This window comes from Geomonas anaerohicana (genome assembly GCF_016458305.1).
GTDB classification, from domain to species: Bacteria; Desulfobacterota; Desulfuromonadia; order Geobacterales; family Geobacteraceae; genus Geomonas; species Geomonas anaerohicana.
In genome coordinates, this window is the sequence record NZ_JAEMHL010000003.1 from 57672 (window position 1) to 113395 (window position 55724).

Sequence of the window (55724 nt, forward strand, 5' to 3'; positions counted from 1 at the left end):
CGACAAGCTGCCGATCATCGCGGTACGATTCTCCCGCTACTCCGCGCTGTCCTGCACTATATACCCGTGGTGCTCCAGCACCGAACGGCACACCTCCAGTAACTCGTCGAAAGCTAGATCGTTCTTGAGGTCATTGGTGCGCCAACCGCAGATCCTGAAGTCGGCGGCTCCGGTGCCATCCCCAACATGATCAACTGTCGGCAAAAGGGCGAATCCCTTTTTGTAGGCCCGTCTCTGTGCTTGTGACTTGTCGTTGTCGTACTGGCTGATGAGGGACCAGTCCAAAGCCTCTCCCGTGTAGGCATCAAGACCTCCGCTGGCCTCAACAGCCTCATGTATGGCCACTCTATAAGTCTCGCCGGTGGCTGTGGTGTTGCCGCGGAGGCGGTCTCTTTTGAGATGGGCTTGAGCCTTACGCCTCAGCCACCTTTCGTACGTCTCATGGGTTACCTTCTCGTGAAGGAAGTGAGGAGCCTGGTATTTTTTAGCCATGAAATTATCCCAGTTTGTATGCTGTTGCAGCAGCGGGTGGAGAGTCAGGCCTAAGGAGCTAATATCCTTCTTGCAGTGTCAACAGAACGACTTTTTTCCCATAAGATGACTGCAGCTTCCTAAAATGTTCCGGCTGATTTTTGGTCGGGCTCTCTTTACTGTTGATCTTCTTTCGTTTTATTTCGCAGAAGATTTGCTCTGTTGCGCTAAACAGGAAAAGGTCTGGTGGTTGGCTGAAATGTTTTTTGACATATTCGAAAATATCAGAATCAACTATCGATTTGAATATTTTACCCTTCCGTTTGTGGCATTGGCTTTCTTCATTTTCATATTTCTCAACAAGAGATAGATACCCATGATGTTCGTAAAACAATATCGCTCCAAGCCACTCCCCAAAGTGGTTGCCGATTACTTTTTGGTCCCTGCAGGCAAGCCACAAATCATCGCGGTCAAATAACATAGGATATTTTCTAAACCAGTAGTACAACAGATATTCGTGTTTGTAAGCTTCTAACATTTGTGGTGGGTAGGTGGCAGTGTAGCTCTGATAAAAGAAATCGGGCAAGGACGGTTCCATCTCTTGCCTGAAAGACTTAATGACATCCTTTGTGTACGTTGAATAAACTTTGCCATAGTCTTTAGCCATGGTTGACTCCTCTCTTTTCAATCGAACTCTTGGGGGGAAGTCTGCCGGACTAAAGTGTCTGCTCAGACGCCGGCACAAAGGTTTTCGCCGTCGGATGCACCTCCGGCCTATACTCCGCTCCAAAGCAATTTACAACCGACCGCGGCGTAAGCACCCTTACCTGTTGCCCCTTAGGCCGAGAGATCGCTGCTACATACCCACCCAGCGACCACTCCCGAAGCGACCCACCCCACACTAGGTAGATCTTCGCGTAATGCTCGACCATCGTCCCATCCGGCAGCCCATCAACAACCGCCGCATAGGTGACCTTGTTGCCATCGCTGTCGAGCCGCTCTTCGGCGATGATCCTGTCGATGTTCTTAATGCCGCCGGATACCCCATATTCCTTCCCATTCATCAAAACCCAACGCTCAATGAACTCGTAGAACTTTCTCCCTTGGCAGGTGCAGGGCCTGTGCCCCGCTGCAAAGGCAGTCGCCTCGTCCAAGAAGAAGAGCTCCGTGTAGCTTTTGCTGCTCATCAGCTCTCGTTGAATGCAGTTGCCGGAACCGTCCTTGGCCTCCAGAACGCAAAACTTCCAGTCGACCTGCCGCGGGTTGTACTGACTTTTGAGTAACTTGTCCTTGGTGTGCAGCTTCGCACTGGCCCCCCTGTTGCCCATCAACGTTCCCACGCTTGAGGCCGCCACGATTTCCCCCGTCGGCAGCACCCGGTTCTGCAGAGGCTTTATGATCCCGCAAGCCTTCAAGGCTTTTGCCAGTTCTGGCCTCATGATGAACCGGAATTCGCCGGCCGGCTTCGACTCCGAGTAAGAGAGGGCGGTCCAGTACAGGGCCCGGCCATCCGAGCCCCCCTTCGGTGGGTTGAACCCAAGCCTGTCCGCGATCCGGTGCGCCAGTTTGCCGTAGTGGATGTTAGCCGCGGAGTAGTGTGAAAAGCCTGCAGCTTTCGCGAGCTCGGTAGCCGTGATGGTGGAATGGCGGGCTCGGTATTGTGCGGTGAGCATTTTGATGTCGGTAGCGGAGAGAGAGCCCTCATTGCGCAGGCAGTACAGAGCCTTTTCGAACGACTGCACAGAGGCGATGGGATCGGACATGAAATACAGATTGTCCGCTATCTCCTGCCACTGAAATGTGGAATAGGTGGATCGGGAAAGTGCCATGCTGCAAATTTGTGCTGCGAACTTGGGACGAACATAGACAGGGTACAGGTCAGCCCACCCTTCATAGCGCTCCCCAAGCTTTTCCAGTGCGGTGTCTAGCCCCTTGACGGCCTCAGGCGTCCGTGGTGCAGCCTTCCACGCATAAGTTTCAGAAAAACACAGCTCTTCTATCGCAGCTTCATTCGTCCGGAATCTGAAGAACCATGGTCCGCGGGCATCTTGCCGCCCCTCAAGGACAATGCAACCTCCCTCACTTCCCAACTCAAGTACAGGAGTCCACTTCATGCAGCCTAGCTCCTCTCAAGATGCTTCGTTATAATACAGTGGGCGTCAAAATTCAGGGGCCGTCAGGGGGGCGATGTCAGTCAGAGAGCCACTAAAAGCCCGCCCGCCGCTATACATGTCAGCGCTATTGCCCACACCACTTTCTCTAAAACGCTGGCGACTGCCTTTGCCGCGTAACTCTCAAATTCCTCGACACCGTAGGAGTTGGTGCGGTTAAAGCGGCGTCTCCTGACCCAGAAAGCAAGGTAAAAGCCCACTGTTAACAGTAGCGCGGAATAAATGAGTTTCATGGACACTTGCCTTTTTGATATCCGGTCTGGTCGTCACCTCTTTTAATGCAGGAGGGGCAAACCCGAGGCCAACGCGCCTTCCAGAAGCATATCCTATCCAAGATGGTAATCCCTGCACATCTTGTGCACATGGCTTGGCCACACTTGGAGCAAATGCCGCCTCCCAGGGTGTCAAATGTACGGCTACAAAAATGGCATTTCCAGGGGGTGAAGCTAGCTTTCATGGGGAGTCGGGAGCGACTACTTTACTGATGGTTATGTTGTCCCCATCGATAACCAATTCGAGTTCCGAAAGGGAGGTCAGCCCGATTTCGCGGCGTAACGCGGAAGGAATCGTTATCTGCCCTTTACTGTTGATCTTTACCCTCGTGCTACTTGGACTGGTCATCGCTAGAGCGGGGCGGTCTTCTTTTTCTTTGTTAGGTAACCTCGTTTTCAAATCGCCGATAGCGTGAGAGATTGCATCACCGGTTTTCTCGATGGCCTTTCCTGTGACTACTTTGGTTTTTCCGATGGCATCAAGGACCTTATCCGTGAGCTTATGTGTGACATTCCCGAGCGTTTTGCCGAATGCAGCCGCTGTCGCACTTACGAATTTTTTAACCTCGGTGAGGTTCTCCGAATTCCATGCCTCTTTCGACTTATTAATAATGAAGGAGATAATGGATTTTACTATTTCTGCACCGACCTGCAGGCCATGGCAGATTCTGGAGATGATTTCTTCCTTTTCCTTCTCACTAAGTACGTTCCAGCCGTAGTAAATAGCCCCTACTGCAGCGCATGTCATTGAAATAGGGCTAAGCGGCACGGTTGCCACAGCCGCAACGGCAGATAGCGGATTGCCGAGTATCACTTGGCCGACAGCTATGACCACCGTTGGGGCAATAAAACCTACACCGAAACCGAGCTTTGCCTTCTCGAGGATGTCTCCGGTTCTTGCAACGGTGGGGTTGTCGTTCCCCTTCATTTCCTCGATTTGCTCGTTGAGGTAGTCATTTATGTACTTTGCTGTCCCGTAAAGTGCTTTTAGGCAATCGATCATCACACTGGATGCAAGCAGGACACCGCCACCTGGAACTCCTAAAACCGCTGAATTCATCTTTTCCCCTCCTCGCAAAGATGTATGCCAAATAGAGGCCGATCTAACTGCTTATGGACACAAGAACGGCTCTTTTTTTGAAAAATTTAAGTTCATCTACTGGGAACTGGCAGTTATACGTGCGTTTTAATCTGGGACTTTTCTCCTCCTTATATTCCTTTGGGGAGTCTTGCCAAACTGCTGAACATGCCACGTAACACTGCTCCTCGTCCGAATCAACCAAGCAGAACCAATGACTTCCATTGTCAACCATGAGTAAGGAGTTTTTGTTCAACATACTTTTTAAATCACTGTTTTTGCTCATACCCTCAAGCATTTCAACATTGAATTCCATTTCTGGCTTGACAGCATCTAGGTATTCTGCCGTTAAGCTCACGAGCAACTCTGGTAGGTGGTCGATCTTCTTCGTCCCCGTGCAGCTAGTTAGGAAACATTTACAGTCATATGCATTTGATATCAAACGCTGCCAGTCCCTCTCGTCAACTAACTGCTTAGAGAGACATTGAGCTGCATTTACAATGCTATACAGAAAACAAGCACTGTCCAAGTCGCCCTGTGACCTAATTGTACGTTCTTTAGCCATTCTCGCTCCTCCATTAGCTTGTAATCGGTTGTTATTCTTATGGGAATGTGGGAATCTCCACGCAGTCCCGCCTTTGTCGTTCCTTTAGCCTGTTGGGCGTTAGCAATTCTAGGTAATTGAAATTTCCAACGAGATAGACTGTTTTCGTTCCTTCATGCTCTAGTTCTGCTAGCAGTAACAGTGGCATGGGCAACTTAAGCCTTTTTCTAAAAGTTAGATAGTCATATGAAGCTTTTTTATTAGCAGGCAAGCATCGCAAAGGGATTACGGCAAAGCCCCCGTCCTTGGGGATATTAGAAATAGCAAGGGCCTTGCAGTCCTGAAGGAGAAGGACGTTCTGGATTGCTGTATGTATATTGATTTTATTTCCAGAGACTTCCGTCTTGAAGATGCCTCTCAACATTGGGGACTCCTGATCTAGCGCATCTAAGCCAATTATACTCAGGATACAGGACATACTCCTGAGCAGTTAAGGATCTTTAGTAGGTTTTATTGTAATTCAGCCGTACGTCAGAAAATGTCGCACAAGCCCTTTTTGAAAATAGTTTATTGGTATCCCGGCTCAGGCTGCGGTTCGACACGCTGCTGGAGTCCCCGCTCCGCTCACCTCCCAGACGATGCTGCTACGACTCAAGTACAGGAATCCATTCCATGCAATCCAGCTCCTCTTACCGCAATTCTGTCCTATTACAGGAGGTTGTAGTTTTAGGAGTTATCTGCAGTTTCCATTGCATTTGTAACGGTTTTATTATAAAAAGCGATTAATTGTCAAGGCGAGTCTCAGGTAGATCCAGACATAGCCGGCCCTATGAGTAGGTACAGGGGGCTCTAAAACACCAGGAGGGAAAGAATGGCCACTCTCGTGGAAATAGCCGCACAACTCGTATCCGCTCATGCGTCCAGCACCCCGATGACCTCAGACGAACTTCTGGCTGAGATTGCCAAGGTTCACGCAGCCCCAAAGAAGCTCGATGCCGGAGGAACCATAGAGGCAGAAGGGGAGGGGAAGCCGGCAGTCCGAGTCAAAGACGCCTTCAAGAAGAACGAAGTGGTCTGCCTCATCTGTGGCAAAGGAGGCTTCAAGACCCTTACCCGCCACCTGGCTACGGCCCATGACCTCAAGCCGGTCGCCTACAAGAAGCAGTTCGGCATCCTATCGAAGCAGTCCCTCGTGGCCAAAAACTACTCCGAGTCGCGCCGCAAGCTTGCCAACGACCGCGGCCTGGCCGACAACCTCGCCAAGGCAAGAGACGTGAGAATGGCCAAGATCAAGGCGCAGAAGGCCCCTGCCAAGGCAGCGAAGGCCGCGCCGGCAGCCAAGGCACCTGGCAAAGCAGCGAAAGCAGCGCCGGCAGCAAAGGCTCCAGCTAAAACCGCCCGGAAAGCCGGCCGGACCAAAGACACGGCAGTGGGGAAACAGTAAAAGGGTGTAGCTGGTACACCTCTGGAAGAAACTAAAAGGTGACCAGCAAAAGTCGGAGTGACAAAAGCGCCGAGAGGAGGCAGACCTAATGCCATGGATCTTCCAGGGGAACCCGAAGGATTTTGATATCGACGGCTATCTTAGTGCCTTTAGCCGGGTTGCCTGGACAGTTCGGCAAGGCCACTTCAAGGACGATATTGCCATTGGGGATCGCGTTTTCTTTTGGAGGTCAAAGGGAGGAAGGAAGGGGCCTTACGGCATTGTAGCTATAGGTACAATAGCCTCCACGCCAGTCATCATGCGAGATCACCCTGAGGCACTGCCATACTGGGTGACGAAACCGGAAGAGGAAGTGGCATTGCGTTGCTGGATTGATATTGACCACTGCGCAATATCTAAAGGAACGCTGCTCTCCACCGAACATATCCGCGGTGACGAACTGCTTTGCAATCTCCGCATTTTGCGACTCAGCCAGAACACGAATTACCTTATCTCTGACGAGGAAGGTGACCGTCTTCTCGCCCTATACAACCACTTAACGGAAGACGATCGGGTAATTGCATCATTTTCTTGGACAATTGAGGGGCGCTGCCGGGCTTCCAAGGTGCTGGACAAATCTGCCTTTCTTCATCATGGCAGTGGTATCCCCAAGGACGTCAGATGGTTCTTTCTAGATCGCGAACTGGAGGCCGGTGAGAGAGTTGACGTAACGCTCCTAGCTGACGGTAAGGCATATCCTGCCCACATAGCAATGGAGTCTCAAGGGACAGCGCGGACTAGACTCTTTTGGGATTCATCATTCGTATCTCTGCTGCACAAATCTTTCCCCGAACATCTGAAACGGTACCAGCAGGATCAACTGCCTCCTAATGGTGTTGTTATGTGCCTTGAGCGGCGTGATGATTCGAGATCCTACGACATAACATTTGGTGCCGAGTTGCCTGAGTCACTTGTTGTTAAGGACATCGAGGCTGAAATAACGGAAGATGCAGGTCCAAGGAGTGAGGGCGGGACAAAGGAATATTTTGGCAAGAGATATGAGCGTGACGCCATAAATCGTCGCAGGGCCATTGAGCACCATGGCTTGGCTTGTAAGGCGTGTGGCTTCAATTTTGAAAGGGTGTACGGTGAACGCGGGAGTGGCTTTATCGAGGTGCATCATGTTAAGCCCATTAGTATGTTAAAGGAAAAGCAACAGGTTGACCCAAAGACGGACTTGGTTACGCTTTGTTCAAATTGCCACAAAATGATACACAGGCGCCCGGATAACATCCTTACAATCGCAGAGTTAAAAAAGTTGCTCTCTTTACCCACTCCCGCGTGAATGCTCTTATGCCTTGCGCCCATTTTCTTTTTGTGTATATTTCAGCTCACATTCCAACAGGAGGTTCTGCATGAAAAAAATCGTCACCCTGATTTCCGCCGTTCTCATCTCTCTCTCTGTCAGCCTCACCGGCTTCGCCGCCGACAAAGCCCCGGCCGCAAAGCCCGCTAAAGCAGCCGAAGCCGCCAAACCCGCACCGGCAGAGAAGGCCGCCTCAGCCGCTCCCAAGGATGCTTTGGTCGATATCAACACCGCCTCCGAAGCCGACCTGAAAGCGCTCCCCGGTATCGGCGACGCCTACTCCAAGAAGATCATAGCCGGCCGTCCCTACGCCAAGAAAGACCAGCTCCTCAGCAAGAAGGTCCTGCCCAAGGCGACCTACGACAAGGTAAAAGACAAGATCATCTCCAAGCAGGTGAAATAGGTAAAAGGAAAGCCCCGGCCAAAACCGGGGCATTTCGATGGGTTTCACTAGCCTTCTCTGTAATCCAAGCACCAGAGACGGAACAGGCGTCAAGGCTGGTTGCGTCATTCCATCTGTGGGTTCCTACGTCAAAATGGTACCGCTGGCTCCGGAAACCATGCCTTCCGGTCTATCTCGCCGCAATAGATGTAGTCTAGCCCGTTGCCATCGTGCGCACCTACCGGCGTGAAAATCGCGCCGTGCTCATTGACGTAGAAGCGGCCGCCTTGGTATCCCCGTATCCGAAAAACTGGGGCAACTGCTTGTGAAAGTAACCCTTTGTCCTTTAGTACCCTGGAAAGTTGTACCCTTCTCGTCATCCGGGGGCGGATGTCGGGAGGATCGGCATCTGTCAAGGCAGGCGTTTCAAAGTAGATGTCGGTGCCACCGGCAGCGAGGACGTAGGGAATACCCGGTCGGGGCCCGAACCATTGCTTGCCAGGCGCCAGTTGCTCTCCCCCTGCATCAACAGGCTTCGTGGTGAGCGTTTTGCCCTCAAAGTCGAAGTGAAAGTCTTTTCCGTAGCGGCCGGCATAGTGGTAAGGCACCTGACGACTTGCTGTATGGTCGCCAACCGGGACTAACACGTGCCGGTACTCGTTGATATAGAACGTACCCCCCGGCTGCCCCCCTGTAGACACCTTTATCTCGTTGATTTTGTCTACCAGATCAGCTGCGTCCCCTTCTACTGCCAGGAAGCGTAGCCCCTCATCAGCAGCGTACAAAACGGTGACACGCCAGGCGCCGTCGATGAAACGAACGGAGTACTTCGCAAGGGTGCCGACAACTTGCGGCCAAAGGCCTCGATATAGCTGGCTCATGCGCGCTCCTTTAGTTGTTCTTGATCCACTGCTCCCAGTCTTTCCACGATTCGGGAGATGCCCATCCGACGTACCGGGCGTCCCATCCGCCGTGGTTCTCTCTTCGATTGGTGATAATGTGACCGCTGGCGGTGATCCGCACCCGCCCACCGTTTTCCCCGAGGCGCGCTACCCTGAATCCTTCTGCAAGTCGGCTGTCGGGGCCACGCAGCAGGCAGATGGTCTCGTCACGGCCCCAATCCGTTGGGTGGTACCAGCGACAGGATAACGATCCGTCTTGCCCGATTACGCACTCGAGGCCGGTAGTGCTGGGGCCGGGCCAATGGGCGCCTTCCTTGAGCTCTCCGGGACTCCGTAAGTCGAAGGTGCTCCCGTCGGCGGCTTTCAAAAGGAGGCTGCCCGTGAAATGACCAATAAGGGCTCTGACACCGACATCGTGGTCTCTTTGCAACGGCTTCACCACGAAGCCGTTCGGCAGCAGCAGGACCCGGCCTCCCGACCAATGCCTCTCCACACAGTCCACCAACGAATCAGCTCCTCTTACCCACCAGAAACTCTGGCCCGAGCCATTTTGGATCCAGGTGCCCAGCTTCCCACCACGCACGTGGAACCCTGAATGATTGCCGCGCCCAGGCGAGAAGGGGCCCATCCATCTGGGGAAAGGAGCGGGTAGCTTGTGGAATGCAAACCCGGTCATGGCGGGAACTCCAGGGGGGGGAGAGAATCCTTATACTGAAGCCGCTCTCCTTGCACCTCGAGCCAGTAGTTATTGCCGCGGTCCCAAAAAATGTGCATTGCCAGTACCCCCTTTTCCCGTTCGACGCTAACCACCCAATTCAACAGTAGTGCCAGGACCTCAACAGGACCCTGGGCGAAGCGGACCTTGAGACGGTCCTCCTCCAAGGCCAGCACCTGTCGCCCCGCCACCCGCCGGATGCGAAGGCGCACTCCTTTTTCCGCGCTGCTCCTTTCTTCTTCCATAGGCGGATCGACAACCGCCAGGAAGCGCCAATCCGGTTCCGTGGAGCCTTGAGCGTCCACGCGCACGATCAGATGTCCGGCCCAGGTCCGATGTGCCCGCCGAAAGGAATTCCTCAGCAGAATTTCTTGCACCACAGCCTGAGGGACAGCAACGATGGCGCCATCCTCGGTCCGCAGGTTGTCTGACTGGTCTACCTTGAGGTACATGCCATCGGGCTTGCCCGGATACGGGTCACCTGGCTGCAGTCCATTTACATCGATTTCTGAAGAGGGGGGCTTGTAGGCCCGCGGGGCTTTCGAAATCTCCTCCAGGCCCTCCGACCACGGCCGGTCTGTCACCGGCTGCCACTGAAAATACCGGTTCCGCTCTGCACCGATTACCCCTTCCCAGTCGGCCTTTTCGTAGATAGCTTCATCCTCGGTATCCCTGACGTAAAGGACTATGATTCGGGCGCCTCGCTGGTCCGCTTTGCGGCGGAGCATCCTGCCCAGGCTTTGGACCCTCTGCCGAACGGACCCCGATGACGCCATGATGATGCCAAGATCCGCAGTCGGCACATTGAAGCCTTCAACTAACGATTTGGCGCTGATGATGACGCGCGCTACACCTCGACGGAATGCCTCGATGTTCTCGTCCCGCAGCGAACTCGGAAGTTGGCTGTGCTCTAGCACCACGGGCAAGCCCAGATCGCTTGCGCTGAGGAAAAGCTGGTCGATCTCTGCTACCGACTCGTGGAACACTATCGCGCGATGCTCGGAGGCGTTTGCTTCTGCAAGGACCCCCAATGCTACCTTGCTGCGAGCCTCAGCTTGGTAGAGAAGTCTTTTCCGCCGGTTCGCGAGCCCGATGAAACGTTCAGCCTCGGCGGCGGCGTTGCCGCCACGGCTAATTTGGCTCTGGCACCAGGCCAGGAAGTCCTGTGACGACCGGCTCCTGCGGTAGGTTACCTGTAGTGCCTTTCTCAGTTCAGATATTTCGGAGCTCAGCCGCTCGTATTGCGCCGCCTCTGTCATCGTTAGGGGGAGCCCAACGTGCCAAACCTCGAAAGGTGTCAGCAACCCAGCCTCGAGGCTCTGCCGTAACGAGAACTCGAATATTATGGGGCCCAGTCCATGGCCGACGGTGCTCGCCTCGTATGCGTCATTGCTTGGTATCCCCTGATCGCCGGAATCTTGCTCCGGCGTCGCGGACAGCCCAAGAGTATAACGGGGCCGACAGTCGAAGATGCGGCTTGCCTGTGTTGCGTTGGCCCGGTGACATTCGTCCACGACCAGCATCATGTGCTCGGGCCATCCCGCCTGGCTTGCAAACGCGGGAAGCCGGTCTCGGGCTGAGTTGAGAACGCAGATCAGAACCCGGATGCCATCTGGAGCGGAGGGCTCTTCACCGCCTCCCATCAGGCCTATCGCGGACTCAGGAATGTTGCTTTGCTTGAGCTCGTCGTACCACTGAAACATCAGCGGTATAGTGGGGACAACTATGGCTAGCCGCAGATCAGACTCATTGCCGTTTTGCAGGTGCTGCGCCGCTGCCAATGCGAACAACGTCTTGCCTCCTCCGGTTGCGACCTTAATCGTGCCGCGTCCTGAGGAAAGCCATAGGGGCAGGCACTCCCGCTGCCACTGATGGAGTTCTGTCTCTTCGGGGATCAGGCGCCACCGAGCCGGAAGGCCGGCCTCGGTGGCGCCGGCATCGATTCCCGTGTCTTCGGCCAACAAGGGGCCGGTCCTGGTTCGTTTCTCCGCCATAATGCGGCGAGTCTGCAACTGGAGAAGCTGCAACAGGTCCTTCTCGGAAAAAAGTTCATTTGGCATGATCACCCCATCTGGAGAGGTAGGCTATGTGCGCGGTGATGTTGTGCGATAGCCGGTATTGTTTCATGCCTTCGTTGATATTCTCTGCATGCTCTTTTGTCAACATTTTGGACCTGCTTTTTTGTCAAAGCCTAGACATGGAACGCTTATCCATTACCACATGAAATAGGGTGTTTCACTCCTAAAGAAAGTATTCCCGCCTTAGCCCCGGATGAGGTGGTGCAGGTGGTTTGCAGCCTTCACTTACTCACTTCTCATCTCTGGGTTTCCAGTAGGCACCCGAGCCGCAGTCGGTTATCCCCTCCGGAGGCTGTCCAGAAGTCGTAACGACTCTCTGCTCAATTACTGCCTGACTTTTTAGCAGCCGTAGTGTTACTTCCACCTTGCGTCCTGCATTTTCTTCAAGGAAAGCCATAATGTTTGCGGTATCTGGTGCTCCACTGAAGTCGAGGACCAATACTCCGTAGGGGGCGACTAGGATTGTCCCATGCGTCTTCAAGCCCATAGCGGCTCCCGTTTAGCAAGATTAGGCCGTTTTATTTTACCTTGAAAATCACGGGCAGCAATATCGCTTTTCGTGAACTGCTCTACATGGATTGGACCGGCGTCGGCGCCGCCCCTAAGAGGCTTATGTTCTTGCCATTGGTATACCCTAGGTCAGTCGGGACAAACCTGAGAAGAATGGATTTGCCAGCATCTCTTGCAACTTGATGGTCCTCAAGAGAAATGTACATGCATCATCTAAATCGACAGACTGTGCCCCAAATATTAGTTCCGTTCCACTTATCGGGTAGTAGTCATATTCGTAGCCCTCATAATTAGTAACTGCACTTGAAATAGCAAAATTGATGTTGTTTTTAAGTGTTGCTATGGGGAGTATTGTGCCAACTGCGACAGCTTCTAAAAATTCCTTTATTTTACGACCAGACCTCTCAATTGCCTTCCCCACAAGGAACGTATTCGCACCAAAATCTACAGCCCATCCATGTATTGTAGAGCTGTAAATACGATCTGCGTGACCAGGAGCACGGACTGGCATACCTGATGAGTGGGTAAGCCACCAGCAAGACGCCCTTAAAAAAGCCTGGGCTAGTTCCTTAGGTACTGGTTCATGCAGTTCAATCCAAGGGTAGTCTTCTTTGACTTTATTGATAGCTCTCTTTCGCTTTTGTATAATTGTTTTGCGGAGCAGTATTAACTCATCTAACATCGATTGGTCTAATTCTGCAGTTACAAAAACTTCGTGGCATTCTGAGCATTGCCTTGCACGTCGATACCAGCGAACATCCTGATGTAATTGATAATATAAATTTCTTACTGGTTCTGTTTTTGCCTTCTTTAATGGAACCGAAAAGCAGGTACACAACCGGTGACATCTCGGGCAGTAGGAGACAGGTCCAGTCTTAGTCATAACTTCACCTCCGCGAGGAGAGCGCGAGCTGTTAGGGGGATATTTCCCTCAAAAACTCCTCCACGCTGTACTGTGAGAACTTCACTGCGTCCTGCTCGGCTCCCCCGTGACACTTCACTAGCAAATTGACCATCATGAAAATGCCTGCCTCGCTGTCAGGGTACATCCCGAGGTTGGTCTGCATTGCGTGTCGGTACTCATGGGCCAGGACGCGCAACTGCTCGGCCAAGTCGGTTTCAAACACGGAGACTCTCACCTCGGTTCCGGTACAGGCCCCTTTTATGTGACAAATGTAACTGCACCCCTCGACTCCGAAGGACAGAATCGGGTTTCGCTCGAACGTGATCGTCACGGGTGACGTAGGATACTTCCGGCATAGAAACTTTATGAAAGTCAAGGTTTCCGGGAACGCGAGCTTGCGGTTTCTGATGGACACCTTCTTGCGTGCCATTTGCGCTCCTTGCTACCCATGCACCGCATAGGTTGGCCATGTGGGTAGAGGAAAGACCCCCCATAAGAGATTTGTGCAACCCTGGTTCTACCTATAGCGTGAAACAAGCCTGTTATATAGCTTTTGAGGCTCATGCATCGGCTGTCCTTTACGAGTGTTCAAGGCATTCACACAAAAAAAACCATAATGCTCGTTGAGGCTGTTATGGAATAGAGCTAAGGCTCTGGAACGATCTGAATCGCAAAGCTGGAGCAAGCGAGGTGCGATGTACTTGATGTATATCCCCCCTTGATGACACATATACTCACAGCACTGTTTCGCATTCATCGTTGCAATGCGGGCGAAAATGTCCTCATTTTCTTCTACTGTTATAATCTTAGGCTTAAACATAGCGGTCTCCTGTTAATAACAAAGTAGCCTTTTGTGATGTAAACAAGCTGCGGCGACCTTCCCATCCACGCTTTGACCACGACGGCCACCACTCCAAGAGAATTACCCAATTACGTAACCACATTGGCGTAGATTTGCAACAGAGGGGTATCTATCTAATGAATGCCACCAGCGCCAGGTTGTCCCAATTTGGAAATCCCCCCACCAGTGATACCCTCTCTCCGGTGCCTCGATGCCAGTGCAAATGAAGTCGGAGGTGCAACATGACCGAAAAGCTCTGCGTGGTCTGCCTCAAAAGATTTACCGGTTCGGTTGCTGCGGTGGCGGTGCACGAGCTGGACGACCGGATCAATAACCCTCCCACCCCTCACGGCATTCTGTCCGGCTCCAGCCGCCCTCCGGTGCGTGCAGAAAACCTGGGTCTTTGCCCCGAACACCAGGAGTACTACGACGAGGGTCTGGTCGCCGTGATCGAGATCTTTACCGTGCGCAATCAGGAGGAGTACAACGCCGTGGCGTCGCATGCGGAGGGGCGTACAGGTAATATGCTGTACCTGCCTAAGGAAATGGTCCAAAAGCTGGCGGATTTTCCGCCCAACAATGCCGCGGTCTTCTGCGAGCGGGAGTCATTCGAGCGGATCAAGAACGCGTCGAAAGACGTGTGGTCGTAGCCAGGGGAGGTGGGGTATGAGCGACATCATCGAGGATCTCTTCGCGTTTCTTCAGACTACAGGCGAGCCGGTCACCTGCTCCCGCTGCGGCCGGCAACTGGCAGACGGCGAGCAGTACACCCTGGACGAGAACAACCAGGTGGTGTGCCCGGACTGTGAAGAGGTGTAGCACGTCCCAGAAAAGCAGGTATTAACCCTGTCTGCCATTTACCGGTCTTTGCCTTTCTTGGGGAACCAGTAGCTTCCATGCGCGCAATCTGTAAGTCCTTCAGGTGGGTGCGAGGTAGGCTGCCTCTCACCCTTTGCCCGTCGCCCTGTCGTTTCCTCCGGCAGTTCAAACCTTGCCTCGATCGATCGTCCCACGCTCTTATTGAGCGCTTCGATGACGTCGACGCCGCTTGTTGCAGCGTCTATCTCCAGCCGCAGCGACCCGGCTGGCCCCTTCTTTATGTTTATTACCACTTTGAGTTCCATGAGGCACCTCCCTCAGTTCTCACGGACACAACCTTCTCCTTTGGAATGTACAGCTTAATCGTCCCTGCGTTAAGACACATATCCTCCATAGGAATGCTAAGGAAACCAGGTTGACGGATTCCGCTTGCTGTCATTCGGTGTTTTACGTCCGACGGACCGTAGCGTGGAGCTATCTCATCGGCTGCCCGTCTCAGAGCTATTGGGAAAGGCATCCCGGCCCCTGCGAAGCCTGCACAAGCTTGCGACACAGCACCAATCGCCTCAAAGTTATTATTGTCGTTATTGACATCTAGGTAGGGGTACCTTCTGTAGATTTTATTAGCGACTTTTTTCATGGCGGCCTCTGTAGCCACATCAGCTTTGTAATGCACTTGAGGCCCTGCGGAACTCATAGGCAGCTGGGTCGGGGCTATAGGGGCCTGCGCAACTAAGGGGGCAGTCGGGGCGGGAGCAAGGGTTGGGATGGACGCACGTAACTTAGCTCTACGATCAGCACGAGCCGCACCCTTCTCTAGTAGGGTCGTAAAAATAAATACCGAAAGCACAATACATAATACCACTACCTTGCATGAATTGAGTTGGCCATATCGGACATCAATTGCTATTGCATCATCCCAAGAGGCACTTCCTCCTTTGTCGATTCTATCAGCTGCTACTGCCATGGTTATCGCTTCAATCAACGGCACACCTAGGGCGTATCCCTTTACCCAAATCAATATCCCACGGTGCAGTGTGTCCTTAAAGGTTAACGAAGCACCATTCTGCTTGTGAAGAGAGATATTTAGCAGCCATTTGCCTGGTGTCGTACCAACAGCCCAAAGGGTGTATGCTTCCAGTAGGAGCGAAAAAGGAAGAACCAGCACTGAGAACACCAAGAAGGCACCTTTGGTTTCAATGAACCAACTCGCTAAATTTTCATCGATCAGAAATAAAAGAACTAAGCAGGTATAACTAAACAAAATGATATCAAGTCGACGCGCCCAAAACCGACGCCATGGCTTACCTCTTATTCTTGCAGTTGTCGCCTCTATACGAAGAAATATATTCACATTATCTTTTTGTTTAAGTTCCATGAACCCTCCGAAAACCACCGCTGGAAAGTAGAGGACAGGGCTACGAATTAGGGTGTCGCTTGTTTAGGGACAATTCGGCAAGGATATGTTGGATATTTCCAATGTCAAGGAGGGTAGCAAGGCCAGCCTGGAGTAGTAGCAGATTGGGGCAGATGGCAGGTGCATCTGGCTAAATCAGTTCCTGGGAATTACGAGCGCACATTTCAAATTTAGCGTTAGAAGTTTCATGTGCCACAAGCAATCCTGCGGCCTAGGATTACTGTCTCACCTGTTTCCTGAACTCCCAAGGCGGCTGCGGGTTCCCCTCCCTCCAAAGCCCCCGCCCTTCGCGCCTGGCCTCTTCCTCCGCCCGGATGTACTCCGATGCATAAGGCCGGTCCAGGTACTGCCGGTACGCCCAGGCAAAGCCCTCCCTTACCATCTCCTGATTGACGTCCCAACCTCCGAGGCGCAGCACCGACACCGCCCGCCGGTACCTGTCGACATCCCGCACCTCGACCGTCACCCTCTGCCCCCCGATCTTCCCCTTCAGGGCTTGAAATGCCTCCTCCCCAAAAGGCTGCCCCGGCTTGGAGATCCTCCCCGTCCTCCGGTTCCTCTTTTCCGTCTCCGGCGCGTCGATGCCGTAGAGCCGGACCTTCACCTTGGTTCCCAATACATCCTGCACCTGCACCGTGTCCCCGTCGCTGACCATCGCCCCCTTAGAGCGCATGCCATCGGGGAACCCTGATTGGCTCCGACCCAAGCAGGGACAGCACAACCCAAATGATAGGGCTATTACAAGCTAATGCCGTTCAAGCTCATTTAACTCGGCAATCTTATCTTTTATCAGCGATAAAAGCTCTTCTACGTTTATGGGTTTTTGCACAATGTAGGTGTTCGGGATGCTAATAATCTTATCTAACTTTATTTGCTGACTTTCGCCCGTCATGATGATGATTTTAATCGGATCGGGCCCAATTTTGTGAACAGCATCAATCATAAGATCGCTGCTCGTTGGTGGAATTGATGTAGTGGTTACAACAATGTTAACTTTGAATTTCACGCATATTTCACAGGCTAATTCAAATTTGGCTGTTACATGTATGACTGCATCCGGAAGGCTGAAACCGACTATACGAAAAAGAATGTCTCTTGTTAGTTCATCATTATCAACAATCAGTATTGATACGGGCATGTGATTTCACCTCTAACGTAATATTGGTGCGTGTCGGTTCTGGACCGAAACAGATTAAGATTAATAATGGATTTCAAGATTAATGACCTCACCCAGGTTAACCATCATGGGGGCCTTTTAAGTCTACTACCCAACAGCCGGACCATCAAGAGCCCGGTTTTCCAGTCTTTACAGGAGCAAAATCAATGACCATGAACCCGGCTTTACGATGTAACTAAGTATACGAGTGACAATAATTAACCCCGTTTGGTTATGTTTTGTTGATTTTATTTGCTATACGTAATAAGATTTCGCTTAAAAAACTGCCTCTCAGACTATTACACCCGCGCATTACCGCCTCCTTCCCCGTAGGCGGTAATTCACCCCGTTACCACGACTTCTGGAGCTGCCGGCAATGAAGCCTGACTCGACTCACGCTAACAAGTGCTTTGTCACGGAGGAGTATAACTCTGTCCTCATTGTTGTGAAGGATAGAGAAGAGCAATCGACCCTGAGTTCGATCATCTCCTTGGGCTGTCCCATGTTCGACCTGCATATGGCAAAGGACGGGGAGGAGGGACTGGTCCTTTTTAAGCAGGTTCGGCCGCACATCATCATCACCGACCTTGGCCTACCCAGGCTAGACGGCCTGAGCATGGCTGAAGAGATCCGGAGGATCGAGCCGTCGGTGGAACTTATCATACTCAGCTGCAGCACCGACCTCATCCAGATCAACAGGGCCCTGTCCATAGGCATCCACTGTTATGTTCCTAAACCGATAAAGCTACCGCAGTTGTACGAAGCGTTGGGTGCCTCGCACCTCAAGGTGAAAGACCTCTCCGCGCACGGGATTGCCAAGGGGGCACAGCAAAGAAGCGAACAGCGGCAGCGGCACGACCCTGGTCCGACCGGGCTTGTCACCGGCTTTGCCGAGTGCTTCGACAGCTCCGGGGTCGCTGACTATGCAGTTGGCACGCTTCAGGATCTAACGGAAACAGAAGATATGAGACAAGCGCTGCGGGCGAGCGAAAAGCTGCTTCGGCTCGCTTGCAGTGCGGCCAACGCAGGAGCTTTTCAGTGGGACATGCACACTAACCGCAACGAGTGGTCCGATGAACTGTGGGGGCTCTACGGTCTCGAGCCGAACTCGTGCGAACCGTGTTATCAATCATGGCTCGAATCCGTACACCCTGAGGACCGTGCGACAGCCGAGCAAAAGGTGCATGAAGCCGTGGCTACGGAGGGGGAACTGTACGCGGAGTGGAGGGTCAACGGGACCGGGGAGCGTTGGCTGCTGTCGCGCGCGCGACCGCTGCGTGACGAGCACGGCAAGGTGGCCCGCTACATCGGCATCGTAATGGACATCACGGCCGAGAAAAAGGTACAGCAAGAGCTTTTGCGACATCGAGATAATCTTGCCTCCCTGGTGGAGGAACGGACTAGGGAGCTGCAGGAGAAAAACAGGGCTCTTGCAACCGAGGTACGGCAACGCCGGACCGTCGAGCGCTCGCTGAGTCAAAGTCAGGCACGGTTTCGTGCTCTTTTCGAGTACAGCCTGGACGCGATCTTTTTGGCTGAAGCGCACGGAGTTGTTTTGTCTGCCAATCAAGCAGCCTGCAACCTTTTTGACATGACCGAGGAGGAACTTTGCAGGGCAGGACGAACCGGCCTCATCGACCCCAGTGATGACAGATTAGACGCCGTGTGCAGGGAGCGCGACTTGCACGGCAGCGTGAGAAACGAGTTCCGCTTCAAGCGCAAGGACGGCAGCGTCTTTCTTGCGGAAATGACCTCCTTCCTGGTCGACAAGAAAGGCAAGTATTTCGTGATCATTCGCGACATAACGGCCAGCAAAAGGGCCGAGGCCGAGATCCTCTCGCTGAACACGACGCTGGAGCTCCGGGTCAAGGAAAGAACGGCGGAACTGGAAGCCGCCATCAAGGAGATCGAGTCCTTCAGCTATTCCGTTTCGCACGACTTGCGTGCGCCTTTACGCCATATCAACAACTACAGCGCCATCATCGCAGAGGAGTTAGGCGCCTCTCTGACGGCAGAGGCACAGCACTATCTGGGCAGGATGGCGGAGGCGACCAGCAGGATGGGAACCCTAATTGACCACCTTCTGGAGCTCACCCGGGTAGGAAGGACCGCCATGCATTGCGCACGTGTCGACTTGAGTGCTTTGGCAATGACAATTACCGCCGCCCTTCAGGCGGGCGACGAAAAGCGCCAACTTGAGGTGAAGATCGAGGAGGGGCTGGATGTCGAGGGTGACCCCATACTGCTGCGGCAACTCCTGGAAAACCTCTTCGACAATGCGTGGAAATACAGTGCAAAGCAGCCGATCACCAAACTGGAGTTCGGAAGAAAGTTGCCCATGGAGCCTTCGGAGGCATGTTTCTGCCTGCGGGACAACGGCATCGGCTTCGATATGACCTATAGCGATAAACTCTTCAGAATTTTTGAACGGCTGCATGGGGCAGAGTACGCCGGGACCGGCATCGGTCTGGCAACCGTGAAGCGCATTATGGAGCGCCACGGGGGACGGGTCTGGGCCGAGGGGAGTGTCGGCCGCGGTGCCACCTTTTATTTCGCACTGCCGCAAAATACTACGGTGGCATAAATGCTGACTTCCTTCTCTAGAACCTATAAAGCAGGAGATTGTCGCAAGACTGCGGGTTCCTGTTGATCTACTGCTGCCCCCTCAACCCTTTCCTAAACTCCCAAGGCGGCTGCGGGTTCCCCTGCCGCCACAGCCCCCGCCTCTCGCGCCTGGCCTCTTCCTCCGCCCGGATGTACTCAGAAGCATACGGCCGGTCCAAATACTGCCGGTACGCCCAGGCGAACCCCTCCCGCACCATATCCTGGTTGATATCCCGCTTCCCAAGGCGCACCACCGACACCGCCCGCCGATAGCGGTCGATATCCCGCACCTCGACCGTCACCTTTTGCCCGCCGATCATCCCCTTCAGAGCCTGATACGCCTCCTCACCGAAAGGCTGTCCCGGCTTGAATATCCTCCCCGTCTTCCGGTTCTTCTTCTCCGTCTCCGGCGCATCGATCCCGTACAACCGGACCTTAACCTTCGCCCCCAGTGCATCCTGCACCTGCACCGTGTCCCCGTCGCTGACCTTAGTGACGACCCCTTCAATAATCCTGCTCGGATCCTTGCCCCAGGCCGGGCCAGTGCCCAATGCGAGAACAAGCGCTATCAGAAAAGGTAGTCTCATTGTGCCCTCAAAATTTCAGTGCTGATCTCTTTCTGAGGGCAGATCGGCGCAATCAACTCGCAGCTGTCGACCTTCGGCGTGTTGACCAGCGGCGACACCGGCCACAGCTCCAACAGGTCGGCAGGGTAGGGCTGGAAGAAAACGGAGAGGGGCGTCGGATCGGTAAGGTGTCGGTTGAGCCAGCGCCCGCACTCGTCTGGGTGCAGGATGACCGGCATCCGCTCGTGTATCGACTCCAAGAGCTTGTTGGCAGCCGTGGTCAAAATCGTGAAGGACTCCACTACCTCTCCCTCGGGAGATTTCCAACTCTCCCACAACCCGGCAAAGAGCATGGGAAGCCCATCCCTGATTCGGATGTAGTGGGGGAGCTTCTCTTTCCCCTCATGCCGCCACTCGTAGAACCCCGATACCGGCACCACGCAGCGGCGGTACTTGTACGCCTGGCGAAACGAGGGCTTCTCCAGGAGCGTCTCCGACCGTGCGTTGATCATCTTGTAGGCTATGGTCCTTTCCTTGGCCCAGGCCGGAATCAGCCCCCAGTGCAACAGGTCAAGCCGGTTGCCCCCGTCCGTATCTTCCCTTACCACCGCTACCTGCTGAGTTGGTGCCACATTGTAACGAGGGACCACAGTGGGAACGACCTGCAGCCCGAATGTTTCCGCCAGCACCTCGGGCGCGATATCTACTGCGAATCTTCCACACATGGGACACCTCATTGTGATGGGAACGGATTCTCGGTCTGATGTGGTTCGAGTGGCAGAACCGGAGGGGGCGTACTTTGAGCAAGTATCGTTAACCGCGACAACAGGGACTTTCGGAGCTTTCGGGGTTACGCGCCTTGCAGGGTAAAGTAAAAGGTCGCACCCTCATCGGGTTTTGACTCCGCCCAGATGCTGCCTCCATGACGTTCGATGATCCGTTTCACAGTCGCCAGACCGATACCCGTGCCTTCGAATTCTGTGCCATGCAGTCGTTGAAATGGTCCAAAAAGCTTGTCGCTAAAGGCCATGTCAAAGCCAACACCGTTGTCCTTTACGTAGAATGCCTCCTGGCCTGAAGTTGACACCTTTCCAAATTCTATCCGGGCAGTCGGGTTTACAGCTGAGTACTTCCATGCATTCTCAAGCAGGTTAACCATCATTTGCATCAACAGCGACCGGTCACCATGAACCTGATGGCCCTTGCCGACCACGAAGTCAACATGGCGGCAGGGTTCCGCTTCATGTAATGCAGCGCAGGCTGATTGAGCCAAGTCACTCAAGTTGACCGATTCTTTCGCCAAAGTCGTTCGACCGACTCGGGAAAGCTCTAGCAGATCATCGATTAGTTTTCCCATCTGCCGACTGGCAGTACGGGACCGTTCCAGGTTCGCATGTGCTTCAGGGGGCAGCAGATCTCCGAAATCTTCCACCACCATTGCGATATAACTATTTATGTGCCGCAGTGGCGCTCGAAGGTCATGAGAGACTGAGTAACTGAAGGACTCCAACTCTTTGAGAGCAGTTTCAAGCCGGGATGTCCGTGCCTGAATGCGGAGGTCTAACTGTTCATTTAACTTTTTAAGGGCTTCTTCAGATTGAAACTTTTTTAACGCTATGGCAAGGTAGCCGGCCAACGTCTCCCACATGCTGATGCTTGCCGCGGAGAAAATCCCTTTCCGGAAGTCGTTTAGCTGCAGCAGCCCCAATCTGTCCTTCCCGACCACCAAAGGGATCAGGGCCACCGATTCGTATCCCGCCCGGTTACAAGTATTACGGGTGCCGCTTTGCCGGTCAGCCTCACTCGTCGTGGCAAGAAGCTCGGTTGTGCTGTTGGTCCAGAAACTGCCGTTGGATGTGAAGAAGGGCTTGCTGCAGTCAAATCGCCCCCTGATTACGTTCCCGCACATGCAGTCAAGAACGGGAATGCCGCTGCTATCCCGTATGATCTCGCCGTGGGAGGTTTTATTGCAAAGCATGTTCTCGGCTTTAAGGAATTCGGATGGAAATCCTTGCGCCACATAGTACGGGTAGTCTTCTTCTTCCCTTATTCTGATCCCTACTGCAGAGCAGCCAGAACTCTCTTGTAAATGACGCAAAGCCGCAGCAATCAGCTCCTCAACGGTAATGCTCGCATTGACTATCTGCAAAAATTCAAACACCGACTTTCGCTCTTGCTCAATGAGCTTCCGCTCGCTGATGTCGCGGACGACGGCCATCATTTCGGCAGGCGTTCCATCTTGGTTCTTTTTTAAGCTCACTAGCAACTCTACGGGCAACACTGATCCGTCTTTGCGCCGGTACTCCTTTTCATATATCTCGGAAAACCCGTTGGCGAGTACCTGATCCTGAATGATGCCCGCTTCCATAGCATGCCATTTGGCCGGTGTCAGGTCCACATACGTCATCGAATAAAGTTCACTGCGCGTGTACCCGACCATGTCGCAAAAGGCTTCGTTGCAGTACCGTAACCTTCCACTCATATCGACACTTCCAAACGGGTCCCTTATGGCTTCAATGATATCTTTAGTTTGATGCTGGTGGTTTATCACAACTCTCTCCCTGGGTGGCGATTTGACAGACATTACCTTTTTTCTCAGAAAAATTAATACAAAGCAATACTTAAAGCAGCGGATGCCGGTTTTTTATGGCTCCAGTGCCCCCTCGTGCTGGTGGTGTCTCCCTGTCTCTTTCTGCTGCGGGAGGTACACGTAAGGGGTACTTGCAGCCATCAGAGGGAAAGTCTTACTGACTGCTCCTTTTACTGAAGCAGCTTCAATTGACTTTTGACAACGGTCCAGGTAGAAAAGAATCTTGAAGTATTAACGCGAACCAATATTGGAGTTGCCAATGACAACCTTGCTAGAAGTTGTCGGACGCATAGTCACCGCCCACCTGTCCCGATGCTCAATGACATCAGAGGATGTCGTTGCTGAGATCAACAGCGTCCACGCCACCCTCTCCAACCTTGACAAAGGCGCCAGCACAAAGAGAACAACACCGAAAGGGGGGGCGGCTGTATCACGAAAGCAGGCATTTGGGAAATCGCAGGTTGTGTGCATGTTGTGCGGGAAGGGGGGGATGCGGACGCTGACGCGCCATCTGGCGAGCAATCACTCCATGAAACCGGCGGAGTACCGGAAAAAATTCGGAATCCCTAAAGAACAACCTTTGACGGCAAGCGACTTTTCGGCGCATCGGCGGGCGCTGGCCACGGCCCGCGGGCTCGCCGACCATCTGGTGAAGGCCCGTGCCGTTCGGGCAGAGAAAATCAGGGCCAGGAGAACGAGTTATGAGGGGCTCTCCTAGGTCACTGCGACTCCGCCAAAGGAGATTCCTGCAAGTTTTCGGGTTGGGTTAGGAACTCACCACGCTTTTTCCGAGCTGTATGTGAATGTGTTCTTGCCCGCTCTTTTAGCCTCATACATCGCGAAGTCAGCGAGTGAGATTAGGGCCTGGGGCTTGTCACCGTCATCGGGATAAAAACTGATGCCGATGGAGATGCCAATAGTGCAGGCGGTACCGCTGATGCGGAAAGGTTCCCCGAACGCCGTCAGCAGCTTACGCGCCACAATCCCGGGTTCCTCCCTGGTCTTGATGTCGTCGAGCATGAGGATGAATTCGTCACCTCCCAGGCGCGCCACGGTATCCGACCCGCGGACACATGAGGTGAGCCGGTGAGCGACCGCCTGAAGCAACTGGTCGCCGGCCTGGTGACCGAGCGTGTCGTTGACCCCCTTGAAGCCATCCAGGTCCGCGAAGAGCAGGGCAACCCTGCCGTGATGCCTATGGGCGTGAAACATCATCTGTTCCAGCCGGTCCATGAATAGCGCCCGGTTCGGCAGCCCGGTGAGCTCGTCGAAATGGGCCATCTGCCCTAATTTCCGCTGCAGTCTCTTTAGTTCGCTGATGTCCTCCTTGACCCCGACGAAATGGCTTATGACGCCTGAGTCGTCCGCTACGGGAGAGATCGAGGCCAACTCCCACACCTGGGTGCCATCCTTGTTGCGGTTGTGAAACTCGCCATGCCATTCCCGCCCCGAGAGGATGGTTTCCCACATCTCGCGGTAGAAGGACTCCGGCTGCTCCCCCCCTTTAAGAAGGCGCGGGGTCTGACCGATGACCTCCTGCGGTAAGTACCCGGTTACCTGGCAGAATTTGGGATTGACGTACTCGATGACGCCGTTGCGGTCGGTGATCATTACCGAGACAGGACTGTGCTCCACGGCAGAGGCCAGCTTCCGCAGTACCGCTTCCTTGCGTTTAAGCTCAGTCACCTCGCTTTCCAGCCTTTTGTTTTTCGCTGTCAACTCCTCTACTCCGCCCATATACCACCTGCCCGCTGAGGGAAAACCACCCCTGTGATTATACAGTTTTGTGATGGTAGAAGCCAACGGGGGTAGGGGCGGAGACGTGGGGTGGAACATGGGAAGCGGCAGCAGCTGATATCCAGCGCGTCGAGATGAGGTCTGAGCAGCAAAGGGGCTTGCCCACCAGAACCGGTTTCACTCACTCATCATTTTTTTGATCCTGTTCGCAAATTCCTTGTCTGCTTTCACTCTGGAATAGAAGTTGTGAGACGACATCGCAATGCTCCTATCCAGCAACAGGCTGTAGTAACCGTCCTCGCTTTCTCCCTCGATACGGACCCGGTACCGCTGAATCAGGTTTTCCGAAGCGGTAAGTTTTTCGATGTTGCACGAGGGGTAACAATCCGATAGCTCGTCGAGTTCCTCGGGTCCAAGAAGCAGAATATCCGTGATGCTCATGCTGCTAACTATCCTCCGGTTTGTCGGGGCAACTTCCCGGTGCCTGGGGGAAGCGCCTGTTCCTTCTACAGGTTCTCCGAACCTGTCAATTGTTGCGCTGCCCTGGACGAAAAAAAGCCGGGGGCCTGCATACCCTGTGGGATATTTCGGCGACCCGGCTGTTCCGCCCCATTCTCGCGGATGGTTTAGTTATTTACTTTATCGTGGCTGTTTTTTAAGCTGTCTCGGCGCTAGTGCGGCATCATCTGCCGCTCTTGAGCAGATCCCTTATTTCGCCAAGGAGGATTTCTTCCCTCGTCGGTGCAGGTGGAACTGGTGCCGCGGCTTCTTTTTTCTTGAGTGAGTTTATCCCTTTGATTGCAGCAAATACGGCAGCTGCGATGATAATGAAGTCTATGATGGTCTGGATGAACTTGCCATAGCTGATCAGTACCGGTGGTTTGGTGCCAACGGCTTCCTTCACGACGATGGAGAGTTGGGAGAAATCGACTCCTCCCAGCATGGCTCCGATGGGCGGCATGATGACGTCGCCGACGAAGGACGATACTATTTTGGCGAACGCCGCGCCGATGATGATGCCGACCGCCATGTCAACGACATTCCCTTTAACCGCGAATTCCTTGAATTCCTTGGCGATGCTCACAGTCACACCCTCCGTGTCCATAGATGAAGGAAGCTACCTACGTTTTGTCGATGCCATGGGATCACCATAGGCCACTAATCTTTAATTTGTGTCAGGCCGGATCTACTCGTCGTTAGATCTAAGCAGGCGGTAAATACCACCTCCAGCTATTGCCCCGATGATTGGGGCAAGCCAAAAGAGCCACAGTTGCGAAATGGCCCATCCCCCGACGAATACAGCGACTCCAGTGCTGCGCGCGGGATTTACCGATGTATTGGTTATTGGAATGCTGATGAGGTGGATCAAGGTAAGCCCTAGCCCGATGGCAATAGGAGCAAATCCTTGTGGCGCACGCTTGTCAGTAGACCCCATGATGATGAACAGGAACATCATGGTCATGACGATCTCTGTGATGAGCCCGGATGTCAGCGAATACCCGCCGGGGGAATGCTCCCCATAACCATTAGAGGCAAATCCGGCAGCAACATCAAATCCCGGTTTTCCGCTCGCAATCAGGAAAAGTACAGCGGCACCTGCCATTCCGCCTAGTACTTGAGCTAGTATATACGGTACAAGGTCTTTAGCGGGGAAGCGCCCTCCAGCATAGAGACCGATAGAGACTGCAGGGTTAAGGTGGCATCCCGAAATATGGCCGATAGCGAAGGCCATCGTGAGAACAGTCAATCCGAAAGCTAGCGCGACGCCATGCAATCCGATACCGACATTCGGAAAAGCAGCGGCGAGCACGGCACTACCGCAGCCACCAAGAACCAACCAGAATGTACCGATGAACTCGGCGCCGAGTCGCCTTGTCATAGCAATTCTCCTTTCTAGGTCAATGTGATACGGATCAGGTCAAAGCATAACACCCTTCCGGAACATTCCAAAAGGGTGTTTGCTTTTTAACTCGTGTAGTCGTACTAGCTGCAGCCGCCAGGGGCAAGGCTCCCATGACGTTTTCCTCTACCCCACTGCCGGGTGGCGTAACGCCCCCCCCCGCCACAGTTGGGCCAAAGCCCCCCGAAGGTGAACCCTTCGTGCCGCTTTCCCGGCCTCAGCCCGTTTCCGTGCTCCCGCCTCCGCTTTCGCATCCGCTCCAGCTGCGCCGCCCCCGAAAACCGGCTTCCCTCTCAGCACCGTCTCCCCGCCTGCCGTCCCGGCAGGCAGCCGGAAAACTAAAGGCGCCTGAAGGAGCGGCCGAATGGCCGCACCTTCAGGCAAACCTGCCACCCCACAGCGCGAGAGTTACGGGGCAGAACTCAGGCTGAAAGGATGATGGTAACAAATTAGAAACGTTTACATTGGAAGTTGTATACGTTATGGTGTGCGTGCCGCTGGCACCGTTGCCTCATGAATGAGAGTGAGGGTTTAAATGGACGCGAGATATTGCATTGTGAATGACTGCCTCTACGCCCTGCGAGTTACTGCTTTACCTCACATGCGACAGCAACTCGAGCTTGAGGTGAAATTGCTTAAGCTAAGGGTAGAGTTGCTGAAAGATGAAAGTGCATGGGGGGAGTTCAGGACACTGCTCCTTTTGAGGACCTTCAGCAACTGGTGCAGGTGTTTATCGCGTATCGTCAATCCGAAGACGCATGTTGGGAGATAGTACGGCTCGTAGATGCGTTGTTTACCCAGGTTCGGGCTCAGGCAGCCGAGCATGCCTTGAACGCTGGCACTACACCGTTTTGGGGGGAGGTCTCCCCCTCGCTGCAACCGCCAGGGGCAAGGCGCCCCTGACGTTTTCCGCTCCCCCCTCTGCGGGGCGTCCCCCGCAACGCCCCCATCCCTCACCATGGGCCAAAGCAGCCCTCTGGCAAGCCTTCGGGCCGCTTTCCCGGCCTCAGCCCGTTTCCGTGCTCCCGCCTCCGCTTTCGCCTCCGCTCCAGCTCGGCCGCTCCCCCGAAAACCGGCTTCCTCAACAACCACCGTCTCTCCGCCTGCCGTCCTGGCAGGCCGACAGCCGGAAAACCAAAAGCGCCTAAAGGACCGGCCGCGCACGGTCGCACCTTCAGGCACCCCCCAAACTCAAAGCGGGAAATGCCATGCATCAGTAGAAAACTGCTATGTAACGCATAGTCGACAGGGGTATGCCTCAACCGAGGGTTTATGTGAAGCACGTTGGGCCTTCTTAGGTGAACAAATACCGTGGAGGGGGTGCCGTTCATCGCCAACGGGGGCGAGACCGGTCCAGTCAGGTTTCCCGACCGGGTGATGTGGGGCCGTGGGCAAGCTTACGGATTATGCTCAGGAGGCGTGGGGATCGTGAAATAGACTGCTGCGCCTTCATCCACTCTCCCTTCCGCCCAGATCTTACCGCCGTGGCGTTCGATGATGCGGTATGCTGTGGCAAGCCCTATGCCCATTCCCTCAAACTCGGAACCGTGCAGTCGCTCGAATGCCTTGAAGAGGTTCTGTCTGTAATTCATGTCGAAGCCAACCCCGTTGTCCCTGACGACGTACGTTTCGTGCCCAGACACGACGGTCTTGCCGAACTCGATGGTGGCCGATGTTTTCGTTGATGTGTATTTCCAGGCGTTTCCGATCAGGTTTGCCAGCAGTTGGTATAGCAGGTGGTAATCACCGATGCAGTTAATGCCTGGATCCACTAGTTTTTCCACCTTTCGGTGTGGCTCGGTCTCCTGGAGCATACGAAGTATCGAGGTTGCCAGGTCGCTGAGGTGGACTTGGCTCCTCCGAATCTCGGTTCGGCCGACCCGAGAAAGCTCCAGTAAGTGGTCGATCAACGCCCCCATCCGGCTCGAAGTTAGCTGCATGCGCTTCAGGTAGTCAAGTGCCTCGGGGGGAATGGCATTCGCGTGTTCCTCCAAAAGAATCGCGCTGAAGCTGTTGATATGGCGTAACGGGGCACGGAGATCATGGGAGACCGAGTAGCTGAAGGTCTGCTGTTCGCGAATAGCGGCCTCCAGGTCTGACGTGCGCTGGATAACCCTTTGCTCAAGATCTTCATTGGCTTGTATCAGTTGGTTCTGGCTGCGTCGGAGGGCATCCTCCATACTCTTGCGCTCGGCGATGTCCCAGGTCAGGTCTGCGAATAAGGAAGCCGTGTTGAGGTCTGCCTCGGAATAATGATCTGCTTTGTTGCCTACCCCCAAAATGGCCACCGTCACACCGTTTCTCTTAACAGGCACAACCAGTTCCCTGACTAACGGTGCATGTCCGCGGGGAAGTCCATGTCGGTGTGGCAAAGAATTGTAGTCATTGTGAATGACTGGTCTACCATTGATGACGCAGTCGATCCACACTCCTGCCTTGTCAATGCTCGTTTCACTGTAATGCCATTCTTTCTGGGGCATCTTGCAGAAGGAGTTTATGGTTCTGGTCGAATATGCCTTGTGGGTAACGAGCCTCGACTTCTCATCAAAGACGCTATAAAAGCTGATGACACTTCCGGTCAGCTTTTCCACTTCATTCAGTACCTCCACCAGGAGTTCATCTATGGAGTGGGAATCGGCAAACCGCATCAGGTACAGGCGGGAGGTGTGGATGTCATTAACCTTCTTCAGTTCGGAGATATCGTGAAGTGTGACCAGCGTTTGATGGGGGGAGGTTTCGCCGCAACGGAATTGCGGGATTGCGTTGATGCTCATCCAGACATGAGAGTGCTTATCGTAGTTGTAGACCCCCGCCAGGACATTTTGTATAGGTTCTCCTGTCCGCAAAGCAACCATGGACGGAAACTGCTCTGGCGCCAAAGCGGCACCATCCTCTGTTATTACCCTCCGTCCTAGAGCCTCCGAGGTGAGTCCAAGAAAGGCGTCGCGAGTTAACCCAAACAGGGAGAGTGCCGCCGGGTTCACGTCCACCAAGGAACCGTCCGCCGATTGGTAGAAGGCACCTTGTGCCATCGTCTGGAACAACGAATTGTCGTCATACCGGAGTTTATCCATGGGATGCTGGAACCTTTAACGCTCTTGACGAAAGGGATCGCATTTATTGTGGCAGACAGGCTAGATGAAGTATCTCCAAGACTGTGTCTGGAGGAAAGGCCTGGCAATTAATATGTTAAAATTAAATAAAATTATTTTCCTTAATTTGCAAGAGAAAAGATGAGGATAGGGTGTTTGACTGTTGGAGTTATAGTCGCTCGTGTTACAGTAGCCACTCTCCGCCAGGCAGATATGATCATCCTTATACTGTAACGCAATCGCACCACGTATATGGGGGACGCCTCCCCCTCGCTGCAACCGCCATGTGCGAAGCCCTGCCGTTTCCCGCTCCCCCCTCTGCGGGAGATACCCCCGCAACGCCCCTAATCTGTCCAGTAGGCCAAAGCCGCCCTTGGCAAGCCTTCGGGCCGCTTTCCCGGCCTCAGCCCGTTTCCGTGCTCCCGCCTCCGCTCCAGCTCCGCCACTCCCCCGATAACCGGCATCCGGATTGATCTGCAAAAAAGAAGGCTCTGTTAAGCTATAGTGTTGGAAATTTGCATCCCCCACGGATAGGCTACACTTCAAGTAGTTTTGAAGGGAGGGTGCGCTGTCATGCCTGTGTTACGCTGTATTGGCCGGGGTGTTCCTGGACAGTTCGACAACAAAAAGGGGGACGGTGTTCTGTCCCCCTCATATCAAGGCATAGGCGCGTAGAGATCGGTGCTACCGTTAGTTGCTCTGAGTGACGGCAACGTTATTAAAGTTGCCGGTCTGGCTCACGGTGCTGCTGTTCCAGGCGCCGCTTTGAGTCTGGGTAGCGATATTGTCGTTTCCGACCTGAGTCAGCTTGGCGAAGTTGTTATCGCCGACCTGGTTTTGAACTGCGGAGTTACGGTCTCCCACCATGGTGATGTCCGCAACCGTGGCGATGCCTAGCTGTGTCTGGCTGGCAAAGTTGTTCGAACCGACGATGTCGATAACCGCGCTACGATTGGTGAGCCCCCAAACGGTGTATGCCTGAACCTGCTCGGTCGTATTGAAGCTGCCGACCATCTTGGCGCTGGCAACATCCTGCATGCCGTCTTGAAGTTGGGTCGAGATGTTATCGTTCCCGGTCTGGATAATTTCCATGCCGATGGATTTCCCGCTCAGGCTGGTCTGTGTGCCCGAATTGTTGTTACCGGTCTGCTGCAGGAGCATGTCCTGGATCCCATAGGTGCCGTATTTGTAGGTTGTGACCTGGGTTCCGAGGTTGTTGTTCCCCACTTGTTGTATGTCGATAGCGAATTTGCCGGCAGAATACCCCTCATGTGCCGAGAGATCCTGGGTGCCGCTGTTGTCGTCCCCGGTTTGAGTGATTCGTGACCCCTGGTTACCCACATGCCAGGTGGTGCTGGCCATATTGCGATCACCTTCCTGATAGATCACGGCGCCGGAAACATAGCCAACGAGCTGACTGGAGTTCGCGGGGGTTCCTGCATTCCCCTGGTCCACGGTTGCCGTGTTGGTGTCTCCGAGCTGGTCCACATCTGCCTTGAGGTAGTCGCCATACTGATTGACGGTCGCCGTATTGTCGGCGCCAACCTGATCAGTTGTTGCAAGAACGTTATTGCCCACCTGGATCACGTCCGACAGGTTGCCGGCAAACGCGAGACATGGAGTTACTACGGCGAGCAACATACCCAAGGCCATCATTCTCGTCTGTTTCATTTAGCTTCTCCTTTTTTGGTAGATGTTGGTTGGCACGCGCATATGCCCAAAAACACCTGCATTTCGATGTTTTGCAAGGTGCTATTTTCTTGAAATTTTGGTCGCCTTAACCCCCTGCAGTGCATCATTGCGGAGTTCGACCTCGATGCCTTCGCGTTCCTCCAGATATTTTTTAATTAACGGAGTGCCGATATCGGCTGGATCTTTCAGCTCCCAGAGGCCGGCGAGAATGCCTTCGACAATCAGGTCAAACACGCTTTTTTCAATCGCCTCAACGGTGCAGATGGCTGCCGGCTCATTGGTCGAGAAACCGATTTCAGCCTCCAGCAGGTCCTTGATCGAAATGAACTTGAACACGCCGGCGTCAAGCTCCCTGGACAGAACTGTTTTGGTGGTATTGACCGTCTTTAGAATGACGCCGTTCTTGGTTGACACGGCCCGCAGAAAGATGGAGAGCTGGTCCTGGCGGTACTGCAGTGAGGCGCCGATGCCTGTGAGCTTTCCGCCCATGGCGCTGGTTACCAGGTTGGTGTCGTATGAGATGATGCCGCCTTCCAGCATAATGCCGGCATACATCAGCGGTGGCAATTCGATCTGCGGGGGCACTTCTCCTCGAGCTTTCGCGGTTGCCGCATAGCTTTCGCTGGTTTGCCGGATGATCTTGCGCTCCGTCAGGAGGTTGTTGAGCCCCTCCCTCTCTATCGGGACGAACCACCCGGAGTCTTCAAGCGCTTTTATGAGCATTGTGGTCGAGCCCTGGGTCACCGCGGTGGAAAAGCTCGACACGTTTGAAGAGTATTTGTATTGCCCGGTCTGATCACGGAATTTATAGACCGCTACCGGAATGCGCTGTTTTGGCTTAGGCAAGCCCATTAACGCCTTATGTGTGGATGTCGCGTACCCTCCAAAGCCAGGCGTGGCACGACCGGTACCGATGACGGACATTTCTGTGGCGCAGCCGCTCATGCCAAGCGCCAGCAAAACGATGACTAACGTAAAAAGCATCTTTGTTCTTTTCAAGTTTTCACCCCTTTGCTAGAAATTGGGAACCGTGACCGTTGTCGTACCACCGTTGACGGTATCAATAATCGTTATAGTGAAGCTGTCGACCCCACCCGTCACATCGACATCCATGCCTGCGTAGGAATAATGGCCGGGCTTAAAACCGTCTTCACCGTACATGTCTTTGGTGAGTTTGGAGGTCACCGCGTAAAGCAGGCTCCTTTGCAGTGATTCGTCGAATTGCTCCAACGGCGTCAATGCCGCGGCCTTCTCCTTGTGGTCGTTTTGCATGGCGGCCGAATTGAGAAGATAGGCGCCGTTAAAAGCATTGCCGCCCACAAACGACGGGTTGACAGGGGTGTGAACCAGTTCTGAGGCAAAGGCTTGCCCTCCCATAAAGATACACATGACCATAACAGCCAGCTTTTTCTGAACACTCATTATGCCCCCTCCTATTAACGTCATTGTCAATGGATGCCGTCACCACGTAAATCCTTCTCTTGCTCGAGATTCTCGTTCGCTTCGCTTCGAGCTTGCAAAAAATCCTCACAGTACGCCACCGCCTCGGAGGCAAGATTCTCTGTCTCCGCTGCATTAGGCTTCAAAAGTGTCTTGTAGACCAGCTCGCCGTTTATTTCGATGGTGAGCCAACTCCCTGCGCGCACGTCATACTGCTCGTCCATGACGATGTTGTAGCCGGTGGCGCCGGTTTCCCAAAGGGAGCTAAATACACAGACGAAATCCTGGCCAGGCTTTGACTTGGTCTGGTTGATGATAAGGCCATCAATTTCGATATCTGCTGTCTGTGCCGAAAGTGGCAACGCCTGGGCTAGCAACAGCCAAAGAAAGGCTAGCAGAGGAAGCACCATCCAGCCTCCGCAGCGACATGCCGGCGCGCATTGCAAGAGGGGTTTGCTAACAGGGGCCCTGCTATTACCACCGTGATCTCGCCGCGAAGCTGCCCAATCAGAAAAAACCACCATCGACATTCGTTTTCTCCCGTTTTGTGCCTCGCGCGCATCTTTGCGCTTTTGGCTACAGGCAAGCCGTGGGAACGTCCGCAGCATAGACTTCGGCTGCATGCGGCGCGAACCGATCCCTTTAATTAATATTTTTAAGCTGTAATTTGGTTGTTTTTGAGGGTCGCGAAGTGCCGATAGGAAGGGCTGCCTGCCTCCTTGTTAGCTGGTGTAAACATTAGCAGATGCTAACGATAGCACCTGAAAATCAGATTGCTACCAGGAAATAAAAATCATTCACCGGCAGGCCGACAGCCGGAAACCCAAAAGCGCCTTAAGGAGCGGCCGTGTCCGGCCGCACCTTAAGGCCAACCACCCAACCCCACAGGCAAAATTCCACGTACCGCTTGAGAATTAAAAATAACTAAATATACTCCATCGGATGGTGCCGCGTAGGTCAATGGCTTAACGCATTGAGCCTGAGGAGGGGGGGCAGAAAGAGCCTGTAGAAGCCCCAAATTCGCCCTGTAGCCGGAGATCCTGACGGCATGGCTATACCGATACGCGATGAGAGGGTGTTAAGGCGAATGGTGGCGGTCCTTCTTCTCCTCGGAGCGATGCATGTCCTCGGAGCCGAGTATCGAGGGGCATTCTGGATCAACGTCACCGACAGCGAACCGATGGGCCTGTATCGCCTCCATCCGGTGCAGGGGGAAGTCCAGCGCGGGGAGATGGTCATCATGGAGGTCCCCGAAGAGTTCCGGCAGTATGTCTACGGCCGGGGCTGGCTTCCCCAGGGATGGCCGCTGTTGAAGCACGTCGGAGCCGTCGCCGGGGATTCCTACTGCGTGGAGCAAGGGCGGTTCATCGTCAACGGAAGTGTGATCGGTCCGGTCTACGCCTCCGACCAGGAGGGGCGGCTGCTGCCGAAAGTCGAAGGGTGCCGCGAGGTGCCGGCCGGGTATTTCCTCCCCGTGGCCACTCACATCGCGCGGTCCTTCGATGGCCGCTACATGGGAGCCGTGAAATTATCTGTCATCAAGGGGGTGGCAAGGCCGGTCGTCACCTTTTAAGGAAGGACAATGAACAGGAGGGTTGCCATGCTTAAAGCACTCTCGACACAGCCTCACCTGATAAAGACGTTCCTCCTATTGAAGCGTTGGTGGCAAGCAGGCATTTTGAATACGCTCGTAGACGATCTCTATTTTTGCCAGGAGGTCTTTTGGCTTGAGGATTTACATTCCCCTGAAGATAAGCCCAAGTCGATATCCATAGTCGATATGACGGAATGGGCCCGCGATGGGGAGTTCCTTTTGCCCTACAAACGGGTAACGGTCTTAAGCGGAGGAAAGGCGTCCACGGTAGCTTTGGCCGATTTGGTGACCTATCCGGGGATGTCCTTCTCGCACAATGATCTACCGCTCAACGATTACGCGCCATGGGACCAACTGCTCAAGGTGAACTTTCAGATCCTCGCACCCTATTTGAAACGACTGGGGCCGCACTACAGTCTGGTGACAACCGTCCATACCAACTTCCACTCCGAACATGGCTCAGAGTACGACGCTCCATGTCACAACTTGATAAATTGCGTTGGTGAAACCCTAGATGCGTTTGACGATCTCTCGAAGTTTCTGCAGGAGGCGCCCAACAGGTTCCTGGTGACAGGTTCGAACCCCATCATGGATGACCGCCACCCCTATCTCGAGCGGTGCCACGGTGAACCGCGAAGGCTTCCTCCTTACCGTTTCAAGACCATATTTTCAGATGCCATTCCGTAGTGGGGGAGGGAGCCATGTTCCTGATAGGTATCACGCTCTACGCCTCAGTCATGCTCGCCGAGTGCGGCCCCGCCGTCTCCCCCGAGACCACCCAGGCCATCATCCAGGTCGAGAGCGGCGGCAACCCACTCGCCATAGGTGATAACACCCTTAAGAAGAGCTTTGCGCCCAAGAGCGCCGCGGATGCGGTGCAGCTAGCCACCCGGCTCATGCGCGAGGGGCACAACATAGACATGGGACTCATGCAGGTGAACAGCTGCCACGTGAGGCCCATGAAGCTCTCCCTCGAGGAGCTCTTCGACTCCTGCCGCAACATCCGCATCGGCACCACCATCCTCGCCGAGTTCTACCGCCAGCATAAAACCGACGATTCCGCCCAATCCCTCTTCAGGGCCCTCTCCGCCTACAACACCGGGCAGGCCTGGAAAGGAACCGGCTACATCAACCGCATCCTGCAAGCCGCAGGGGCAGGTTACCGCGTCTCGACTCCGGCGGCGCAGTTTCCGCTGCAGGCCGGCGCCATACCTCCTGGGAAACCTCCTGCCAAACCGAAAACCGCGCGTGAGTCCGCTGCGGCCTCGCCTCTGTTCTTCGACAACCTTACCGGCGCCATGACGGCAGGAGACCTCTGACCATGCTTTCCCTCTCCAACGGTGGCATGACGGCTGGCCAGGCGGGGAAGTATTTCGCCACCGAGGACTACTACCTCAAGTGGGGAGAGTCCAGCTTGTGGCTGGGGAAGACGGCGCGGGATCTGAAGCTCAGGGGTAGGGTGGAAGAGCAGGCCTTCAGGAATGTGGCCGCAGGCAAAAGCCCGGACGGCATAGAGCAGCTGGTTGCTCCCAAGATGGTTATGAAACAGGGAGAAAAGGAGGAGGTGCATCGGGCCGGCAACGACCTCACCTTTTCGGCGCCGAAATCCCTATCCGTAGCCTATGCAGCCGGCAACCACGAGGTGAAGGAAATCTGGGATCAGGCCGTAATCAACACCATGAAGTACGTGGAGGAGCATTACAGCCACTACCGCACCCCGGACGGGACGAGAATTGCCGGGAATATCGTGGCTGCCAAATTCGATCACGTCACCTCCCGCGCCCTCGATCCCGATGTGCACAGCCACGTCTTCCTGGTCAACATGGTGCACACCCCGGAGGGGAAGTGGCTCGCCAACGAGCCCAAGGCCATCTACCAGGACAAGATCTCCATCGGCATGTTGGCCCGGGAGGAAGCGATCCGTCTCTTGCGCGAAGCCGGATACCAGATCTACTTCACCGACCGCGAAAAGTTCCTGTTCGAGATAGAGGGGGTGCGCCAGGAAGAGATGGAGATCTTTTCCAAGCGCAGTGCCGCCATCGAGGAGCAGGTTGCCGAGTGGCAGAGGGATGGAACATTCCCAGGCGTGAGCGAGACACTCCTGAAGCAGTGGGCCGCCTTCGACACCCGGGACCCAAAGTTCAAAGTCACCGTTCAGGAGATCCGCGAGCTGTGGGACAAATTCTTTCGGGAGGTGAGCACCACCGCCCAGGAGGTCCGGGCGAGGTTAGAGGCTGCCAAAGCCCCGGCGCCGCCTCCGCCTATACATCAGCTAAAAAGCGCGCGCGAGGTGCTGAAAGAAGCCTCCTTCTTCCTCACCGACAAGGAAGTCACCTTCGAGCGTGCCAGGGTCATGAAGGCCGCCGTGCAGATCTCCGGCGGACAGCACAGCATTGCCGAGTTCGAAGGTGCTTTGAACGACCGGCGCCAGTTCCATCACCTCGGTGCCGAGTCCCACGGCTGGGATGCCGGCAAGGAGTACTTCACCACGCGGCAGATGCTGAAGCTCGAGGCCAGCAACGTCGACACCCTGCAGGACTTGGGATCCTTCACCAGCATCACTTCCCGTCCCGAAGTCGAAGCCTACCTCAAGGGGCTCACCGGAGCCAAAGCGGCAACACTTACCCCTGATGAAACAAGGTTCGCAGACGCCTTTGCGGCAGGAGCAGCGTCTGCCGCTCAGACAGGTTTGGTAGATCTCAGCCACGGGCAGAAAGAGCACATCGTGAACGAGCTCACCGGCAGCAACGGTTTCGCGATCACACTCGGCGACCCCGGCACCGGCAAGACCTTTGCCGCCGGAGTCATCGAGCGCTTCAACGCCGACGTACTCAACCCCACCGGCAGGGAACACCACCCCCTCAATTTGGCCTACACCGGCAAGGCGGCCCTTGAGATGGAGACCGCCAGCGGCAAGGAGGCCTCAACCCTGCACGCCTTCCTGGACCGCTATTGGACCAACCCCACCCCCATCCCTCCCCAGCCGAGACAACAGGAAACGCAGGTGGTGATCAGGGTGGACGAGGCATCCCTTGTTGGGGGGCGCCAGGCCGAGCAGCTTCTCAAAGTGGTCCAGGACCTGAAGGACCAAGGGCACCAGGTGAAGCTGGCGCTCATCGGCGACACGAAACAGCTCTCCAGCATCCAGGCGAGCCCCTTCTTTTCCCACGCAGCCGAACTCGCGCGCGGCGGCCACGGCGACCTCGCCCTGCTGAAAGAGATCACCCGCCAGAAAGAAGCCGGCCTCCTCGAAGTCGCCACCACCCTGAACCGGGGAAACGTCAGCCTGGGCCAAAACGCCGCCGACGCCTTGAAGCTCCTGGAACAGCAGGGGAGGGTACTCGAATTCCCCACCCGGGACGAGCTCATGCGCGCGACGGTGGAGCGGTACCTGACAGAGGCGGACAAACCCTCACTGGCAGCTGACCGCGCAGGGGAGAAACAAAGCGTCCTGGTGGTGACACCGCTCAACGCGGACCGGCAGGAACTGAACCAGAAGATACGCGCCGCCAGGCAAGAAATAGGAGAACTGGGGCAGGGCGTCACCGTCGACACATTTGTCCCCGCCGAGCAGGGCGTCACCGTCGCCGGTTACCACCCTGGCATGACCGTCTTCTTCACCGGGAAAAGAAGCCAGGATCAAACTCGAAAAGAGAGCAACCAAATGCCCGAAAACGGCAGGGGTGAAGTCCTCTCCGTTGACCAGCTCCGCAACCAGGTCACAGTGGGGTTCAAGGACAACCGAGGCGGCACATCGAGCAGGAGCTTCGGCCCATCCGAGCTGGCACAAAAGGCCACCCTGTACGAGGTGGAGCAACGGGAGTTCGCCCCCGGCGACAGCGTCATCTTCACCAAGAACATCTTCGACAAAAGCATCGTCTCAGCGGAGAGCGGTCGGAAGGTGAAGGTCAGGAATGGGGAGCGGGGCGGAATCGAGAAGATAACCTCCACCAACGCCGGCCAGCTCGCCACCGTGAGGCTGGCTGACGGTAGACGCGTGAATGTGAACCTGGACGGGTACGGACCGCAGTTTCTGGAACACGGCTACGCCGTCACCGTGCACAAAGGGCAGGGCGCGACGGTGGACGTGGTCCTCTCCTACAACTACGTCCAGCCCACTCAGAACCGCGACAGCAGCCTCAAGGCCCTAACCGGCATCGACACCACCCCGGACGACTTCAAACGCTGGAACGCCGGCCTCACCGCATACGACAAAAGATACCGCTCCGAGGCCACCATCGGCGGGCATACCGGCACCGTCTTCTTCGTGATGATCGCCGACCGGCAAAACCTCCAGGAGCAGAAAGGAATCGCGGTCAGGTTTTCCAACGGCCGCGCCGTCATGGAGGACGCCGCCACCCGCCACCAGATGCGCGAGGCCGGCATGCACTGGTCCCCGGACCAGCAGGCCTGGGTGGCCACCGTCACCAACGACCGCGCCTTCAACCTGATGACCACTCACCCGCTGCGCGACCAGCGCTACCTTACCCAGCTCAAAGATGACCTCGCGCAGGCAAAGAGGCAGCCAACAAATTCCGCGCCGATCCAACCTGACCACCCTCGTGCCGGGATCGACAGCACAGCGGAGACCGAGCGCTACGGCCGAGCCTCCTACAACCTCTTCAACGTCGCCCTCACGCGGTCACGTTACGACGCTGCTGTCTTCACCAATTCAGTACCGGTTCTCAAGCAGGCAGTCCAGGTCATCGACATGAAAACTTCCACCATAACCAAAGAGATGCTGGAGCAGCGGAACACCCCTCAGAAAAGTGGGGCGGAGGTACCACGCATTCTCCCCTCCGCACCGATACCTACGCATCAACCGATACCTCCCCCGCAGCCGGTCAAAGCACCGGACCGCGAGCTGGAGCTGAAGCGCTAGAGTGCCGTATCCGGAATCGGTTCACAAGCCAGCAACGGGGAAGCCAGGCCAGGTCAAATGCCCCCATTTTCTCCATATACACCTGACGCAGCCCTTCGGGCCGCATCAGGTGTAACTCCCTGTAATGAGGTGAAAATGCTGTGGCCATAATGGCCGGTGAAACTCCGTAAACAGCTGAAATTACATCTGGCGCCAAGTGGCGCCACTAAAAGAAGGAGAAACCGGATGACAACACGACGGTTAAACCATCGGCTGCATCCTGATCTTGTCAATCGTTTGGAGCAGCTTCGCGATGCCCAGAAACTTTCGATGACGGATCTACTTTCCAATGCAGTAGATGCCTTAGAACGCGAGATATATCTCCCGGAAACGCTTCTGGAGCGCGTTGAAAAACTGGAGAATCTGGTCGGCTCGATAATCAAAAAACTGGAGGTCTTGGATGACAAAATCCCCTCCGCCGAAAAGATCAAATACTTCTTTCAAGTCATGGAAAAGCAGCTGGTGGCCCATGACGAGGCAGAGCAGGCCCGATTCGAGCGCCAAGCCGGATCCCGGAATTTCTATTGAAAAAGGAGGTCAACATGTCTAATGCATACCAGGGTTTTGAGGTACAGAAGCACCGTTTCATGATGAGCCTGAAGATGCTAGTCCAGATTTCGACGAGTTGCCTGACACTGCAGGTGCTTCTTTTCTGGTTGGCGCTGAAGATTCCACTATTTCAGATCATCGACGGAAGAATCGTGACTTCGGACCGGTTACCGGGGGTCTACCGGGAGCTTACGTGGAAGTACCCTGCGGCCCGGCTGGTACAGAAGGTTGGCCTTAATCCCACTTTCCACATTTACGCTCCCGGCTGGCTGAAAAAGCTACCCCACGATAACAGCGGTTTTGTCGCTTGCAGGGCACGGGAGCTGACCCAATGCATAGACTACCGGTTAATCATGCGAGCATATCGCTTCCCTTTTTTCTTTTCCTTCTTGAGCTGGGCCTGCATCTGGCCGGGCTTTTTTTTCTACGCCCGATGGGCAACCGCCAGGATCAAGGACAACGAGCATATCAGGGGGGCCCGCCTGATTACGGAGGCGGAGATACGCTCCAAGTGCGACGGTTCCGGGATACTTCCCATTGCATCGATCAAGCTGCCCGAGTCGCTTTCCCGGCGCCACCTGCTGGTCGCCGGGCAAACCGGTTCCGGAAAGTCGACAGTCATGATGCAGCACGTAGATGCTGTCCAGAAGGCGCGGCGACGTGCCATTGTTAACGACTACAAAGGCGAGATGGTCCAGCGTTTTTACCGTCCTGGAAAAGACCTGATTCTGAACCCGCTTGACGAGCGCGGAGTAGGGTGGACCGTGTTCAACGAGTTCAGGTACTCGCTCGACTTCACAGCCCTTACCGCGTCACTTATTCCGCTTGGTATTGGTGATGAACGTTTTTGGTGTGCCGCTGCACAGGATGTTCTCAGGGGAGTGCTGTCGTACTGCTGGGACCGTAACTTGCGCACCAATGCGCAATTGTGGAAGGCGCTGACTTCGCCCATTGCAGAGATCCGCGACATGTGTCGGGCAACCGACGCGGGGCAGGCGGGTTATACCTACATCCAGGACGCCAGTTCCAAACAGGCGGTGGGGGTTCACGCAGTCCTGATGTCATTTGTCGCGTGGCTCGAGTTCGCCAAGGACGGCTCCTTCTCGCTGAGAGATTGGGCCGAAAAGGGCGAGGACTCCATGATCTTCATTACCAACCTTGACGAGGCATCCAACATCATGAGGCCGCACCTTTCTCTGTTCGCCGACTACGCCGGAAAGAGGTTCCTCAGTTTTTCAGACCACACTGAGCCGAAGAGAAACGTGTACTTGATCCTGGACGAACTTGGGAATCTGCAGCGCCTTCCCACGGTGAAAAAACTTCTCACTCTTGGCCGTTCCAAGGGCGTGGTGGTTGAGATCGGCATCCATGACTTCGCAAGCATCGAGAGCATCTACGGCCGGGAGGACGCCCACACCATCATCAACTCCTGCGGCTCAAAACTGGTCTTGAATTTGGGCGACCCGGAAGCTGCCAAGTTTTTCTCAGAGCTTGCCAGTGAAGAGGAATACTGGGAGTCGGGTACCGACTATTCCATCTCGGAGAGCGAACACCGTGGAGGCGAGAACCACAACCGGCAGGTGCGGGTCAGGAAGGTAATCATGCCGGCAGAAATCATGCGCCTATCCGTAGGAGAAGGGTATTTCATGCTCCCTGGGGGGAACCCCGCACCCGTCACGATCCCCTGGACCGATGTTAACCGGCGCAAGATCGTGCACAAATCCTTCGTGTTGCGCTCAGGGCTTTCCTTGGGTGAGCTTGAGGCGAAAGACGCCGAGACAATTGCGGCACAGCGCGTCATCGACGGCCCGGTTCCTGACGCACTCAAGGCGAAGGTGACCGAAAATGCCATTATGGGGATGAGGCCTATGCTTTCAGACGAGGAGGAAGAGAAAAGGCAGGCTCAACGGCAGGAACAAGGAACACCAGAGGAGAAGAGGAAGTCGGAGGAAACAAAGGAAGCATCCTCACAGGACCCGGCTGCAACGGTTTCGCATGAGTCTCCCTCACAAGAGGAGACGCCATGACCGACAATCCCGTTTGCCACCGCAAGACCTCCAGTCAGGACACCAGCTCCGAACGCCTGATCACGATGCTCACCACCGCCGTAGGACCCCAACTGGGGGACCTTTTGCGCGATGACCAGGTGGTCGAGGTGATGCTGAACCCAGACGGGAACCTCTGGGTGGACCGGCTCGGCACCGGACGGGAATGCACCGGGCTCACCGTCTGCTGTCAGGACGCCGAGCGGATCATCAAGCTCGTAGCGTCGGGGACCGGAGCCGAAGTGAACGAGACCGCTCCCATTATCTCCGCCGAATTTCCCGGCACCGGCAGCCGCTTTCAGGGACTCCTTCCCCCGGTGGTAACCGCGCCCGTCTTCACCATCAGGAAAAAGGCCCTGATGATCTTTTCCCTGGCGGACTATGTCGCCCAGGGGGTGATGACAGAGGGGCAAAAGGAGGTGCTATGCCGGTCCATAATCGGGAAGAAAAACATCCTGATCACCGGCGGGACCGGCAGCGGCAAGACCACCCTGGTCAACGCGCTTCTCAACGAGATCGCGTTGACATGCGATCGCATCGTGATCATCGAGGACACCCTGGAGCTACAGTGTTCCGCCCCCGATACCGTCTTTTTGCGCGCGCGAGATGGCATTGCGACCATGAACGACCTCCTGAAGGCAACGATGCGTCTGCGGCCCGACCGGATCGTGGTGGGGGAGGTGAGGGGAGGGGAAGCCCTCTCGCTTTTGAAGGCCTGGAACACAGGGCACCCGGGAGGGTGTGCCACCGTCCACGCCAATAACGCCATGGGGGGATTGATCCGTCTGGAGCAACTTATTCAGGAAGCTGCCGTCTCCGTTTCCAAGGATCTGGTGGCCGAAGCGGTCGATATCATCGTGCATATAGAGAGAAGCGGCAGCGGCCGGGTCGTGCGCGAAGTGGTCGAGGTTTTAGAGGCCCAGGACGGGAAATATCGGCTAATGACGGTGGAGTGAAAAAAATTAGTAAAAACTTAAAAAGTAGGTAAAATTCTCAACGGCGTCATCTTTTCCCTTAATTCAGGAGGCTTGGTATGAAGAGCAAAGAAAAGATCGTCGGACTCTTGGTCCCCCTGTTTATCTTCCTCGCCACCCACCCTGCTTTTGCCACCGGTGGTGCTAGCGGCATGCCGTGGGAATCCCCGCTCAGCAGGATCCTCAGCAGCATCACCGGTCCGGTGGCAAAGGCAGGCGGAATCCTGGCCATCGTGGCCGCTGGCCTGGGGCTCGCCTTCAGCGAGGGGGGAGGTTTCATGCGCAAGGTGGTCGGGGTTGTTTTCGGCCTTGCCATCACCTTTTCCGCGACGACCTTCATCTCCGATTTTCTGGGGTACACCGGCGGCGTGAGGTTCTGAAGAGATGGCTCTAGAAGGGCACGAGATCCCGATCCACAAGAGCCTCATCGACCAGATCCTGATCGGTGGGGTGCCCCGGACCATAGCACTCGTCAACGGCACATTGGTCGCCGCCCTGGGGCTCGGACTCCATTCCTTTTTGGCTCTGCCGGTGGGAATCCTGGTGCACCTCCTGGCACTGGCCGCCACCAAGGCAGATCCCGACTTTTTCAGCTGCTTTCGGCGCCATATCAGGCAGAAGAACATCTACACCGTTTGAAAAGGGGGGGTCCTTGTTCAACATCGGTGAGTACAGGAAAAAACCGGACCGACTGGCCGACCTCCTCCCTTGGGCGGCCCTGGTAGCACCGGGGGTGGTCCTCAACAAAGACGGCTCCTTCCAGCGTACCTTCTCCTATCGCGGTCCCGACCTGGACAGCGCCACGGAATCCGAGCTGGTCTCCGTCGCGGCCCGGGTGAACAACGTGCTTAAACGCCTGACAGCGGGATGGGCCATATGGGTGGAAGCCCAGAGGACCATTGCTGCGGAATATCCCCCGTCGACGTTCAACAATCCGCTCGCCTTCCTGATCGATGAGGAGCGCCGTGACTCCTTCGAGGGTAACGACCATTTCGAAAGTACGTACTACCTCACCTTTCTTTATCTTCCCCCCTCGGAGCAGAAGAGCCGGCTGGCCGGGCTGTTCCTGGAAAACAGTGCCAGAAGCTCTGTGGATTATAGGGGCCAACTGGACCGCTTCATCGATGAGACCAACCGTATCTTCGACCTCATGTTCGGCATCTTCCCCGAGATCCACCCCCTGGACGATCAGGAGACCCTCACCTACCTGCACGGCGCCATCAGTCCCAAACGCCACCCGGTGCGGGTGCCGGAGATACCGATGTATCTTGACGCTTTCCTTGCCGATTTTCCCCTGGTAGGAGGGCTGGAACCACGGCTTGGAGAGACCCCGATCCAGGTGATTTCGGTTTTGGGCTACCCGGGGCAGTCCGTCCCGGGCCTTCTCGATGGCCTGAACCACCTAGCCATTCAATACCGTTGGAGCACCAGGTTCATTTGCATGGACAAGACCGATGCGCTCGCCGAGATCGCCAGGTACAAGAAGCGCTGGTTGGCCAAACGGAAAAGCGTCCTGGTTCTGGTGAAGGAGGGCATCACCAACCAGGAAAGCGCCATGTCCGACAGCGACGCCGAGAACAAGGCCTATGATGCCGACGCCGCCTTCCAGGAACTCGCCGGCGACTACGTGAGCTACGGCTATTTTACGGCCAACGTCGTCATCTGGGATCAGGACCGGGAACGGCTGCAGGCGAAGAGTAGGGCGGTCGAGCAGGTGATCAACGGTCTGGGGTTTGTCACCATAAACGAGACCCTGAACGCCGTTGACGCCTGGCTCGGCTCCCTCCCCGGGCATGCCCGCGCCAACGTGCGGCGGCCGCTTCTGAATACCCTGAACCTCGCCCACCTCATGCCGCTTTCCGCGGTCTGGGCAGGCCCCACGGAGAATAAACACCTCAACGGCCCAGTCCTGATGCACGCTACAACTTCCGGTAACACCCCCTTCCGGTTCAACCTCCACGTGGGAGACGTGGGGCACACCATGATCTGCGGTCCCACCGGCGCGGGGAAAGACGTCCTGATGGCCGCCCTGCAGACTCAATTCCTGCGCTACCGGAACAGCCAGATCTACATCTTCGACAAAGGGGGATCTTCCCGGGTCATGACCGCCGGTCTCGGAGGGGATTTCTACGATCTGGGCAGCGGCGGGGGAGAGAACCGGCTTGCCTTCCAGCCCCTTTCGGGTATCGACCACGATAGGGAGCGGAACTGGGCCAGCCAATGGATTCTCGACGTGCTGCAGCAGGAAAACGTCACCGTGAACCCGAGGATCAAGGCGGAGGTATGGGGTACCCTGACGAGTCTCGCCACCGCACCCCTGGAGCAGCGCACCATCTCAGGCTTCATCGCCTTGAGCCAGAACCAGGTGATCCGGCAGGCGCTTTTTCCCTACTCCGTAGACGGCCCCCTGGGCCACATCTTCGACGCCACCCGCGATACCCTCGAGTACTCCCGCTGGCAGGTCTTCGAGATGGAAGCCCTCATGGGGACGTCGGCCGCCGTGGTCCCCGCCCTGTCGTACCTGTTTCACCGCCTCGAGCAGAGGTTTTCCGCCGCCGTTCCCACCCTGCTCTTTTTGAACGAGGCCTGGCTTTTCTTCGACAGCCCCGCCTTCGCGCCCAGGATCAGGGAGTGGCTGAAGACGCTCAGAAAGCAGAACGTCTCCGTCATCTTCGCGACCCAGGGGCTCAGCGACATCGAGAGCTGCCCCATCTCCGCGGCCCTTATCGAGAGCTGTCCCACGAGGATTTTCCTTCCCAATGACCGGGCCATGGAGGAGGAGACCGCCAGGGTGTACCGCCGGTTCGGCCTTAACGAGAGGCAGATCCAGATGCTCGCCATGGCCCAGCCCAAACGTCAGTACTACTACCAGAGCACCCTGGGGAACCGGCTCTTCGAGTTGGGACTTGGTCCCTTGGGGCTCGCCTTTTGTGCTGCCACCTCCAAAGAGGATCAGATCCAGGCGAAGAAGATTTTGGCCGGAGACGGCAACGACGAATTCGCGAGCCAGTGGCTGCACCACAAGGGGCTTTCATGGGCAGCGGAAGTACTGCGGTCCCGCCAGGAGGAACGTTATGTTTAAACGCTTGGTGTTTTTTTCTCTGCTTATGGTGTGGTTGCAGGCGGTTTCTGTTCCCCCGGCGCAGGGCGTTCTGGGGGTAGGGGACATAGTCTACGATCCAGCGGCCTTCCAGCGCCAGTTGATCAACTATACCCTGTCCCTGGACCAGTATGCCCTGCAGACTGAGCAGTACGCGACCCAGATGCAGCAATTGCGAAACGACTATGCCAACCTGCACAACCTTGGTTACCAGATCGACCTTTCCAACCTGAACCAGATGCAGCGTGTGATGGGTTCATCGATCGGAATAAGCAATGACTTCGGTAAGATGCAGGGGCAGTTTCAGGAGCTTTACCCCGATTTCAAAACCTATCAGGGACAAAAGAGCGTGGACTACGCGAAGCAGTCGGCGGAGTGGTCGAAGAAAAACCAGCAAAATGCCTACGACATTCTCGTCGTCACGACGAAACTTCAGGAGTCCGTGGTCCGGGACCAGAAAACCCTCAAGTACCTTAGCGACCGTTCGGATTCGGCATCGGGCACCAAGGACCTTTTGCAGAATATGAACCAGCTGCTCATCATGCAGACCAAACAGCTGATGCAACTGCAACAGCTGATATCCACTACGGCCAAGGCGGATGCGGCTTACCTTGCGGAAAAGTCTTCAAACGGTGAGGCCGCCAGCTCCGCCAGTAAAGATTTATTTCGTGACTGGGGCAAAAGAGATGCACGCACCGTAAAGCCAGTTCCGGGTTTTGTGAAGTAAAAGGGGAATGCTATGACGGTTGGTTCTGGAATATTGACCGATCTTCTAAACCTATTCATGGGTTCTATCATCCCGGGGTATGGGAAGGTGTTGCCCAACGCGAAAACCCTTTTATCCATGCTGGCAACACTGGAGGTTTGTCTTGCTGGGCTATGGATGGCGTTCGATGGCGGTCACAAAATTGAAGTCACCTTTCTAAAAAAAGTCATGCAAATCGGCTTCGTCGTCTGGGTGGTGAACAATTACGAATGGTTGCTTTGCACAATTTTGCAGGGCTTTATTCAAACAGGGACCATCGCCGGAGGGGGCACCACTCCCGTCAATCTCATCACGGATCCTTCGCGGATTATCGAATATGGTTTCGCGGTCACGGCGCCTATTTTCGAACACACCCAGAACTACAGCCTCTGGAACGTCAGCATACGTCATGCGATGGATATGCTGCTGACCCAATTTGCTGCAGTGTTAATCGTCATCGCTTTTTTTGGCATAGCCTTGCTGGTCTTTGTTACTTATCTCGAATTTTTCATCATATCCGCTCTAGGATTGATGCTGGTGCCGTTTGGCGTGTTTAAACACACCGCTTTCTTAGCTGAAAAAGTATTCGGGGCCATCATCGCTTTTGGCATTCGACTCATGGTCCTTGCTTTTATCCTTTCAGTTACGCAGCAGACCTTAGCTACGCTCACCCTTCCACCAGATCCTACCTTCCGACAAATATCCCTGATTTTGTTCGCTGCGCTGACCATCATGGGACTTGCTTGGCACGCGCCTGCCGTCGCCGGCGGCCTCATGACGGGGTCTCCGAGTCTTGGTCTTGGAGCCGTGGCCTCAACAGGGGTGGCTGTTGCCGCAGGTGCAGCAGTAGCTGGTTCAATGATAACTGGAGCCGCACAGCAGATAGCTCGGGCGGGAGTTCAAGCCACCGCAGCCGGGGCGTCGGGCGGCGAAGGTGTGAGGCTGGCCGGATCCAGGGGAGGTCCGCCTCAATCCGGTGGGGGAGGGCAGCCATCGGCAACAACTTCGGTATCTTCTGGAGCATCCCGGGGCACTATTGCTAGCTCGTCACAGGAGACGCCGCCACAATGGGCACGGGACCTTCTTCAAAGAAAGGAGACCGGTTCCTCGCCCAACCCTTCGTCCAGTCCTCGTTGGGTACACAATGTGTTGATGGCTCGTGGAGTTGTTCCTCACGATACCCATTCCGGAGGCGGTGTGTCTGTCCAACTGAGAGAGGTATGAAACAGATTCTTCAAAGGGAGGTTTTTCATGGGAAAGCTAACTGTCATCGTTCTAGGGGTATCAATGCTGTCGATGGTCGTCTCTTGTGGGAAGAACGAGGATGCCAAGAATGACAAGTTTCGCGATTGGAGCGTCAGGGATAAGCGGACGGTCCCTCCGGTTCCTTCGTTCCTGGACGGCTATGAGAAGGAGCTTGGGGACAGGCAAAAACATCAAGAGGGAGCCTCCAAGTAGAGATTTGAGATGGAGGAAACGATATGCCTTCAAACGAACTTAACGATCCGCCCGCCTCCTACAAGCCTGAAGGGACCGCCCTCACCCCCTACCAGAAGGCACAGGAGGAGTGGGACAACCGCATCGGCTCCGCCCGGGTCCAGGCGAAAAACTGGCGCATCATGGCCCTTTCCCTCGCCGGGATCTGCGCCCTCCTTACCGGCGGCCTTATCTTCCAGTCCGCCAAGTCCAAGGTGGTCCCATACGTAGTCCAGGTAAACGGGGACGGCCTGGTGCAGGCCGCAGGGCCGGCAACGCGGACCAACTACACGCCGAACCGGGCCGTGCTGCAGTATTTCCTCTCCCAGTTCGTCACCTACGTCCGCTCGGTCCCCCTTGACCCGGTGGTGGCCAAGGAGCGCTGGCTCTCCGCCTACGGCTACCTGCGCCAGAGCGCCGCCAACACCCTGAACGAGATTGCGCAGAAGGAGCAGCCCCTGCAGAAGGTCGGGCAGGAGACGGTCGCGGTGCAGATCAAGAGCGTGGTGCCGCTTTCCGGCGACACCTACCAGGTGCGTTGGGAGGAAAACTGTTTCAGCAAGGAGGGGGCCAGCACCGGTATCCGAAACATGACCGGGCTGTTCACGGTGGAGGTTTCCCCTCCAACGGACGAAGCGATGCTGAAGCTGAACCCGCTTGGCCTTTACATCAAACACTTCAGCTGGTCCCAGGAGGTCGCCAAATGAAACGGATGCTGTCGGCCTTCTTGCTGGTCCTCCTCCCTGCCACCCTGCTGGCCGGCCCTCCTCCGGCCCGGACCGACGTGGTCCCAGCGATCCCCGGCACGGCCCCGGTGCAGCCATCCCCTCCGCAGACGGTTCCGCAGCCCCAGGCTCAGGCGGAAGCGCCGCAGCCGGTCCAGCCCAAGGGCATCCGTATCAAGAAACAGCAGGCGAAGAAGCCGGTGAGAAAAGAGGGATTGAGCGACCGCCAGATCGTGGAACACCGGGTCAAGCAATCGGTGCAACGCCCGGTGAACGCGATGTCCGTGGAGAGTAAGACCATCTATTCTTACGTCCCCGACGCAATCTACATGATCTACGCCGCGCTGAACCACGTGGTGGACATCCAGCTGCAACCGGGGGAAAGGCTGACCGGGAAAATCGTCGCCGGAGACACCTTCCGCTGGGAGGTGGGGACCGTCGAGGACGGGTCCGGCAGCAACGTCACCACCCACGTCCTGATCAAGCCCAAGCAGGCGGGGATCGAAACCAATTTTCTCATTGTCACCGACCGCCACTCCTATCGCCTCTATGCCCAGAGCAACGATGATTTCTTCATCCCGACCGTAGGCTGGTCCTATTCCGACGAGGAGATGACCACCAAATCGGCGCAGATCCGGAAAGAGCAGCAGCGCCTGGACGGCATGGTGGCCGCCCCCGCGATCATAGCGGCAAATCTCAACTTCAAGTACAAGATCAAGGCTGACAGAAAGTACCCCTGGGTGCCGCTCAGGGCCTTCGATGACGGGAGCAAGACCTACATCCAGATGTCCCCCGAGATGAAAAGCAGCGAGGCTCCCGTTCTCTTCATCAAGGACGGCAAGAAGCTGAACCTGGTGAACTACCGCATCAAGGGGGACTACTTCATCGTGGACCGCCTCTTCGAGGAGGGGGAACTCAGAAGCGGGAAGAAGGACAGGGTCCGAATCATCCGGCAGACCCCATGGTTCTCCTCTGGCAACAACTATCCTGAATCGGGGAAGGGTGGGCGCTGAAGGAGGATGCAAGCCTATGGTATGGATAAGAGCAAAAGCGGAACCGGAGCAGGATTCCCCGTTGAAAACGCCGCGGACCGTGGTGACCAGATTCAACCGGCGCATGATCTTCGTTCTGGCCGTGGTGATCACCGTGATCATCACGGCAGCCGTGGTCGCCAGTTTCTCGCCGAAGAAGATGGCCCAGGGGGAGGAGAAGAAGTCTGGGCAAAAGCTGGAACAGGCTCCGACCTCTCCTGGCCTACCCGATCCGATGGTCACCGCACCGGGTAGCTACGACAAGATCCCCAAGGCAAGAAGCGCGTCAGGAGGAGTCCCTTCGCCCAGAAAACCGGCGGAAGCAGCCGCCGAAGCCGCAGCTGGCGACCCTCCCCAGCCGGTGTCTCCGGCCTATACAGTCACACCGCCGGGCCAGCTTGCCGAGAACCAGACACAAAAGGATAAAGTGACCGCGATCAACTCCCCGGTGACTTTCGGCCAAGGCGAGATCCCACAGCCGCAGGCAAGGGCAGAGGAGCCCCATCTTCCCGTGGCGGTGCCTCATTTCACACCTACGTTCCAGCCAGGGGAACGGCTACCCCCTGACGACCAGAACATGCAGGGGGAGAAGCGGGACTTTTCCCGGGAGCGGCAGCAGGACCTGCCGTACCTGAAGTCCACCCTGATGGCCCCCATCTCGCAGTACGAGATCAAGGCCGGGACCATCCTTCCCGCTACCTTGATCACCGGGATCAACTCCGATCTTCCGGGGCAGATCGTGGCTCAGATGAGGGAAAACGTCTTCGACACCGTGACCGGGAACTACCTCCTGGTCCCGCAGGGGACCAGGCTCATCGGCGAGTACGACTCCAAGGTAGCCTTCGGCCAGGAACGGGTCTTGGTGGTCTGGACGCGGCTTGTCATGCCCAACGGCGAATCGGTCAACCTCGAGGGAATGCCCGGAACCGACCTCTCCGGCTACGCCGGGATGACCGGCCGGGTGAACAACCACTACGGCAAGCTGGTCACCGGCGTGGTGCTGGGGAGCGTCATCGGCGCCGGCGCCCAGGTCGCTGTGGGAGGGCAGGGCGCACCCAACGTCCCCCCAACCTTCGGCAACCTCGCCGTATCCGGGGCGGCCCAGAACATCAATCAGGCCGCCCAGCAGCACACCAACAAGGTCCTCAACATGCAGCCCAGCATCGAGGTCTCCCCCGGAGACAAGATCAACGTCTTCGTCACCAAGGATATGATCCTCAAACCCTTCACCGAGTAGGAGGAGATGACCATGAAAAAGAACCCTGCTGAGACTACAGAGCTGAGAATCAGGCCACTTCCCACTCCCCCCGAAAAACAGAAGATGTCCTTCAAGTTGCCGCTTCCGACTTTGTCCAAGTTCGAGGCCTATCTCGCTGCCTATTCAGATTTTTATGGGGTTGAACCGGACCGTGACTTCATCGTCGACCGGATCTTCACCAGCTTTTTCGAATCAGACCATGCCTTCAACGCCTACTTGAAAAGGGAGGTGCAGCCTCCCGAAAAGAAGAAGGACAAGAAAACGGCACTGGGGGGCGAGAATGCCGTCTTGGGAGAGTCGGCCCAGATCTGACAGGGGCCAACCCGTGAGCATTGGCCTTGGAGGTCACTATGAAAATGGTTGCCGCCGTTATGGTGCTCGCCAGTCTGATACTGGCAGATACTGTCCATGCAACCCCCTCAACTCAGATCTGGATTCCCTCCCCGGACGTGCAAGCCTTCCTGGTCGGGCACATCGGCGTGGACAACTACTTTCGCAGGGGGGGGAATGGCTCCGGTGAGCGTGATCCCAACATCCTCGATGTCGGCCTCACCGTAGGGCTGCTCCCCTTTGAGAAGCTACAGTTGGAGGTCGGCGCGGATTATCTCGCCGTTGCGGGAGATCCCAATGACCGCTATCCCTGGAGCGGCAACGCCAAGCTCGGGATCAGGGAAGAGTCTCTTTTCCCCTTTTCCCCAGCCGTCGCTGGCGGCATCTACAACACCGGAAAGGCGCGAAAGGCCACCGACGGCAACCTCTCCTTCGTCCGGTCCGGGCAGAATATCGTGTATGGCCTGGCAGCGAAAACCCTCCCAGGACCAGGCTTCTCCCTGGGGCGCTTCTCCGGCGGCTACTATCACGGCAGCAAGAAGGCACTGGTGCCGGACAACAAGGGGCTCCTGCTTTCCTGGGACAGGACGATTACTGAGCTCACTGAAAAACTGTGGGTGGCGGTGGACTACATGGGAGGGGAGAACGTGAACGGTGCCTTGAGCTTCGGGGCCGCCTGGAGATTCAACCGCAACGTCTCCCTCCTTTTGGGCTACGACAAGTTCAGACGTTCCGAATTGTCCGGGGAGGACACCTTCACCGTGCAGCTTGACTTGGATTTCCCGTAGAGACGGTAGGCGGTTACGCCTAAGTGGAGAAGGCCAGAATGAGAGGGAGGGGACAATGGGCGTAAATAATGGAGCGGAACTCTAATTTCAGTCCTACGTTGAGTGTTTTCTACGTTAGATAGCGATGTGTCGTGAATAATTAAAAGGAATTTTCCACTGAGACTGTGGATAAATCTTCTGAGCCTGTGGATATCGGGTGTACTTTGTTCGTCTTTCTCATAACTTTAACAAATTGCCCGCATAATGCGCATGCATGTAACTAGCTGAAATAGCGTGTCAATGGGAAATATAAATGCTGTTTCGCGTTATAAGTGTGGAAAAGAAAAACATGACCTGCTGCCGAAAACAGTTGAGTGGATAAAGCTAGGGTAATGCTGGTTTGCGACAGAAAAACACCAATCCTTCCTTTGCAGAAGATCGGTGAGGGCAGGGCCGCTAGTTCTGGCGGGTGGTTCACGATCACAGGCCGGAGTAACAGGCGTATGCTTTATCCAGCGCCCATAGCACCACGAGCATCTCTTCGAGTTCCTGTGAGACACGGTCCAGCGTATGCCCCAACAACTTCGTATCCGGGATGCTTGCAAACATTGCTTCCAGGTTTTCAAATGCAGCGAGGGTGCACTGCCTATGTCGGCAACTCCTCAGATTGTGGTCCTTCAAAAGAAGTCTCTTTATCTGGACGAGCTGGAACTCTAGCTTGAGCTTGTCGCTTTGAGGCATGGTGAAGGCTCGGAGCATTTCCGAGCATCTTTGTACAACTTCGTATCTGGTACCTGGCATGGCTTTCCTTTCAGTCATGGTTGTGGCTGGTCCGTCTGGGGCAGAGAGTCGGAACGCGAAGCCCCCCATCAACTTCGATAGGGGGCTTCTACTACACAAACCAAGGAGGTTGTTGTGTATCATGTTAGGCTGCTAATGTAAATAAAATAATTTTAAACCTGGGGCGGATGGCGGAAACAATATTTAGTTCATTATGCTGAACCTGCAAAACGAAAGGCCCCGCCCCCCTCGCATGCCGCACTGGGATTCGGAGCCTTCGCCGGGAGATGGAGAAACCTCCCACGAGAAAAGTATGCCGCCGACTCTGAAGAAAACAAGGGCAGCTGCCCGCCAGGCAGCCGGTGCGCCGGTGACACCCCGGCACACAAAGGTCACTTGTTCTTAGGGCAAGCGGGGGATTCTCCCCCGGTCCGCAGCCGCCTTTGCCTCCTGATGTTTTCCTTCAACAGCCGGATCTGTAAGTGGTCCGGAGCCGCTGAAACCAAGGGGGCTATTTGCAACGAGGAGATCCCGCATGGATAACGACAAACTGATCAGGCGTAAGCAGGTCCTGGATCTCATAGGGCTCAGTCATTCGACGCAGTGGCGGTTGGAGAGGGCGGGGCGGTTCCCGGCCCGGGTGCGACTAAGCAGTGGTTCGGTCGGCTGGCACCTCGCGGAGGTGGAGGAGTGGGTACGGGAGCGTGAGCGGGTTTCGGTCGCGAGCGACATCACATCATTGCAGGGAGGTGAGCCGGGTTCCGTCCTGCCTCACAGGAAAGGGTAAGAATTTTTTTGCAGCGATGGGAGAGGGAATTTATTGCAGCGATTATTACAGCGATAGAAAAAGGGGCTTACAGTGAGTAACCGTAAGCCCCTTTTATTATTGGAGGCGGCAATCGGATTTGAACCGATGAATGAAGGATTTGCAGTCCTTTGCCTTACCACTTGGCCATGCCGCCTTGTACATCGAAGGAGCCCAGTTTATAACCTGATTCCCTTGTCTGTGTCAATGAGAAATTTTACTTGGCGATCACTCTCACAAATTTGCTCAGGTAATCGACGCCGCTCCAGATGGTTATGATTGTTGCTATCCACAAATAGAACATGCCGACGTTATGCATGTTGACTACCAAGAGCGGATGATCGATCCCGAAGAACCAGTGGTAGTCATAGTGCAGCAGCAATCCGATGATGGCGACCAGCTGGAAGATGGTCTTGAACTTGCCCAGGTTGCTGGCGGCGATGACGATCCCCTCGGTGGAGGCGATGCCGCGCAGACCGGTGATGATCATCTCGCGCCCGAGGATCACCAGCACCATCCAGGCGGGGACGCGGTCGAAGGGAAGGATCATGATCAGCGCGGCCATGACGATCAGCTTGTCGGCGATCGGGTCCAGGAACTTGCCGAACACGGTGACGATACCCATCTTCCTGGCAAGATACCCGTCCAGCCAGTCGGTTACCGACGCGGCGGCGAACAGCGCCGCGGCCCAGAAACCGGGCTCGCGCTCGGGCGAGAGCAAAAGGACGCACAGAAGCGGGATGGCCGCTATGCGCAACATGGTCAGGATGTTCGGGAGATTCATGATCTGGGCTTGGGTGGAGGGCATGCTTGGCCTTTGCGCTATCTATAGCTGTTCCGGTAACTGAGTACCTTGGACACGTAGGTTTGGGTTTCGGGATAGGGGGGAATGCCGCCGTACTTGGCAACGGCATTGAGCCCGCAGTTGTAAGCGGCGACGGCCAGCGACTCGTTCCCCTTGAAGGTGTCCAGAAGGAACCTCAGGTAACGCACACCGCCGCGGATGTTGTCGGACGGGTTGAAGGAGTCGGCAACCTTCAGCCCCTGGGCCGTCTTGGGCATGAGCTGCATCAGCCCCTGGGCGCCCTTGGGGGACACGGCGCTCGGGTTGTAGCCGCTCTCGGCATGGATCACCGCCTTCACCAGGGAGCTGTCGACGCCGAACTCGCGCGAGCAGGAACTGATGATGGGTTCGAACTCGGCGGGGTTGCGGGCATAGCCGGAAAGCTTGAAGGCGGTTCTCAGCCGCTTGTCCTTCTTTATGTCGCGCATGAAGATCTTGAAACGCTTGTCGGTGGGGGCGTCGGTGAAGTGAACGGTTCCGTCGGGATCTTCGTACTTATATATATCGGCGCGCGCCGGTGCCGGGGTGCACCACGACAGCGCGGCCAGGGTCAGGATGGCTGCCAGGGAAAGTCGGTGTGACGTTAAGCGCATGGGCTTCCTTTTTAATGGGACAGGGAATTCTGCCATCGAAATATATAGACCAATAAGCATGATAATTCAAGGTCTAATGTGACCTTGGCGGCCTCTAACCCGTCAAAAGTCTTGACAAAAATCTCGCTGGGATCAATAATTTGCGGGTTTTCCCGAGCCGGTTACGCGAAGAACGCAAGGTACCCGCGACGCACACCAAGAAATCTCCTTTGAGGGCACAGGCCCGAACGTTGCCGCCATGACCCCCTGAGTCTTTCCTGAAGTACTCGCGACTGCTGCACGGCTTCGTCTCATACTTTCGGTCTCAAGAAACGCCTAATCCAGCTTATCGGGGGGTAGTTTGATGAAGGAGAAAACTGATTTTCTGGTGATCGGCAGCGGTATCGCGGGGCTTTCCTTCGCGCTGCAGGCTGCGGCCCACGGCAAGGTCGCGGTGGTCACCAAGAGGGACATTTCGGAGTCGGCCACAAATTACGCGCAGGGTGGCATCGCGACGGTCTCTTCGGACGAGGACACC

At 55.5% G+C, this 55724-nt stretch carries 57 protein-coding genes and 1 tRNA gene (1 of these 58 only partly in view); 27 read left to right on the forward strand and 31 right to left on the reverse strand.

Annotation, left to right across the window (positions count from 1 at the left end; translation table 11 throughout):
• Nucleotides 1-36: 36 nt before the first annotated feature.
• The 6 genes from JFN91_RS06620 to JFN91_RS06645 all read right to left on the reverse strand — a co-directional run bounded on the left by JFN91_RS06620 (nt 37) and on the right by JFN91_RS06645 (nt 4960).
• Nucleotides 37-492, reverse strand: coding sequence for a hypothetical protein (locus tag JFN91_RS06620; protein ID WP_199388427.1), 456 nt, complete (start codon nt 490-492; stop codon nt 37-39).
• 58 nt (nt 493-550) lie between these two features.
• The gene (locus tag JFN91_RS06625) at nt 551-1138 is read right to left on the reverse strand and encodes a hypothetical protein (RefSeq protein ID WP_199388428.1); all 588 of its coding nucleotides are present in this window, start codon (nt 1136-1138) and stop codon (nt 551-553) included.
• Nucleotides 1139-1187: 49 nt separating this feature from the next.
• Nucleotides 1188-2585: a hypothetical protein gene (locus JFN91_RS06630; RefSeq protein ID WP_199388429.1), complete on the reverse strand. Its 1398-nt coding sequence runs from the start codon at nt 2583-2585 to the stop codon at nt 1188-1190.
• A gap of 510 nt (nt 2586-3095) precedes the next feature.
• Nucleotides 3096-3974 (reverse strand): AbrB/MazE/SpoVT family DNA-binding domain-containing protein, encoded by an 879-nt coding sequence (locus tag JFN91_RS06635; protein ID WP_199388430.1) that lies wholly within the window; start codon nt 3972-3974, stop codon nt 3096-3098.
• Between the two features lie 43 nt (nt 3975-4017).
• Nucleotides 4018-4557, reverse strand: coding sequence for a hypothetical protein (locus JFN91_RS06640; protein WP_199388431.1), 540 nt, complete (start codon nt 4555-4557; stop codon nt 4018-4020).
• Nucleotides 4558-4594: 37 nt separating this feature from the next.
• Nucleotides 4595-4960: a hypothetical protein gene (locus JFN91_RS06645; protein ID WP_199388432.1), complete on the reverse strand. Its 366-nt coding sequence runs from the start codon at nt 4958-4960 to the stop codon at nt 4595-4597.
• A 447-nt stretch (nt 4961-5407) separates the two neighbouring features.
• On the opposite strand from JFN91_RS06645, the gene JFN91_RS06650 reads away from it, so the two are divergent.
• The 3 genes from JFN91_RS06650 (at nt 5408) to JFN91_RS06660 (ending at nt 7728) form a co-directional block, all read left to right on the forward strand.
• The gene (locus tag JFN91_RS06650) at nt 5408-5980 is read left to right on the forward strand and encodes a MucR family transcriptional regulator (protein ID WP_199388433.1); all 573 of its coding nucleotides are present in this window, start codon (nt 5408-5410) and stop codon (nt 5978-5980) included.
• An 88-nt stretch (nt 5981-6068) separates the two neighbouring features.
• Complete coding sequence (locus JFN91_RS06655) at nt 6069-7304, forward strand: EVE domain-containing protein (protein WP_199388434.1); 1236 nt, start codon at nt 6069-6071, stop codon at nt 7302-7304.
• A gap of 70 nt (nt 7305-7374) precedes the next feature.
• Nucleotides 7375-7728, forward strand: coding sequence for a ComEA family DNA-binding protein (locus JFN91_RS06660; RefSeq protein WP_199388435.1), 354 nt, complete (start codon nt 7375-7377; stop codon nt 7726-7728).
• A 128-nt stretch (nt 7729-7856) separates the two neighbouring features.
• Here the strand turns inward: JFN91_RS06660 and JFN91_RS06665 are convergent, their stop codons facing one another.
• From JFN91_RS06665 to JFN91_RS06685, 5 genes are all read right to left on the reverse strand, one after another.
• Nucleotides 7857-8588, reverse strand: a complete 732-nt coding sequence (locus JFN91_RS06665) for a hypothetical protein (RefSeq protein ID WP_199388436.1) — start codon at nt 8586-8588, stop codon at nt 7857-7859.
• Nucleotides 8589-9281: 693 nt separating this feature from the next.
• Nucleotides 9282-11384: a DEAD/DEAH box helicase gene (locus JFN91_RS06670; protein WP_199388437.1), complete on the reverse strand. Its 2103-nt coding sequence runs from the start codon at nt 11382-11384 to the stop codon at nt 9282-9284.
• 652 nt (nt 11385-12036) lie between these two features.
• On the reverse strand, nt 12037-12795 hold the full coding sequence (locus tag JFN91_RS06675) for a hypothetical protein (RefSeq protein ID WP_199388438.1): 759 nt from the start codon (nt 12793-12795) through the stop codon (nt 12037-12039).
• Between the two features lie 31 nt (nt 12796-12826).
• Nucleotides 12827-13246 (reverse strand): hypothetical protein, encoded by a 420-nt coding sequence (locus JFN91_RS06680; RefSeq protein ID WP_199388439.1) that lies wholly within the window; start codon nt 13244-13246, stop codon nt 12827-12829.
• An 87-nt stretch (nt 13247-13333) separates the two neighbouring features.
• Nucleotides 13334-13636: a hypothetical protein gene (locus JFN91_RS06685; RefSeq protein WP_199388440.1), complete on the reverse strand. Its 303-nt coding sequence runs from the start codon at nt 13634-13636 to the stop codon at nt 13334-13336.
• 263 nt (nt 13637-13899) lie between these two features.
• Here JFN91_RS06685 and JFN91_RS06690 point away from each other — a divergent pair, with 263 nt between their 5' ends.
• Both JFN91_RS06690 and JFN91_RS06695 read left to right on the forward strand, forming a co-directional pair.
• Nucleotides 13900-14307, forward strand: a complete 408-nt coding sequence (locus JFN91_RS06690) for a hypothetical protein (protein WP_199388441.1) — start codon at nt 13900-13902, stop codon at nt 14305-14307.
• A 16-nt stretch (nt 14308-14323) separates the two neighbouring features.
• The gene (locus tag JFN91_RS06695) at nt 14324-14476 is read left to right on the forward strand and encodes an LIM domain-containing protein (protein ID WP_199388442.1); all 153 of its coding nucleotides are present in this window, start codon (nt 14324-14326) and stop codon (nt 14474-14476) included.
• 38 nt (nt 14477-14514) lie between these two features.
• Here JFN91_RS06695 and JFN91_RS06700 read toward each other — a convergent pair whose 3' ends face one another.
• The 4 genes from JFN91_RS06700 to JFN91_RS06715 all read right to left on the reverse strand — a co-directional run bounded on the left by JFN91_RS06700 (nt 14515) and on the right by JFN91_RS06715 (nt 17031).
• Nucleotides 14515-14781, reverse strand: coding sequence for a hypothetical protein (locus JFN91_RS06700; protein WP_199388443.1), 267 nt, complete (start codon nt 14779-14781; stop codon nt 14515-14517).
• Nucleotides 14763-15854: an RDD family protein gene (locus JFN91_RS06705; protein WP_199388444.1), complete on the reverse strand. Its 1092-nt coding sequence runs from the start codon at nt 15852-15854 to the stop codon at nt 14763-14765. The genes JFN91_RS06700 and JFN91_RS06705 overlap by 19 nt, the downstream gene beginning before the upstream one ends.
• Before the next feature lie 256 nt (nt 15855-16110).
• Nucleotides 16111-16548 (reverse strand): thermonuclease family protein, encoded by a 438-nt coding sequence (locus tag JFN91_RS06710; protein ID WP_236015015.1) that lies wholly within the window; start codon nt 16546-16548, stop codon nt 16111-16113.
• Nucleotides 16549-16638: 90 nt separating this feature from the next.
• The gene (locus JFN91_RS06715) at nt 16639-17031 is read right to left on the reverse strand and encodes a response regulator (protein ID WP_199388446.1); all 393 of its coding nucleotides are present in this window, start codon (nt 17029-17031) and stop codon (nt 16639-16641) included.
• 394 nt (nt 17032-17425) lie between these two features.
• Between JFN91_RS06715 and JFN91_RS06720 the strand changes: the two genes are divergently transcribed.
• The gene (locus JFN91_RS06720) at nt 17426-19633 is read left to right on the forward strand and encodes a PAS domain S-box protein (RefSeq protein ID WP_199388447.1); all 2208 of its coding nucleotides are present in this window, start codon (nt 17426-17428) and stop codon (nt 19631-19633) included.
• Nucleotides 19634-19700: 67 nt separating this feature from the next.
• Here JFN91_RS06720 and JFN91_RS06725 read toward each other — a convergent pair whose 3' ends face one another.
• The 3 genes from JFN91_RS06725 to JFN91_RS06735 form a co-directional block, all read right to left on the reverse strand.
• Nucleotides 19701-20240: a thermonuclease family protein gene (locus JFN91_RS06725; protein WP_199388448.1), complete on the reverse strand. Its 540-nt coding sequence runs from the start codon at nt 20238-20240 to the stop codon at nt 19701-19703.
• Entirely contained in the window at nt 20237-20944 is a 708-nt protein-coding gene (locus tag JFN91_RS06730) for an SOS response-associated peptidase (protein ID WP_199388449.1), read from the reverse strand. The genes JFN91_RS06725 and JFN91_RS06730 overlap by 4 nt, the downstream gene beginning before the upstream one ends.
• A gap of 125 nt (nt 20945-21069) precedes the next feature.
• Complete coding sequence (locus tag JFN91_RS06735) at nt 21070-22770, reverse strand: ATP-binding protein (RefSeq protein WP_199388450.1); 1701 nt, start codon at nt 22768-22770, stop codon at nt 21070-21072.
• A 298-nt stretch (nt 22771-23068) separates the two neighbouring features.
• On the opposite strand from JFN91_RS06735, the gene JFN91_RS06740 reads away from it, so the two are divergent.
• On the forward strand, nt 23069-23527 hold the full coding sequence (locus tag JFN91_RS06740) for a MucR family transcriptional regulator (protein WP_199388451.1): 459 nt from the start codon (nt 23069-23071) through the stop codon (nt 23525-23527).
• 56 nt (nt 23528-23583) lie between these two features.
• On the opposite strand, the gene JFN91_RS06745 is transcribed toward JFN91_RS06740, so the two are convergent.
• The 9 genes from JFN91_RS06745 to JFN91_RS06785 form a co-directional block, all read right to left on the reverse strand.
• On the reverse strand, nt 23584-24495 hold the full coding sequence (locus JFN91_RS06745; protein WP_199388452.1) for a diguanylate cyclase domain-containing protein: 912 nt from the start codon (nt 24493-24495) through the stop codon (nt 23584-23586).
• 228 nt (nt 24496-24723) lie between these two features.
• Entirely contained in the window at nt 24724-24987 is a 264-nt protein-coding gene (locus JFN91_RS06750; RefSeq protein ID WP_199388453.1) for a hypothetical protein, read from the reverse strand.
• A 241-nt stretch (nt 24988-25228) separates the two neighbouring features.
• Nucleotides 25229-25630 (reverse strand): large-conductance mechanosensitive channel protein MscL, encoded by a 402-nt coding sequence (gene mscL, locus JFN91_RS06755; protein WP_199388454.1) that lies wholly within the window; start codon nt 25628-25630, stop codon nt 25229-25231.
• A gap of 102 nt (nt 25631-25732) precedes the next feature.
• On the reverse strand, nt 25733-26425 hold the full coding sequence (gene aqpZ / locus JFN91_RS06760; RefSeq protein ID WP_199388455.1) for an aquaporin Z: 693 nt from the start codon (nt 26423-26425) through the stop codon (nt 25733-25735).
• 1418 nt (nt 26426-27843) lie between these two features.
• Complete coding sequence (locus tag JFN91_RS06765) at nt 27844-29520, reverse strand: GAF domain-containing protein (RefSeq protein ID WP_199388456.1); 1677 nt, start codon at nt 29518-29520, stop codon at nt 27844-27846.
• Between the two features lie 708 nt (nt 29521-30228).
• A complete protein-coding gene (locus JFN91_RS06770) occupies nt 30229-31209 on the reverse strand; it encodes a hypothetical protein (protein WP_199388457.1) in 981 nt (326 codons plus the stop codon).
• An 81-nt stretch (nt 31210-31290) separates the two neighbouring features.
• On the reverse strand, nt 31291-32229 hold the full coding sequence (locus JFN91_RS06775; RefSeq protein ID WP_199388458.1) for a CsgG/HfaB family protein: 939 nt from the start codon (nt 32227-32229) through the stop codon (nt 31291-31293).
• A gap of 15 nt (nt 32230-32244) precedes the next feature.
• Nucleotides 32245-32652 carry a curli assembly protein CsgF gene (locus tag JFN91_RS06780; RefSeq protein WP_199388459.1) on the reverse strand — a complete coding sequence of 136 codons (408 nt, stop codon included), beginning with the start codon at nt 32650-32652 and terminating at the stop codon, nt 32245-32247.
• A 26-nt stretch (nt 32653-32678) separates the two neighbouring features.
• On the reverse strand, nt 32679-33080 hold the full coding sequence (locus JFN91_RS06785; RefSeq protein ID WP_199388460.1) for a CsgE family curli-type amyloid fiber assembly protein: 402 nt from the start codon (nt 33078-33080) through the stop codon (nt 32679-32681).
• A gap of 677 nt (nt 33081-33757) precedes the next feature.
• Here JFN91_RS06785 and JFN91_RS06790 point away from each other — a divergent pair.
• The 18 genes from JFN91_RS06790 (at nt 33758) to JFN91_RS06875 (ending at nt 52206) form a co-directional block, all read left to right on the forward strand.
• A complete protein-coding gene (locus JFN91_RS06790) occupies nt 33758-34243 on the forward strand; it encodes a S26 family signal peptidase (protein ID WP_268898691.1) in 486 nt (161 codons plus the stop codon).
• Between the two features lie 27 nt (nt 34244-34270).
• On the forward strand, nt 34271-34951 hold the full coding sequence (locus JFN91_RS06795; protein WP_199388462.1) for a hypothetical protein: 681 nt from the start codon (nt 34271-34273) through the stop codon (nt 34949-34951).
• Between the two features lie 14 nt (nt 34952-34965).
• On the forward strand, nt 34966-35583 hold the full coding sequence (locus JFN91_RS06800; protein WP_199388463.1) for a lytic transglycosylase domain-containing protein: 618 nt from the start codon (nt 34966-34968) through the stop codon (nt 35581-35583).
• Nucleotides 35584-35585: 2 nt separating this feature from the next.
• A complete protein-coding gene (mobF, locus tag JFN91_RS06805; protein ID WP_199388464.1) occupies nt 35586-39146 on the forward strand; it encodes a MobF family relaxase in 3561 nt (1186 codons plus the stop codon).
• Nucleotides 39147-39371: 225 nt separating this feature from the next.
• Complete coding sequence (locus tag JFN91_RS06810; protein WP_199388465.1) at nt 39372-39713, forward strand: hypothetical protein; 342 nt, start codon at nt 39372-39374, stop codon at nt 39711-39713.
• A gap of 14 nt (nt 39714-39727) precedes the next feature.
• On the forward strand, nt 39728-41761 hold the full coding sequence (locus JFN91_RS06815) for a type IV secretion system DNA-binding domain-containing protein (RefSeq protein ID WP_199388466.1): 2034 nt from the start codon (nt 39728-39730) through the stop codon (nt 41759-41761).
• Nucleotides 41758-42735 carry a P-type conjugative transfer ATPase TrbB gene (trbB, locus tag JFN91_RS06820; RefSeq protein ID WP_199388467.1) on the forward strand — a complete coding sequence of 326 codons (978 nt, stop codon included), beginning with the start codon at nt 41758-41760 and terminating at the stop codon, nt 42733-42735. Before JFN91_RS06815 ends, trbB begins: the two co-directional genes overlap by 4 nt.
• Before the next feature lie 77 nt (nt 42736-42812).
• Nucleotides 42813-43133, forward strand: a complete 321-nt coding sequence (locus JFN91_RS06825; RefSeq protein WP_199388468.1) for a TrbC/VirB2 family protein — start codon at nt 42813-42815, stop codon at nt 43131-43133.
• Between the two features lie 4 nt (nt 43134-43137).
• A complete protein-coding gene (locus tag JFN91_RS06830; RefSeq protein WP_199388469.1) occupies nt 43138-43392 on the forward strand; it encodes a VirB3 family type IV secretion system protein in 255 nt (84 codons plus the stop codon).
• Nucleotides 43393-43405: 13 nt separating this feature from the next.
• Entirely contained in the window at nt 43406-45835 is a 2430-nt protein-coding gene (gene trbE / locus JFN91_RS06835; protein WP_199388470.1) for a conjugal transfer protein TrbE, read from the forward strand.
• The gene (gene trbJ, locus JFN91_RS06840; RefSeq protein ID WP_199388471.1) at nt 45828-46580 is read left to right on the forward strand and encodes a P-type conjugative transfer protein TrbJ; all 753 of its coding nucleotides are present in this window, start codon (nt 45828-45830) and stop codon (nt 46578-46580) included. Before trbE ends, trbJ begins: the two co-directional genes overlap by 8 nt.
• A 12-nt stretch (nt 46581-46592) precedes the next feature.
• Entirely contained in the window at nt 46593-47822 is a 1230-nt protein-coding gene (gene trbL / locus JFN91_RS06845; RefSeq protein WP_199388472.1) for a P-type conjugative transfer protein TrbL, read from the forward strand.
• A gap of 27 nt (nt 47823-47849) precedes the next feature.
• The gene (locus JFN91_RS06850) at nt 47850-48056 is read left to right on the forward strand and encodes a hypothetical protein (RefSeq protein ID WP_199388473.1); all 207 of its coding nucleotides are present in this window, start codon (nt 47850-47852) and stop codon (nt 48054-48056) included.
• 23 nt (nt 48057-48079) lie between these two features.
• Complete coding sequence (trbF, locus tag JFN91_RS06855) at nt 48080-48781, forward strand: conjugal transfer protein TrbF (RefSeq protein ID WP_199388474.1); 702 nt, start codon at nt 48080-48082, stop codon at nt 48779-48781.
• Nucleotides 48778-49812 (forward strand): P-type conjugative transfer protein TrbG, encoded by a 1035-nt coding sequence (gene trbG / locus JFN91_RS06860; protein WP_199388475.1) that lies wholly within the window; start codon nt 48778-48780, stop codon nt 49810-49812. The genes trbF and trbG overlap by 4 nt, the downstream gene beginning before the upstream one ends.
• A gap of 16 nt (nt 49813-49828) precedes the next feature.
• Entirely contained in the window at nt 49829-51067 is a 1239-nt protein-coding gene (locus JFN91_RS06865; protein WP_199388476.1) for a TrbI/VirB10 family protein, read from the forward strand.
• A gap of 12 nt (nt 51068-51079) precedes the next feature.
• Nucleotides 51080-51400: a hypothetical protein gene (locus JFN91_RS06870; protein WP_199388477.1), complete on the forward strand. Its 321-nt coding sequence runs from the start codon at nt 51080-51082 to the stop codon at nt 51398-51400.
• Nucleotides 51401-51438: 38 nt separating this feature from the next.
• Nucleotides 51439-52206 (forward strand): hypothetical protein, encoded by a 768-nt coding sequence (locus JFN91_RS06875; protein WP_199388478.1) that lies wholly within the window; start codon nt 51439-51441, stop codon nt 52204-52206.
• A 459-nt stretch (nt 52207-52665) separates the two neighbouring features.
• Here the strand turns inward: JFN91_RS06875 and JFN91_RS06880 are convergent, their stop codons facing one another.
• Nucleotides 52666-53109, reverse strand: coding sequence for a hypothetical protein (locus tag JFN91_RS06880; RefSeq protein WP_199388479.1), 444 nt, complete (start codon nt 53107-53109; stop codon nt 52666-52668).
• A 391-nt stretch (nt 53110-53500) separates the two neighbouring features.
• Here JFN91_RS06880 and JFN91_RS06885 point away from each other — a divergent pair, with 391 nt between their 5' ends.
• On the forward strand, nt 53501-53752 hold the full coding sequence (locus JFN91_RS06885; RefSeq protein ID WP_199388480.1) for a helix-turn-helix transcriptional regulator: 252 nt from the start codon (nt 53501-53503) through the stop codon (nt 53750-53752).
• A 100-nt stretch (nt 53753-53852) separates the two neighbouring features.
• Here JFN91_RS06885 and JFN91_RS06890 read toward each other — a convergent pair.
• The 3 genes from JFN91_RS06890 to JFN91_RS06900 form a co-directional block, all read right to left on the reverse strand.
• A tRNA-Cys gene (locus JFN91_RS06890) sits at nt 53853-53927 on the reverse strand.
• Between the two features lie 60 nt (nt 53928-53987).
• Entirely contained in the window at nt 53988-54578 is a 591-nt protein-coding gene (pgsA, locus tag JFN91_RS06895; protein WP_183346450.1) for a CDP-diacylglycerol--glycerol-3-phosphate 3-phosphatidyltransferase, read from the reverse strand.
• 14 nt (nt 54579-54592) lie between these two features.
• Nucleotides 54593-55207 (reverse strand): lytic transglycosylase domain-containing protein, encoded by a 615-nt coding sequence (locus JFN91_RS06900; protein ID WP_199388481.1) that lies wholly within the window; start codon nt 55205-55207, stop codon nt 54593-54595.
• A 343-nt stretch (nt 55208-55550) separates the two neighbouring features.
• On the opposite strand from JFN91_RS06900, the gene nadB reads away from it, so the two are divergent.
• Nucleotides 55551-55724 carry the beginning of an L-aspartate oxidase gene (gene nadB / locus JFN91_RS06905; protein WP_199388482.1) on the forward strand. Its footprint extends 1422 nt past the window's final position, so the window shows 174 of its 1596 coding nt (coding positions 1-174); its start codon is at nt 55551-55553; its stop codon lies off the right edge, out of view.

Excerpts from the sequence above, each read along its gene's own strand:
- JFN91_RS06620 (WP_199388427.1), bottom strand. The coding sequence starts at position 492 with ATGGCTAAAAAATACCAGGCTCCTCACTTCCTTCACGAGAAGGTAACC.
- JFN91_RS06625 (WP_199388428.1), bottom strand. The coding sequence starts at position 1,138 with ATGGCTAAAGACTATGGCAAAGTTTATTCAACGTACACAAAGGATGTC.
- JFN91_RS06630 (WP_199388429.1), bottom strand. The coding sequence starts at position 2,585 with ATGAAGTGGACTCCTGTACTTGAGTTGGGAAGTGAGGGAGGTTGCATT.
- JFN91_RS06635 (WP_199388430.1), bottom strand. The coding sequence starts at position 3,974 with ATGAATTCAGCGGTTTTAGGAGTTCCAGGTGGCGGTGTCCTGCTTGCA.
- JFN91_RS06640 (WP_199388431.1), bottom strand. The coding sequence starts at position 4,557 with ATGGCTAAAGAACGTACAATTAGGTCACAGGGCGACTTGGACAGTGCT.
- JFN91_RS06645 (WP_199388432.1), bottom strand. The coding sequence starts at position 4,960 with ATGTTGAGAGGCATCTTCAAGACGGAAGTCTCTGGAAATAAAATCAAT.
- JFN91_RS06650 (WP_199388433.1), top strand. The coding sequence starts at position 5,408 with ATGGCCACTCTCGTGGAAATAGCCGCACAACTCGTATCCGCTCATGCG.
- JFN91_RS06655 (WP_199388434.1), top strand. The coding sequence starts at position 6,069 with ATGCCATGGATCTTCCAGGGGAACCCGAAGGATTTTGATATCGACGGC.
- JFN91_RS06660 (WP_199388435.1), top strand. The coding sequence starts at position 7,375 with ATGAAAAAAATCGTCACCCTGATTTCCGCCGTTCTCATCTCTCTCTCT.
- JFN91_RS06665 (WP_199388436.1), bottom strand. The coding sequence starts at position 8,588 with ATGAGCCAGCTATATCGAGGCCTTTGGCCGCAAGTTGTCGGCACCCTT.
- JFN91_RS06670 (WP_199388437.1), bottom strand. The coding sequence starts at position 11,384 with ATGCCAAATGAACTTTTTTCCGAGAAGGACCTGTTGCAGCTTCTCCAG.
- JFN91_RS06675 (WP_199388438.1), bottom strand. The coding sequence starts at position 12,795 with ATGACTAAGACTGGACCTGTCTCCTACTGCCCGAGATGTCACCGGTTG.
- JFN91_RS06680 (WP_199388439.1), bottom strand. The coding sequence starts at position 13,246 with ATGGCACGCAAGAAGGTGTCCATCAGAAACCGCAAGCTCGCGTTCCCG.
- JFN91_RS06685 (WP_199388440.1), bottom strand. The coding sequence starts at position 13,636 with ATGTTTAAGCCTAAGATTATAACAGTAGAAGAAAATGAGGACATTTTC.
- JFN91_RS06690 (WP_199388441.1), top strand. The coding sequence starts at position 13,900 with ATGACCGAAAAGCTCTGCGTGGTCTGCCTCAAAAGATTTACCGGTTCG.
- JFN91_RS06695 (WP_199388442.1), top strand. The coding sequence starts at position 14,324 with ATGAGCGACATCATCGAGGATCTCTTCGCGTTTCTTCAGACTACAGGC.
- JFN91_RS06700 (WP_199388443.1), bottom strand. The coding sequence starts at position 14,781 with ATGGAACTCAAAGTGGTAATAAACATAAAGAAGGGGCCAGCCGGGTCG.
- JFN91_RS06705 (WP_199388444.1), bottom strand. The coding sequence starts at position 15,854 with ATGGAACTTAAACAAAAAGATAATGTGAATATATTTCTTCGTATAGAG.
- JFN91_RS06710 (WP_236015015.1), bottom strand. The coding sequence starts at position 16,548 with ATGGTCAGCGACGGGGACACGGTGCAGGTGCAGGATGTATTGGGAACC.
- JFN91_RS06715 (WP_199388446.1), bottom strand. The coding sequence starts at position 17,031 with ATGCCCGTATCAATACTGATTGTTGATAATGATGAACTAACAAGAGAC.
- JFN91_RS06720 (WP_199388447.1), top strand. The coding sequence starts at position 17,426 with ATGAAGCCTGACTCGACTCACGCTAACAAGTGCTTTGTCACGGAGGAG.
- JFN91_RS06725 (WP_199388448.1), bottom strand. The coding sequence starts at position 20,240 with ATGAGACTACCTTTTCTGATAGCGCTTGTTCTCGCATTGGGCACTGGC.
- JFN91_RS06730 (WP_199388449.1), bottom strand. The coding sequence starts at position 20,944 with ATGTGTGGAAGATTCGCAGTAGATATCGCGCCCGAGGTGCTGGCGGAA.
- JFN91_RS06740 (WP_199388451.1), top strand. The coding sequence starts at position 23,069 with ATGACAACCTTGCTAGAAGTTGTCGGACGCATAGTCACCGCCCACCTG.
- JFN91_RS06750 (WP_199388453.1), bottom strand. The coding sequence starts at position 24,987 with ATGAGCATCACGGATATTCTGCTTCTTGGACCCGAGGAACTCGACGAG.
- aqpZ (WP_199388455.1), bottom strand. The coding sequence starts at position 26,425 with ATGACAAGGCGACTCGGCGCCGAGTTCATCGGTACATTCTGGTTGGTT.
- JFN91_RS06765 (WP_199388456.1), bottom strand. The coding sequence starts at position 29,520 with ATGGATAAACTCCGGTATGACGACAATTCGTTGTTCCAGACGATGGCA.
- JFN91_RS06770 (WP_199388457.1), bottom strand. The coding sequence starts at position 31,209 with ATGAAACAGACGAGAATGATGGCCTTGGGTATGTTGCTCGCCGTAGTA.
- JFN91_RS06780 (WP_199388459.1), bottom strand. The coding sequence starts at position 32,652 with ATGAGTGTTCAGAAAAAGCTGGCTGTTATGGTCATGTGTATCTTTATG.
- JFN91_RS06785 (WP_199388460.1), bottom strand. The coding sequence starts at position 33,080 with ATGGTGCTTCCTCTGCTAGCCTTTCTTTGGCTGTTGCTAGCCCAGGCG.
- JFN91_RS06790 (WP_268898691.1), top strand. The coding sequence starts at position 33,758 with ATGGTGGCGGTCCTTCTTCTCCTCGGAGCGATGCATGTCCTCGGAGCC.
- JFN91_RS06795 (WP_199388462.1), top strand. The coding sequence starts at position 34,271 with ATGCTTAAAGCACTCTCGACACAGCCTCACCTGATAAAGACGTTCCTC.
- JFN91_RS06800 (WP_199388463.1), top strand. The coding sequence starts at position 34,966 with ATGTTCCTGATAGGTATCACGCTCTACGCCTCAGTCATGCTCGCCGAG.
- mobF (WP_199388464.1), top strand. The coding sequence starts at position 35,586 with ATGCTTTCCCTCTCCAACGGTGGCATGACGGCTGGCCAGGCGGGGAAG.
- JFN91_RS06810 (WP_199388465.1), top strand. The coding sequence starts at position 39,372 with ATGACAACACGACGGTTAAACCATCGGCTGCATCCTGATCTTGTCAAT.
- JFN91_RS06815 (WP_199388466.1), top strand. The coding sequence starts at position 39,728 with ATGTCTAATGCATACCAGGGTTTTGAGGTACAGAAGCACCGTTTCATG.
- trbB (WP_199388467.1), top strand. The coding sequence starts at position 41,758 with ATGACCGACAATCCCGTTTGCCACCGCAAGACCTCCAGTCAGGACACC.
- JFN91_RS06825 (WP_199388468.1), top strand. The coding sequence starts at position 42,813 with ATGAAGAGCAAAGAAAAGATCGTCGGACTCTTGGTCCCCCTGTTTATC.
- JFN91_RS06830 (WP_199388469.1), top strand. The coding sequence starts at position 43,138 with ATGGCTCTAGAAGGGCACGAGATCCCGATCCACAAGAGCCTCATCGAC.
- trbJ (WP_199388471.1), top strand. The coding sequence starts at position 45,828 with ATGTTTAAACGCTTGGTGTTTTTTTCTCTGCTTATGGTGTGGTTGCAG.
- trbL (WP_199388472.1), top strand. The coding sequence starts at position 46,593 with ATGACGGTTGGTTCTGGAATATTGACCGATCTTCTAAACCTATTCATG.
- JFN91_RS06850 (WP_199388473.1), top strand. The coding sequence starts at position 47,850 with ATGGGAAAGCTAACTGTCATCGTTCTAGGGGTATCAATGCTGTCGATG.
- trbF (WP_199388474.1), top strand. The coding sequence starts at position 48,080 with ATGCCTTCAAACGAACTTAACGATCCGCCCGCCTCCTACAAGCCTGAA.
- trbG (WP_199388475.1), top strand. The coding sequence starts at position 48,778 with ATGAAACGGATGCTGTCGGCCTTCTTGCTGGTCCTCCTCCCTGCCACC.
- JFN91_RS06865 (WP_199388476.1), top strand. The coding sequence starts at position 49,829 with ATGGTATGGATAAGAGCAAAAGCGGAACCGGAGCAGGATTCCCCGTTG.
- JFN91_RS06870 (WP_199388477.1), top strand. The coding sequence starts at position 51,080 with ATGAAAAAGAACCCTGCTGAGACTACAGAGCTGAGAATCAGGCCACTT.
- JFN91_RS06875 (WP_199388478.1), top strand. The coding sequence starts at position 51,439 with ATGAAAATGGTTGCCGCCGTTATGGTGCTCGCCAGTCTGATACTGGCA.
- JFN91_RS06880 (WP_199388479.1), bottom strand. The coding sequence starts at position 53,109 with ATGATACACAACAACCTCCTTGGTTTGTGTAGTAGAAGCCCCCTATCG.
- JFN91_RS06885 (WP_199388480.1), top strand. The coding sequence starts at position 53,501 with ATGGATAACGACAAACTGATCAGGCGTAAGCAGGTCCTGGATCTCATA.
- pgsA (WP_183346450.1), bottom strand. The coding sequence starts at position 54,578 with ATGCCCTCCACCCAAGCCCAGATCATGAATCTCCCGAACATCCTGACC.
- JFN91_RS06900 (WP_199388481.1), bottom strand. The coding sequence starts at position 55,207 with ATGCGCTTAACGTCACACCGACTTTCCCTGGCAGCCATCCTGACCCTG.